This window comes from Methylobacterium sp. Leaf117 (genome assembly GCF_001422985.1).
GTDB lineage: Bacteria > Pseudomonadota > Alphaproteobacteria > Rhizobiales > Beijerinckiaceae > Methylobacterium.
Genome location: NZ_LMNL01000023.1, coordinates 1 through 57671, shown reverse-complemented (window position 1 = coordinate 57671; position 57671 = coordinate 1). Strand labels below are relative to the sequence as shown.

The following is a 57671-nucleotide window of genomic DNA, read 5'->3' as shown; positions in this document are numbered from 1 at the left end:
GCCTCGCTGATGCCCTGGCTCGCCGGCACCGCCCTGCTGCACTCCACCGTCGTCATGGAGAAGCGCGACGCCCTGAAGGTGTGGACGGTGCTGCTCGCCATCCTGACCTTCTCGCTCTCGCTGCTCGGCACCTTCATCGTGCGCTCGGGCGTGCTGACCTCGGTCCACACCTTCGCCACCGACCCGACCCGCGGCGTGTTCATCCTCGCCATCCTGATCCTGTTCATCGGCGGCTCGTTCACGCTCTTCGCCTGGCGGGCCCCGATGCTGCGCCAGGGCGGCATCTTCGCGCCGATCTCCCGCGAGGGCGCGCTGGTGATGAACAACCTGTTCCTGGCCGCCGCCTGCGCGACGGTGTTCGTCGGAACGCTCTACCCGCTGTTGCTGGAGATGCTGACCGGCGAGAAGATCTCGGTGGGACCACCCTTCTTCAACTACACCTTCATTCCCTTGGCGATCCCCCTGCTGCTCATCGTGCCCTTCGGCCAGACCCTGGCGTGGAAGCGTGGCGACGTGCACGCGGCGACACAGCGCTTGTTCGCGGCCCTGGCCGTCGCCCTGGTGATCGGACTCGCCGTCCTGGCCCTGACCTGGGGCGGACCGATGATGGCCCCGGTCGGCATCGGCCTCGGCGCCTACCTCGTGGTCGGCTCCGCCATGGAGATCGTCTCGCGGGCCCGCGGCTACGGCGCCAATCGCACCCGGGGCGCCGCCGCGATCTGGCGCCGCGCCGCCGGCCTGCCGCGCTCGGCCTGGGGCACGGCCCTGGCCCATGCGGGCGTCGGCGTGGTGGTCCTCGGCATCGCCGCCCAAGGCTGGGCGACGGAAGGCCTGAAGACCCTGAAGCCCGGCGAATCCCTGGCGTCCGGCCCCTACGTGGCCACCCTCGACCGGGTCGGCCCGCGCGCCGGCGAGAACTACGCCGAGACCGCCGCCTTCCTCACCATCCGCAATACCGGCGGCGACTTCATCGGGACGGTGGAGACCGGCAAACGGTTCTATCCGAGCCGCAAGATGACGGTGACCGAATCCGGCCTGCTGACCATCGGGGCGAGCCAGGTCTATGCCAGCCTTGGCGAGGTGCTGCCCGAGGGCGCCATCGGCCTGCGGCTGTACTACAAGCCCCTCGTGCTGCTGATCTGGCTCGGGGCGGTGGTGATGGCGCTCGGCGGCGCGGTGTCGCTGACCGACCGGCGCATGCGGGTCGGCGCCCCGGCGCGGGCGAAGGCCAAGGCGCTGCCCCCCGGCATGGCGCCCGCCGAATGAGCCGCGCGCCCGCCAGACGCGCGGCCGTCGCGCTCGCCCTCTCGCTCGCAGCCACGGGCGGCGCCCGCGCGGTTCAGCCGGACGAGGTTCTCAAGGACCCTGTGATGGAGGCGCGGGCACGGGACATCTCGTCGGGCCTGCGATGCCTCGTATGCCAGAATCAGTCCATCGACGATTCCGATGCGCCCCTGGCGCGGGATCTGCGCCTCATCGTGCGCGAGCGCCTGAAGGCGGGAGACGACGACGCGCAGGTGCAGTCCTACGTGGTCGGGCGCTACGGCGAATACGTGCTCCTGCGCCCGGTCTTTGCCCTGCACACCCTGCTGCTCTGGCTCACCCCGATCGCAGTGGTGATCCTCGGACTGTTCGGTCTCTGGCGCCTGTCGCGCCGCCGGGTGGAGTCGGCCCCCGAAGGCCTCAGCGCCGCCGAGCAGGCCGAGATCACCGCGCTGACCCGGCGGGACTGATCGGAGGCCGCCCCCACGGCCTCCCGGTCCGGCGCCTCGCTTTCGCCCCACTGACCCCGGAGACATCGGATCGCGCAGAGCCACGCGGTCAGCGCCTGTTAACGATGTCTTCACCTTAAGTCGCGAGCGTCCCGTGCCATGCCGATCGCGTCGCCGTTCCGCCTCCTGACCCTCTGCGGGCTGACGCTCGCGGCGTCCAGCCTCGCCACGCCGAGCCTTGCCCATCCGCACGTCTGGGTGACGACCAAGGCCGAAATTGCCTATGGCGAAGGCGGGCGGGTGACGGGCATCCGGCACGCCTGGAGCTTCGACGCCTCCTACTCGGCCTTCGTCACGCAGGGGCTCGACGCCAACAAGGACGGCAAGCTCACGCCTGACGAACTCGCCGGCCTCGCCGCCGAGAACACCGCCAATCTCGCCGAATTCGCCTACTTCACCAAGATGAAGGTCGGCGGCAAGGAACAGGCCTTCGCCGATCCAATCGAGCCCCGCATGGTCATGGAGGGCGACAAGCTCACGCTGAGCTTTCTGCTGCCCCTCAAGACGCCCGTGGCGCAGGGCCGCGGCGTCACCGCCCTGGAGGTCTACGATCCGACCTTCTTCGTCTCGTTCGCCCTGGCGGAGGGCAGCGATGCGGCCCGCCTCGCCGGAGCGCCAGCCGGGTGCGCTGCCACGGTGACGCGCCCGAAGACCGATCCGGGAGCGGACGGCAGATCTGTGGACGGCAAAACGGCGGATGCCAAGCCGGGGATGTCGGAAGCCTTCTTCGAGGCCCTGACCTCGGCCTCCAATTACGGGCTCCAATTCGCCAATCGGGTCATCGTCGCATGTCCGTAGGCGCCGCCCTCGAGACCGGATCGCCCCGGTCCGCCCGGCGTCTCGGCCGACAGGCGCTCCTCGCCCTCGGGGCGGTGGTGGCGGCGACACTCATCGTCGCCGGCCTCGTCTGGCTGGTGAGCCCCGAGATGCGGGCGCCGGCGCCGCGCTCCCCCTTCGGGATCGGCTTTCGCGAGGCCGCCCCTGCCGCCACCGGCCTCGGCAGCTGGATCCTCGCCCTGCAATCGAGCTTTTCGCGCAGCCTTCAGGCCTCGGTCCAGGCGCTGAAGCAGGACGGCCCCTGGGGGCCGATGATGCTGCTGGGCTTCAGCTACGGCGTCTTCCACGCCGCTGGCCCGGGTCACGGCAAGGCGGTGATCGCCGGCTACATCGTCGCCGGCGAGCGAGCCCTGACGCGCGGCTTCACCCTGAGCTTCGCCGCTGCCCTGCTGCAGGCGCTCGTGGCCATCGCCCTCGTGGGGATCGGCACGCTGGTGCTCGGCGCCACCGCCGCGGGCATGACCCGCGCCGGCACGGTGATCGAGACCGTCAGTTTCGCCCTGGTGGCCCTCCTCGGCCTCAGCGTCACCTGGCGCAAGGCCGGACGGCTCGCCGGCCTCGGAAACGCCGCCTGCGCGCCCGATTGCGGGCACGTCCACCTCACCGACGCGACCGCCCTCGCACGCCTCCACACTTGGCGCGAGCGGGCCGGGGTGGTGCTGGCAGCCGGCACGCGTCCGTGTGCCGGGGCCGTCCTGATCCTGGTCTTCTCCGCCTCGCAGGGCCTTCTTGCCGCCGGCATCGCCGCGACCTTCGCGATGGCGCTCGGCACCGCCCTGACCACGGGCGCGCTCGCCAGCCTCGCGGTCTTCGCCAAGGCCTTCGCCCTTCGGCTCGCGGGCGGACGCGGCCAGGCTGGCGCCCGCGCGGTCGGGACGCTCGAACTCCTGGCGGGCGCCTTCGTGCTGGTGCTCGGCCTCGCCATGCTGGCCGGGCTCGCGGCCAATCTCGGCGTCTGAAGGCGGGGGGCGCTCGTCAACCTCTCTCGTGAAGCTCTCTCGCCAAGCCCTGTGCGACGTGCCAGTCTCCCGGAGACCGGCGGGAGATCCTGAGGCATGGCGGCGGGCTTCGAACAGATTCTGAACTGGCGGCTCCTGGCCGGCTCCCATGATTTTCCCGGCCCGGACGGCGGCACCTGCATCAACGAAGCCGCCATCGTGGCGGCGGGCCTGCCCTACCGGGCGATCCGCGCCTCGACCGATTGCCCGCCCTGCTTCTCGCAACCCCTCGCGGCCTATGCCCTCGGGCTGAACGACGCCATGCCGGATGGTGAGCGCCCCCGGCTGATGGCCTTCGTGCTCCGCCTTGCCGGCTCCACCGCCGAACCTGAGACCGAGGCGCGGCGCGTCGCCTTCCTGGCCGAGGCCAGCGTTCGGCGGATCCTGCCTCCCCTCCTCGACACTGCTGGTCTCCCGGCCCTCGCCGCCCGCTGCGACGGCGCGTGTGGCCCCGAGGGTGCGCGCACGGCGGCCCGCGATGCGGCCTGGGAGGGTGGAGCGTTGGCCGATGCCGCGTCGCGACGGGGCGCCTGGACCCAGGGCGCCCGCGCGTCGGCAGTGGCCCGCGCAGCCTCGGCGGCCGTGAAGGCGTTCTGCGATGCACGCTGTGCCGCCGAGGTCGCGGAAGGGGTCGCTCCCTTCATCGACGGAACCTGGGCGGTGGCCGCCCAGATCCTCGATGAGGCCCTGGCGCTTGGGCGCGGCGCCCCGTCGATCGATGCGGGGCTGGCGCGGGACCGTTTCGATGCCGCGCGAGCACGGGCTGGCCTGCGCGGTCCGGGCTCGAGTCAGACGAGGACCGGCTCGGCGGTGGGGTCGAACGTGACGGTCTGACAATTGTCGAGCCAGACCCCGGTCAGGTGGTAGAAGAAGGTGCCGTGCCCGACCACCGCGATGCTGCGCTCCGGCCGGGCAGCCAACCAGTCGCGAAAACCGAGGACGCGGGCATCGAACAGGGTTCGGGGCTCGATGTGCACGCCGCTCGCATCCGGCTCGCCCTCGGCGTGCCACCAGATTTCCGGCAGGTGATCGACCGCCACGTCGGGGAACTCGGTGGCCAGGATCGAAGCGGCGCGGCCGACGTCGCAACTGCTCTCCTGGCATTCGCGGTGCAGCACCTCCACGAGGATACGCGGCCGGCTCGGATGGTCGCCGAAGATACCCTGGGTGGTCTGGATCGCCCGGGTCAGCGGCGACGTGACCACGAGGTCGAAGGGGATGTCGTGCAGGGCTGTCCGGGCCGCCTGGACCTGGCCCAGGCCGCGCTCGGTCAGCCGGGCGTCCACATGTCCCGGGTCGCGCCCGGTCAGCCGATGGGCGGCGTTGAAGGTCGATTCGCCGTGGCGGACGCAGACGATGCGGGAGGGAGCCATACCAGTCCGGTGTCAGAGGGGAGACGGGAGAGGCGGCCGGAGCCGCCGGAGCGATCATTCGCCCAGCGATAACCCGGGCCGGTCCCCATCGTTGCGGGACCGCCGCTCACGACGGGAGGAGGACGACACCGGGACGGCTCCCGCGAACGAAAAAGGCCCGGTTGCCCGGGCCTCGATCGTGGTCTTGCGGGATACACTGTCGTCTTGGTTCAGGCCTTGCGGGCCAAGGGGGTGCGGCGACGCAGGCGCACGATGACCTCGACGCCGGCGATTTCCATGCCCTCGGGCGCATCCGGCAGCGAATCGACCGTGATCCCGCAATCGGGCATGTCCAGCACCTGCCCCTCGTCCTCGAGGAAGAAGTGGTGGTGCTCGCTCGGATTGGTGTCGAAATAGGCCTTCGAGCCGTCGAGCGCGAGCTGACGCAGCAGGCCCGCCTCGGTGAACTGGTGCAGGGTGTTGTAGACGGTGGCCAGCGACACCGGCACCTTGGCGCGCATCGCCTCGTCGTAGAGCATTTCCGCCGTGAGGTGACGATCGCCCCGTCCGAACAGCAGCCAACCCAGGGACAGGCGCTGACGGGTCGGGCGCAGACCCGCCCGGCGCAGACGATCGCGCAGATCCGACAACGGACATCCGCGACGGCCGGCAGCCGCATCGCCGGCGGAAACGGAAGTCCGCGCGTTCAGCACGGCCTGCAGGGGCAGAAGGTTCGACATCGGGCTGACAAACATCCCACGCGGAAAACAGAACAGAATGAGGGAATATCTATACGGAACCCGCCGTCCTACCGCAACCCGAGCCACGCGCGGGGCTGCCAGACCGGCCCCTGGGTCCGGCCCATCGTCGGCCTCCCCGTTTCAAGTCCCCCGGCATTCCCGTGCAGTGTTCCTCGGCGGATCTTCCGATCCCAGGCATCGACTTCGGGAGAACTTCGGGAGCCGGGGCAGCTTTGAGGTGCACAGGCCCTGTGTTAACGAAGCGCCGATTTCGCGCCGCATCGCCGGCGGAACCGGCTCGCGCCGGGTCCGCATCGGGGTTCGCGACACGAGCCCCAGGGGCCCCGCGCCCCGGACCCATCCTCGAGGACCGAACCGCTCATCATGTCTTCCGCTTCCGATCCGAACGCTCCGTCGGGCACCGCCCCGGCGACCGCCGCGCCCCAGCGGGCCTCGCACTATTCCTACGAGGAACTGCTCGCCTGCGGCCGTGGCGAGCTGTTCGGCGCCGGGAACGCGCAGCTGCCGCTGCCGCCGATGCTGATGTTCGACCGCATCGTCTCGATCGCGTCGGAGGGCGGCGCCCACGGCAAGGGCCACGTGCTCGCCGAGTTCGACATCCGGCCGGACCTCTGGTTCTTCGGCTGCCACTTCAAGAACGATCCGGTGATGCCGGGCTGCCTCGGCCTCGACGCGCTCTGGCAGCTCGTCGGCTTCCACCTTGGCTGGCTCGGTGCTCCGGGGCGCGGTCGCGCGCTCGGCGTCGGCGAGGTCAAATTCTCGGATCAGGTCCTGCCCACGGTGACCAAGGTCGTCTACGGGATCGATATCAAGCGGGTCCGCCTCGGCAAGCTGGTGCTGGGCATCGCCGATGGCTGGCTCGAGGCCGACGGCACCCGCATCTACGAGGCGAAGGACCTGCGCGTCGCGCTGTTCCAGGCCCAGGCCTAGATTCCAAGCCTAGGCCCAGCTCTGGACCCAGTTCTAGACCCAAGCCGCGGGCGGATGAACCCGACGCGGTTGAGATCGGGACGCCCGAGTCCTACCTGAATCCACGCGAAGGTGCCGTCTCAAGAACAAGCACCGCGAAGAACAAGCCCCGGCGGCGGAGAGCATCGTGTCCATGCGGCGTGTCGTGATCACCGGGATGGGCATCGTCTCATCCATCGGCAACAACACCGAGGAAGTCCTCGCCTCCCTGCGCGAGGCGAAGTCCGGCATCGGGCGCTCGGCCTCCTACGCGGAGCACGGCTTCCGCAGTCAGGTCGAGGGTCGCCCGACCCTCGATCCCGAGGGCGTCGTCGATCGGCGTGCCATGCGCTTCCACGGCGGCGGCACCGCCTGGAACCACGTCGCCATGGACCAGGCGATCCGGAACGCCGGCCTCGAGGCGAGCGACGTTTCGAACGATCGCACCGGCATCATCATGGGCTCCGGCGGCCCCTCCACGAAGGTCATCGTCGAATCCGCCGCCATCGCGCTGGACAAGGGTCCGAAGCGCGTCGGCCCCTTCGCGGTGCCCAAGGCCATGTCCTCGACCGCCTCGGCGACACTGGCGACGTGGTTCAAGATCAAGGGTGTGAACTACTCGATCTCCTCGGCCTGCGCGACGTCGAACCACTGCATTGGCAATGCCGCAGAGGTCATCCAGGGCGGGCGCCAGGACATCATCTTCGCGGGCGGCTGCGAGGATCTCGACTGGACCCTCTCGGTGCTGTTCGACGCCATGGGCGCCATGTCGTCGAAGTACAACGACACCCCGGCCCGGGCCTCCCGCGCCTATGACGCCAATCGCGACGGCTTCGTCATCGCGGGCGGCGCCGGCGTGCTGGTGCTCGAGGAATACGAGCACGCCAAGGCGCGCGGCGCGACCATCTACGGCGAGATCGCCGGCTACGGCGCGACCTCGGACGGGTACGACATGGTCGCCCCTTCCGGCGAGGGCGCGGTGCGCTGCATGCGCCAGGCGATCGAGGGTCTGAAGGGCGCCAAGATCGACTACATCAACCCGCACGCCACCGCGACGCCGGTGGGCGATGCAAAGGAAATCGACGCCATCCGCGAGGTCTTCGGACGCGGCGACGCCTGTCCGCCGATCGCCGCCACCAAGTCGCTCACCGGCCACTCCCTCGGCGCGACCGGCGTGCAGGAGGCGATCTACGCGCTCTTGATGATGAACAACGACTTCATCTGCGAGAGTGCCCATATCGACGAGATCGACCCGGCCTTCGCCGACATGCCGATCCTGCGCCAGCGCCGGGACGGGGCCAAGCTCGGCCACGTCCTGTCGAACTCCTTCGGCTTCGGCGGCACCAACGCGACGCTGGTGCTCAAGCACGTCGACGCCTGACCCGCGTGATCCGGAGCGCAGGCGCAGTGGTGTGGCCGCAGCTTAACGGTTCGTTCACGGCTCCGGGGAACCCAAAACAGTCTTCCGCCGTTCCTTGTTTCTGAAGGAATTCTGGAAGGCTCCGCCATGTTGTGGTTCGCCCTCGGGACGGTCGGCGGCATCGCTCTTGCCGGGACCACCGCCGTCTACATCAAGCAGGTCATGATCGACCGCGCCAACTGCGACACCAACGGCCACTTCTGAAGGCCGCGCCCTCGCGACGCGGCAACCGATCGTTCTCGACAGACCCCGACGCGACCTCACCGCGACGGGGTCTGTGCGTTTTCGGGCCTATGCAGACCGGCCCGGGATTGGACAGGGCCACGAGCGCCGCGCTAAGCCTCCCCCAACGGTGATGGGTCCTCAGGCGGCCCGCGTTCTGCGTCCGGGGGAAGTGCATGACAGGTTTGATGGCGGGAAAGCGCGGCCTCATCATGGGGGTCGCCAACGATCACTCGATCGCCTGGGGCATCGCCAAGGTTCTGCACCGGCACGGCGCCGAACTGGCCTTCACCTATCAGGGCGACGCGCTGGGCCGCCGGGTGACGCCGCTGGCCGCCTCGGTCGGCTCGGACATCGTGCTGCCCTGCGACGTCGAGGACGTCGCCAGCGTCGATACGCTGTTCACGGCCCTCGATGCGCGCTTTCCGGACGGGCTCGACTTCGTGGTCCACGCGATCGGATTCTCCGACAAGGGCCAGCTCAAGGGCCGCTACGTCGACGTCACCACCCGCGAGAACTTTTCCCGCACGATGACGATCTCGTGCTTCTCCTTCACGGAGATCGCGCAGCGCGCGGCCAAGCGGATGCCGCGGGGCGGATCGCTGCTCACCCTGACCTATGGCGGCTCCACCCGGATCATGCCGAACTACAACGTGATGGGCGTGGCCAAGGCGGCCCTCGAAGCGTCGGTACGCTATCTCGCGGGCGATCTCGGCCCCGACGGCATCCGGGTCAACGCCCTCTCGGCCGGACCGATGCGGACCCTGGCCGGCGCGGGCATCGCCGACGCGCGCCTGATGTTCAACCACCAGAAGGCCCATGCGCCCCTCCGCCGGACCGTGACCCAGGAAGAGGTCGGCGGCTCGGCCATGTACCTGCTCTCGGAGCTGTCGGGGGGCGTCACCGGCGAGATCCATTTCGTCGATTCCGGCTACAACATCATCTCGATGCCGCGTCCCGACGTGCTCCAGGCCCAGGACGAGGCCGGCGTGATCGGCGACGCGGTCTGACCCCTTCGCCGACACCATCGCCCACCAGTTCGCCGATTACCCGGCGAACAGGTCCGGCCTGCGGACCCGCAGGGCCAGCACCAGGGTCAGGGTCTTGAGGTCTGTCAGCTCACAGCGCTCCGCCATGCGGGCGAGGTCGGCCAAAGGCATCTCGACGACGCGGATGTTCTCGTGCTCGCCCTCTGCGCCACCTCCGCCGGCCACGCGGTCGGCCTCGGCATAGGCCGCCAGGAACAGGTGGATGCGCTCCGTCGAGATGCCGCCGCAGGAATAGGTGGCGCCGACGAAGTCCAGGTCACCGAGGCGAAGGCCCGCTTCTTCCAGCACCTCGCGCCGGGCGTTCTCCTCGGGCGTGCCGTCGTCGATCAGCCCGGCCGGTGCTTCGAGCTGGCTCTGCTCCCCGTTGGCGTACAGGGCGGGAACGCGCAGCTCGCGCACCAGCGTCGCGACCCGGCGCTCGGGATTGTAGGGCAGCACGCCGACGGAATTGCCGTGGTCCTCGATTTCCCGCTCGGCCTCGCTGCCGTCGGCGAGGCGAACCCGGGCCAGCGTGTAGCGGCTCCAACCGTCATGGAGGGTGCGCAGGCTGAGGATCTCGGCTTTCAACGGCGATGTTTCCTTAGCCAAAGGGACGATGGCGAAAAGGGGTGATGAGGAACCGGGTGATAGCGAAGGAGGCCGACGCGGCGTCCCGGACGACGGTTCGGCCGGCACTCACGGCCCTCCGGCCAGCGCGCCCTCGATCACCATGATGAGGGCGTCGAGATCGATCCGCCCGTCGACCGTGAGATACCCCGGCTCGCTGGCATCAAGCGTCAGCCCGGGCTCGCCGATCTCGGCCTGACGCTGCAGCTCGGCGATGATCGCCTCCGCGATGGTGCCCTGGATGTCCATGTCGATCTCCCGCGTGCGCGTTCTGTCGGGGCCATCCTGGGCCAACGCCGGGGCGGGACCGAGGTTCGGGTATTCCAGGCCCAAGCTCATCGCCCGAGCAGCATCAGGACTGCGATCAGCAGGGCCAGCACGATCAGGCCCGCCACGAGCACCGCGCGCCCGACTCGGCCCTCTCTGACGGGCGGATCGGCCTCGGCCTGTCCCTCGCTGGAGGCTGACGGGGCCTCCTGCCGTGGCTTGGCGCCGGATACGCGCGGCGAGGAGGCGGGCACGGCCGGACTCGCGGGACCGAGGGCGGGCGCGAGCGGCACCGGCGCGATTCCACCCGGATGGGCGAGCCCTGGAACCAGATCCTCCAATTCCACCGCGATGCCGGCGGCATCGAGGTCCAGGACGACCTGCGCGATCGCCTCCGCGCTCATACTCTGGATCGGCAGGGCCGCCTGCAGGTCGGCCGGCGTGAGTTCGCCCCTCTGCCGTCCCAGGGCAATCAGGCGGTCGAGGTCGCGGCGCGGGAAAGCCGGGGCGCCGCTCGCCGGGGCGCCGCTCAATGTCGGCCGCCCGTCATGGCGTTCCCCCGGCGGCCCCGGCGGCTCCTCCCGGTGCGGGATGATCCGCATCTGCGGCCCGTATGCTGTCGCCGTCGGGCGTCTCGCCGGCCATCCGCCACTCCCTTCGCCAGACGCAGTCCGTGCGCCCCACGCGACGCTGTGGATCGAAAAACCCGGATGGCCGTGGCGCTGTTCCCCATATGTCGGAACCGGAGCCGGGTCCGCCCTCACGCCTGGCTCGGCCCCACGCTGTCGGCGGCATAGGCCTGCCGGACGCCCAGCGGCTTCGGGCGTCCCTCGGTGCTGTCGCACCCGGTCTGGCGCTCCATCTCCGAGTTGATCTCGGCCCCCACCAGCATGATCACGATCGACAGCCACATCCAGGTCATGAAGCCGATGCCGGCGCCGAGCGAGCCGTAGATGCGGTTGTAGCTGTCGAAGCTCGCCACGTACCAGGAGAAGAGCCCGGAGGCCGAGACCCAGAGCAGCGCCGCCAGGGTACCGCCCCAAGTCACCCAGCGCCACTTCGCCCGGTTCCGGCTCGGGCCGTAGCGGTAGATCAGCGACAGGCTGAGGCTCACGATGGCGAGGAGAACCGGCCAGCGCACGATTTGCAGGATCGTGTCGGTGGCGGTGACGACGCCGAGGCGATCGAGGATCGCGGGGAGCAGCACGACCGCGCTGGTGGAGACGAGGAAGAACACCACGCTGGTGATCGTGAACAGGAAGGTGGTGGCGTAGAAGCGGACCAGAGTGCGCTTCTCGCGCTCCTTGTAGATCACGTTCAAGGCATCGAAGAGCGCGCTGACCCCGGAATTGGCGCTCCACATGGCGATCAGCAGGCTGATGCCGGATGTGGTGCCGAGGGAGCCTGTGCCACGCTGGGCGATCCGTACGAGCTGATCCGACAGGAGCTGGAGGGCACCAGGGGGCAGGATATCCGCCAGGAGGCTGACATGCTGGCTGATGACGTTGGGGTCCGAGAACAGCCCGTAGATCGAGACCACGGCGACGAGGCCTGGGAAGACGGCGAGCAGGGCGAAGAACGCGACGCCCCCCGCCGTGGTCAGCACCCGGTCCTGCGGTATCGCCCAGACCACCCGCCACAGGATGTCCCGCCACCCGGCCCGGGGGATGTCGGCGGGATCGGTCGCGCGGCGCCCGCGGCCGGGCTCGTGCGCGCGCTGGCGCGCCTGCGTCAGTTCGTCCGGATTGAGCGCCCGGGTGCTCACCGAGCGCCAATCCTCACCCTCGTCCTCGTCTTGCACCATGCCGAGATCCCGCCGGACCGCTCGTCGCCGGAACGCTGCCGCGCGGCGTTCGCCCCGCGCCTTCACACTCTGCCTGAATGCGCATGATCCGTCGCCACCGAGGCGCGCACCCGCGTGGGACGATCATGCCCGGCCATGCCGCAGATCGCGGCCTGCCGGGCCATCTCCGCGCGGACATGCTCGCGGAACAGCCGCACCCGCGCGGGAAGCTCCCGCCCCGCGAGGGTGACGGCCCGCAGGGTTCCGCCCCGGCTGGCCCAGGCGGGCAGGACGCGCACGAGGTCGCCCCGGACCAGGGACTTGGCGGCGACGAGGCTGGGGATGTGGCCGATCCCGGCTCCCGCCAGGGTAAGGCGCAGCACCGTGGCGAAATCCGTCGCCCGTACGGCCGGGCGCAGGGTGACGCCCTGCTCCCGGCCATCGCCGTCGGAGACGAGGATCTGGGTGGCCCCGAGGCGCTCGCGGGCCAGTACCACATCGTGCGCCGACAACGCGGCGATCTCGACCGGGGCCGGGCGTTGCGCCAGATAGGCGGGTGCCGCGTAGAGACCGATGGTCAGATCGGCGAGGATCGGGGCGGTGTAGCCGCTGTCGGGATGGTCGCCACCGCCGAGACGGAGCGCCAGGTCGACCCGGTTGGCCGCAAGGTCGAGGCGGCTGTCGGTGATGAGAAGTTCGAGGGTGATCTGCGGGTGGAGCGCCCGAAAGCTCGCCACGAGGTCCGGCAGCACTTCGACCCCGAAATCGATCGAGGCCGTCACCCGCAGGTGACCGCTGGGCTGCGTGCGGGCGCCCCGGGCCGTCTGCAGGGCCTCGTCGAGGAGGGCGAGGCTCTCCAACGCCCGGGCATGGAAGGCGAGCCCTTCGGCGGTGGGCGAGACCGCCCGGGGCGTGCGGGCCAGCAGAGTCACCTTCAGCACCGATTCGAGGCGGGCCACGCGCCGGCTGACGCTGCCCTTGGTCTCGCGCAGGACCACGCCGGCCTGGGTCATGCTGCCGAGATCGACCACCGCGCAGAACGCACGCACGTCGTCGAGGTTTCCAGCGAAGGTTTCCAGATGCGCAACCATGTGTCCCCGATTAGCGCGCTATCGCACCGCGGGGAAGCGGCCTATCTGCGCTCCATCGAACGGCACCCCTCGGTGTCCCACGATCTCGGAGTCGCCACGTGATTCGTCTCTCCTCGTCGCTCATCGCCCTCACCCTCGCGCTCTCGGCACCCGCCCTGGCTCAGACCCCGCCGACCCGCGACCCGGCCCAGATCCAGGCCGGCACCTACGCGGTCGATCCCGGCCACACCCAGGTCGGCTGGACGGTCTCGCATATGGGCTTCTCGAACTACTCGGGCAGCTTCTCGGACGTGTCCGGCACCCTGGATCTGCAGCCGAAGAACCCCGGCGCCTCGAAGTTGTCGATCAAGATTCCGGTCGCCTCGGTGACGACGACCAGCGATAAGCTGACCGGCGAGCTGAAGGGCGACCAGTGGCTCGACGGGGCGAAGTTCCCCGAGATGACCTTCGTCTCCACGAAGGTGACGCCCGAGGGCAAGGACAAGGCCAAGGTCGCCGGCAACCTGACCCTGCACGGCGTGACGAAGCCCGTCACCCTCGACGTCAAGCTCATCGGCGCCGGCGTTAACCCGCTCAACAAGAAGGTCACGGTCGGCTTCGAGGCCACCGGCACGCTCAAGCGCTCGGAATTCGGCGTGAAAACCTACGTGCCACTGATCGGCGACGACCTGCACCTGACCATCGCGGGCGCCTTCGAACGCCAGGACTAAGCCTCGGCCGTCCACTAGACTCACGGAGAGCGTCATGATCGGGACCGCCCGCACTGCGCCCCGGCCGCGCTATACCCGCGTCGCCATCGCGCTGCACTGGCTCAGTGCGCTGGCGGTGCTCGGGCTGATCGCGATCGGTCTCGTCATGTCGCATGGGGACCTGGCGCCGATGCGCCGGTTCCAGCTCTATCAATGGCACAAGTCGGTCGGAATCACGGTGCTGGTCCTGTCGCTGCTGCGGCTCGGCTGGCGCCTGACCCATCGGCCGCCGCCGCTGCCCGCGACGCTGCCGGCCCGTGAGCGGGCCGGCGCCCACGCGGCGCACGCCCTGCTCTACGGCCTCCTCCTCGGCCTGCCGCTGATCGGCTGGGCCGTGGTCTCGGTCTCACCCTTCAACCTGCCGACCGTGCTCTACGGAATCCTGCCCTGGCCGCACCTCCCGGTGCTGCCCGAGCTGGCCGACAAGGCTGCCATGGAGGCGGTGCTCAAGCAGGTCCATGCCTGGGGGGCCTGGATCCTTATCGGTCTCCTGCTGCTGCATGTGGGCGCGGCCCTGCGCCACCACCTCGTCCTGCGCGACGACACCCTTCGGCGGATGCTGCCCCAAACCTCGCCTCCCTCTGGATCGTCGCCATGATCACCGTCCGTCTTGCCCTCGTCGCCGCCCTGGCTCTTGCGTCCCTGGCTATCGCTTCCCTGGCGCGACCCACCGGCGCCGAGGCCGCCGCCTGGACCGTGGATGCGGCCAAGAGCCGGATCGGGTTCTCGGGGGTCCAGGTCGGCGTACCGTTCCAGGGGCGGTTCAAGCGTTTCACCGCCCGGATCGACTTCGATCCCGCGGCCCCGGAGGCCGGGCACGCCGTGGTCGACATCGATCTGGCGAGCGCCGAGACCGGCGACGCCCAGCGCGACACCGCCCTGCCTCAGGCGGAGTGGTTCGACACCAAGGCGACGCCGCAGGCCCGTTTCGAGGCGACGTGGTTCGTCGCCAAGGGAGGTGATGCCTACGAGGCCGTCGGCACCCTGACGATCCGCGGCATCCGCCGCGACGCGATCCTGCCCTTCCGGCTGACCCGCGCGGGATCGACCGCCCGGGCGGTCGGGCACCTCGACCTCGTACGCACGCAGTTCGGCGTCGGACAGGGTCCCTGGGCCTCGGGCCAGTGGGTCGCCCTGGAGGTCGGCGTCGAGATCGACCTGACCGCGACGGAGACGGCGTCCAAGCCCTGAGACAGCGTCACGCCCTGAGACAGCGTGACCGGGCGTGCCAGTCATCGATCTCGTCAGGTCGCGCTCCGCTTGCGGCAGATCGCCAGCGCCTGCGTAACCGACAGGGCGTGGTGTCATTGCAGTCCGGTCGAGAAACGCGGACCCGGCAAGATGAGCCGGCCTTTTCCGCTGGATTCTATTCCGGGTACGTGGTCCTGGCACCTGGACATCTCGAGGCTTGCGACGAAATCTGTGGGTATGCTTCCGCTCCGGACGGCCCGTCCGGCCAGCGGCGATGATCTTCGCATCGACGTGGCCAGTTCCACCACGTATGGCGAAGGCCAGTCGAAACCGGGCTCGTCGGCCTTCGCAGGACGAGCGTCATCACACGAAAGACATCGGACCTGACGGCCGAGTTCTCGACCACGCGCTTGATCGTGATCCTGGCCTTCGCGGGCTTCGCCAGCACCTTCGCGGGCCGCTCCATCGAACCGCTCGTCGGCGTGCTGGCGCGCGACCTGCAAAGCGATCCCCATACGGTGGCGCTGCTCTCCACCGCCTTCGCCCTGCCCTACGCGCTGATCCAGCCCATCCTCGGCCCCGTCGGCGACGCTCTGGGCAAGGAGCGGATCATCGCGATCTGTCTCGCCATTCTTACCTTGGCGCTGGCCGGTTGCGCCGTCGCCACCAACCTCGACACCCTGTTCGTGCTGCGGATGATCGCGGGAGGCAGTGCCGGGGGTGTCGTCCCGCTCGCCCTGGCGCTGATGGGCGACCGCATCCCGATCGAGCGCCGCCAGGTCGCCATCGGCCGCTTTCTGGTGGCTGTCATCCTCGGGCAGCTCTCAGGCTCGACCTTCGCGGGGCTGATCGAGGGGGTGATCGGCTGGACCGGGGTCTTCGCCATCACCTCCGCGGTGGCGGCCCTGGGCTGCGGCGCGGCCTGGATCGGGTTCGACAGGAGGGACGCCGCGGCGGCCCGGCGTCCGGAATTCCGCACGGCGGTGGCGCGCTACCGCACCATCCTCGGCAATCCGCGGGCTCGCATCCTGTTCGGGGCCGTCTTCATCGAGGCGATCTCGGTGTTCGGGATCTTCCCCCACCTCGCGCCGCTGATCGAAGCGCGCGGCGAGGGCGGCGCCCGCGAGGCCGGACTGGCGCTCGCCGGCTTCGCCGCCGGGGGGCTACTCTATTCGGTCTCGGTCGGCCTGCTCCTGCGCTTCCTCGGAATGTCGCGAATGCTGATCGGCGGTGGGTTCATTTGCGCCGGGGCTCTCGTCACCCTCGGCCTCGCCGGCACCTGGCAGCTCGACTGCGCCGCTCTGGTGGCCATGGGTCTGGGCTTCTATATGCTCCACAACACCTTTCAGGTGCAGGTGACGGAGGTGGCGCCGACCGCCCGGGCCTCGGCGGTCGCGCTGCACGCCTTCTCGTTCTTCTGCGGGCAGGCGCTGGGCGTGGCGATCCTGGGAGGAGCCCTGCAGAGCCTGGGACAAGGGGCGTCCCTCGGTCTCTGCGCCCTGGTGATCGCCATCCTCGGGGTCGTCACGGCCCGGCGCCTGGCGACGACCCCCTCGCGCTAGAGTTTGTCGCGGATCGGTGGAAACCGGTTCTCCCGACCAGACATACGAAAACGAAAGCCTCGGGGGTCTGGCTGGTTCAGAAAGAACCTGACAGACTCTCGGACCCCCTCGCGCGAGCCGGCCCCTACTGGTTGCCGATCGAGGGACCGCCCGAAGTGCCGCCGGTGCCGGGCGGGCCGCTGGTCGGTGTCCCGCCGATGTTGACGCCCGGGGTGCTGCCGGGGACAGAGGTCGGGCTGGGGTTGCCGGGCACCGCCTGAGCCGGGCGGCCGGCCGGACCCGTTGCGTCGGGCACTTCGCCGGGCGCCATCGAGGGCGGCCTCACGCCCGTATTGCCGGCGCCACCGGTGGGCGCCAGCGTCTGGGCGAAAGCGGGTCCGCACAGGCACACGCCCCATGCCGCCGCGTGTACCAGGGTCCGGAAATGCATGGGTTCGTCCGTTTCGGTTGACGTCGGTGACGCAACCGCCGAAACACCCGGAAGTTCATGGGTCTGGACGTTGGTGGCCACGCGTTCCCGGATGGGCGCTCCTGTCTCCGGACCTCCGCGCCACCAGCCCCCTCACGTACCGACGCCTGTCCGGGCCGGAACGCGGTTCAATCCGGGCGAGGCGCCTGGGCTCCGGGTCCGGGTGGCCTGCACAACTGCTGGGCCAGGATTCCGATTTCGGCGGAGACGCCGTTCGCCCTCAGGTCGGCCTGGACCCGCTCCACGAGGGCCTGGCTGCGTGCCCCTTGGATAACCGAGGCCATCAGCTCGTCCGCGTAGGCGTCCGAGCTGAGCCGGTCGACGCCGAGCAGTTCGGCGGCATAGGCCGCCAGCGACTTCACGCCCTGACAATGCGCCAGGAACCACGCCTCCTCGGAGCGGACGAACCGCATCTCGGCCGCACGCTCGCGCTCCTCGAACAAGCGAGACATCCCCGCCACCCTCCCTGAATATTGGCCAAGTTTTACGCCAAATCCTCTTCGCCTCCATTTACGAGATCGAAGACCAGTTTACCTTCACAAAGATCAAGCAACGGCGCGATCTGGAGCACCCGCAGGGCTTTCCTGGCTTCGACCGGACGCAAGCCGGCGCGACCGGGCCGAGCGCTCTGGATGTTTCGTCATGCTCCCGCGCACTCGGACTTCCGCGCACTCGGACCTCCGCGCACCGGGAATTGGCGCAGCGGTCGACCTTGGCGTATCTCCCCGCTGGATCGAGGATCGGGAGCGGCGTTGGAACAGGCATTGCTCTCATGGATCGGCGCCCTGGCGTCGATTCCCGCCGAGGTCGTCTGGCTTGCGGGCGCCACCCTGTCGGGCCTGATCAGCATCCACATCCTCCTGCGCAAGCGCGAGGTCGGCGCGGCCATCGGCTGGATCGGACTGGTGTGGCTGGCGCCCCTGTTCGGCAGCGCGCTCTACGCCCTGTTCGGCGTCAACCGGGTCACGCGCCGGGCGCAGAAGCTGCGCATCAAGCCGTCGCGGCCCAACCCGGCTGACCGCGCGGAGGAGCCCGAAGGGCCGCCCCTCCCCGAGCGGTTCCGCCCCCTCGACCGGGCGGTCCAGCGCATCACCGCCCTCTCCCTCCAGGCCGGCAACCGCATCGAGACCCTGCGCAACGGCGATCAGGTCTATCCGGCAATGCTGGCGGCGATCGGCGAGGCGCAGCACTCGGTGGCGCTCTCGAGCTACATCTTCCGCAAGGATGAGATCGGGCGCGCCTTCCTGTCGGCGCTGGAGGACGCCCATCACCGGGGCGTCGCGGTGCGGGTCCTGGTGGATGGAATCGGCAGCGGCTACTTCTTCGCCGCCATCTATGGCGGGTTGCGACGGCGCGGCGTGCCGGTTGGCCGCTTCATGCATTCCGTGCTGCCCTGGCGGATGCCGTTTCTCAACCTGCGCACCCACAAGAAGCTGCTGATCGTCGACGGAGCGCTCGCCTTCACGGGCGGGATCAATATCGCCGACGAGAATCGCGTGACAACGAACCCGCCCGAGCCAGTGCGCGACGTCCATTTCCGCATCGAGGGACCAGTCGTGGCGCAGCTCACGGCGGCTTTCGCCAGCGACTGGGCCTTCGTGATGGACGAGGACTTGGAGGGGCCGCTCTGGTTTCCGCCCCTCGGCCCCTGCGGCGAGACCCAGGCCCGGGTCGTCACCTCGGGGCCGGACGCGGACCTGCGCAAGATCGAACTGGTGGTGCTCGAGGCGATCACCTGCGCCCGAACCAGCATCCGCCTCATGACGCCCTATTTCCTGCCGAGCGAGGTGCTGGTCAGTGCGCTCTCCCTCGCGGCCCTGCGCGGCCTCGCCGTGGACGTGATCATCCCGATGGACAGCGACCACGCCGTCGTCGACTGGGCGACGCTGGCCCATGTCGATCCGCTCCTGCGCAGCGACGTCCGGATCTGGCTCGACGATCCGCCGTTCGACCACGCCAAGCTCCTGGTGATCGACGACGTCTGGTGCTTCATCGGCAGCGCCAACTGGGACACCCGCAGCTTCCGCCTGAACTTCGAGCTGAACGTCGAGGCCTACGATCCGGGATTGGCCCGGCACCTCGATGCCTTCATGCGAGAAAAGATGAGCGTTCGGCTGACGCTCGAGGACCTGTCCCGCCGCGACCTCCCCGTCCGGCTGCGCGACGCAGGTGTCCGATTATTGCTGCCATACCTGTAGGCTTGTCGGCCTCCGCCGGGTCCCGCAGGGTGGCCCCCTGGGTCGGCGCCAGGTGGACGATGATCGGCCGGTGATCCGATTCCCCGCGCGGCAGCACGCTGCGGCCGTGGCAGGTCAGCCCGCGCACGAGGCAGCGGTCGAGCCGCAGGGGCACGACCCGCGCCATGGCGTGCGTCGGCAGGCGTGGACCGACGTCGCGGAAGCCCGGCAGCAGGGTCGGCCCGACGAGGTTGTAGTCGCCGATGACGGCGGCCCGTTCCGGCAGGCTCTGCTCGATGCAGCGCAACTGGCGGCGGTTGAGCACCTGCCCGTGCGAGAGATGGACGTTGGCGACGCCGAAGGCGCCGAGATCGATGACCTGACTGACCCGGTCGAACATCGCCCCGGCGGGCAGCGCGATGGCCTTCGGGGCCGTGACGAACGGCGTCGGGCTCCAGACCGCGAGGCCATGGATGCGCCCGGGCATCTGGGCCCAGGCATAATAGCCGCCGACTTTGGCCCGCAGACCCTCGATCTCCTTCGTGGCCTCCTGCATCAGCACGAGGTCGGGCTGCTCGCGCTCGATCAGCGCGGCGATGCCGGCGACGTTGGCGCCGACCCGCCGCAACAGGTTCCAGCTGACGATCTTGCGCAGGCCCGGCCTGTCCTGGCCCGGGCGCCCATGGGAGGTCTGGAGGGCACGGGCCGTCAGGCGGGCCAAGCGACGATCATTCAGCATTGTCACATAGGTGGGTCAGGCGCCCGTCTCGGAAAGCCCGAGCCGGCGCGTCGTCGGAACCAGCCCCGTCACGACTCCATGAGGACCGCCACGTGCGCGGCGGTGGATTCGGCGAGGCCGCGCAGGTCATAGCCGCCCTCCAGCAGGGAGACGATGCGCCCATTGCAGGCCTGCTCCGCAATCGTCATCACCGCACGGGTCGCCCAGGCAAAATCTTCCGCTTCCAGCATCAGGTTGGCGAGAGGGTCGCGCCAATGGGCATCGAAACCGGCCGAGATGACGATGAGGTCGGGCCGGAAATCCGTCAGGCGGGGCAGGATGCGCGCCGTGAACGCCTCGCGGAACCGCTCGCCGTCCGCTCCCGGCTTGAGGGGGGCGTTGACGATGGTGTCGTGGTCGCCGGATTCCGAGACCGCGCCGGTGCCGGGATAGAGCGGCATCTGGTGGGTGGAGCAGAACAGCACGGCGGGATCGGCCCAGAAGATGTCCTGGGTCCCGTTGCCGTGGTGCACATCCCAGTCGACGATGGCCACCCGCTCCACCCCGTAGGTGACCTTGGCATGACGGGCCGCGATCGCCGCGTTGTTGAACAGGCAGAACCCCATGGCGCGGGTGCGCTCGGCATGGTGGCCCGGCGGGCGCATGGCCGAGAAGGCGTTGCGGGCCTGGCCCGTCATCACCGCGTCGACGCCCTGGACCGCGGCACCGACCCCGCGCAGCACGCAGTCGATGGTGCCGGGCGACAGCACGGTATCGGAATCGACATGGACCAGTCCCTCGGCGGGGGCGGCCGCCACCATGGCCCGGACCCATTCCTCGGGATGGGCCAGCGCAACGGTCTCCAGGCTCGCGGGCTCCGGCGCCCGGCGGTCGAGGGCCGCGAAAGCCTCCGTCTCGAGCGCGTCCTGGACCGCCTGCATGCGCTCCGGCCGCTCGGGATGCCCATGCGGGGTCCGGTGCCCGAGGGCGGCCTCGTGGCTGAAGAGAAGGGTCATGCGGCGCTCCGAAGCCTGCGTCTACTCGTGGTATACCAGATCGTTCGGTGACGGCCAGAGGCGCATTCCACCTCAGAACGTCGGTGGCGTGCATGCGCTCACGACCTCGCAGGCGACGGGACCGACGCAGCGGAAGCGATGGGGACGGCGGCTGTCGAACGAATAGGCGTCGCCCGGTCCGAGGATGCGACGCTCCGAATCGACCGTCACCTCCAGGCGGCCGGACAGGATGATGCCGCCCTCCTCGCCGTCATGGACCAGGGGCACGCGGCCGGTATCGGCGCCCGGTTCGTAGCGCTCCCTCAGCAATTGCAGGCTGCGGCCGAACAGGTTGTCGCCGACCTGCCGGTAGGAGATCGGCGCCCGGCCGATCTCGGTGAGTTCGTCGGCGCGGTAGAACGCCTTGCGCGAGCGCTCCGGCTCCACCGCGAAGAACTCCGACAGGCCGATGGGAATGCCGTCGAGAATGCGCTTGAGGGCCCCCACGGAGGGGTTCACACCGTTCGATTCGATCAATGAGATTGTGGAATTCGGGACACCGGTGCGCTTGGCGAGCGCACGCTGCGACAGGCCGTGGGCGGTGCGGACGAAGCGCAGGCGCGCGCCGAGATCGATGCTCATCGGAACCCGTGAGTCGGCCCCAGGGCAGAACGCCCGTTAGGGATGTTCAGGATTCGCCGACATTGCCCGCAGAGCCCCCGTCTTATCAAGCACTTCGTCTCGCGCAGAAAAGGACTTGTCCGGCCGCGACAATCGGCGCTTCTTCGGACGCAGCGACATCTCTGGGTTGAAGATCTTCATGGACCACCACCCGACAGCCAATGCTCCTGGGCTCGATGCCTACTGGATGCCCTTCACGGCGAACCGGCAGTTCAAGGCCGCGCCCCGCATGCTCGCCTCGGCCAAGGGCATGCACTACACCGCCACCGATGGACGCAGCGTCCTCGACGGCACCGCAGGCCTCTGGTGCGTCAATGCCGGGCATGGGCGGCAGGGCATCGCCTCGGCGGTGGAGCGCCAGCTCACCACCCTCGATTTCGCGCCTTCCTTCCAGATGGGGCATCCGGCGGCCTTCGACTTCGCCGAACGGCTCGCCGCCATCGCGCCGGGCGGCCCGGAAGCCGGGCTCGACCGCGTGTTCTTCACGGGCTCCGGCTCCGAATCGGTCGACACCGCCCTGAAGATCGCGCTGGCCTATCAGCGCGCCATCGGCCAGGGCACGCGCACCAAGCTGATCGGGCGCGAGCGCGGCTATCATGGCGTCGGCTTCGGCGGCATCTCGGTGGGCGGCCTCGTCAACAACCGCCGCGTGTTTCCGCTGCTGCCGGGCGTCGACCACCTGCGACACACCCACGACCCCGAGCGCAACGCCTTCTCGAAGGGCCTGCCCGCACACGGCGCGGACCTCGCCGACGATCTCGAACGCCTCGTGGCGCTCCACGGCGCCGAGACCATCGCGGCCTGCATCGTCGAGCCGGTGGCCGGCTCCACCGGCGTCCTCCTGCCGCCGACGGGCTATCTGGAGCGCCTGCGCGCGATCTGCGACCGGCACGGCATCCTGCTGATCTTCGACGAGGTCATCACCGGTTTCGGCCGCCTCGGCACGCCCTTCGCGACGGATTACTTCGGCGTGATCCCCGACCTCGTCACCACCGCGAAGGGGCTGACCAACGGCACCCTGCCGATGGGAGCGGTCTTCTGCGCGCGGCGGGTCCACGATGCGCTGATGCACGGCCCGGAGGCGGTGATCGAGCTGTTCCACGGCTACACCTATTCCGGTCACCCGGTCGCCTGCGCCGCCGGTCTCGCGACCCTCGACATCTACGCGCAGGAGGGCCTGCTCACCCGCGGCGCCGATCTCGCCGACGATTGGTCCAGCGCCATGCACGACTTGCGGGGCGCCGGCCACGTCGTCGACATCCGCACGATCGGCCTCGTCGCCGGCATCGAGCTGTCGCCCCGGCCCGGAGCCCCCGGGGCGCGAGCCTACGACGTCTTCGTCGACTGCTTCGAGCGCGGCCTCCTCGTCCGGGTCACCGGCGACATCGTCGCCCTGTCGCCGCCGCTGATCGTGGAGCGCGACCAGATCGACACCATGGCGTCGATTCTCGGCGACGCCATCGCCCGCGCGGCCTGAACTTTTCCGAAGCGCCTTCTGTCAGGACTGACAATGACCACCACGATCTCCCACTTCATCGGCGGCCGCACTGTCGCCGGCACCGGCACGCGCTCCGCCCCGGTCTTCAACCCCGCCACCGGCGAGGAGACCGGCCGTGTCGCGCTGGCCAGCACCGCGGACGTGAACACGGCCGTGGCCGCCGCCAAGGCGGTCGCCCGCACCTGGGCGTCGACCACGCCCCTGCGCCGCGCGCGCATCCTCAATGCTTTCCTGCGCATCGCCGAGGACCGGATCGACGAACTCGCCGCCCTAATCACCGCCGAGCACGGCAAGGTGCTGTCGGACGCCAAGGGCGAGATCCAGCGCGGCCTCGAGGTGGTGGAGTTCGCCACCGGCATCCCCCAACTCCTCAAGGGTGAGGTCACCGAGAACGTCGGCACCCGCGTCGACAGCCATTCGCTGCGTCAGCCGCTCGGCGTGGTCGCCGGCATCACGCCGTTCAACTTCCCCGTCATGGTGCCGATGTGGATGTTCCCGGTGGCGCTGGCCTGCGGCAACTGCTTCATCCTGAAGCCCTCCGAGCGCGACCCCTCGCCCGCGCTGCTGGTGGCGGCCTGGCTCAAGGAGGCGGGCCTGCCCGACGGCGTCTTCAGCGTGGTGCACGGTGACAAGGAAGCGGTGGACGCCCTCCTGCACCACCCCGACATCGCAGCCGTCAGCTTCGTCGGCTCGACCCCGATCGCCCGGTACATCTACGCGACGGCGACGGCCAACGGAAAGCGCGCCCAGTGCCTGGGCGGGGCCAAGAACCACATGATCGTCATGCCCGACGCCGACCTCGACCAGGCGGTGGACGCACTTATGGGCGCCGCCTACGGCTCGGCCGGCGAGCGCTGCATGGCGATCTCGGTGGCGGTGCCCGTCGGCGAGAAGACCGCCGACGCGCTGGTGGCGAAGCTGATCCCCAAGGTGAGGGTGCTGAAGGTCGGGCCGGGCACCGATCCGGATTCGGAAATGGGTCCTCTGGTGACACGGGTCCACCGCGACAAGGTCAGCGGCTACATCGATGCGGGTGTGGCGGAGGGCGCCGAACTCCTCGTCGACGGGCGCGGCCTGAGCCTGCAGGGCTACGAGGGCGGCTATTTTCTCGGCGGAACGCTGTTCGACCGAGTCACCCCGGACATGTCGATCTACAAGGAGGAGATCTTCGGCCCCGTCCTGGCGATCACCCGGGCGCCGGACTACGCCACGGCGGCGAAGCTCATCAACGAGCACGAGTTCGGCAACGGGACGGCAATCTTCACCCGCGACGGCGACGCGGCCCGCGAGTTCGCCCACGGGATCGAGGTCGGCATGGTCGGCATCAACGTGCCGATCCCGGTACCGATGGCGTTCCACTCCTTCGGCGGCTGGAAGGCGTCGCTGTTCGGCGACCACCACATGCACGGGCCGGAGGGGGTGCGCTTCTACACCCGCCTGAAGACCATCACGACCCGCTGGCCCACCGGCATCCGCGCCGGTGCCGACTTCGTCATGCCGACGATGTCCTGAGCGGACCATCAAGCGCCCGGACTCTGTTTGACGACTCCGGCGCGCCGGGGTCGTCGCGGAACGCGGGTGCGATCTCGTCGCCGAGACACAGCGCTGGCGAAGTCACGCAAAGAGTGATGATGGACCGGATTCGGCGCCCGTCCGTAAGTGTGCAGTAAAGATTCACATAGCGGACGTGGCAATCCAAGGTTCAACCCGATGTATCGGCTGCTTCAACAGCGGCGGCACGCTTCGAATCTTAGGGATATTAATCTTAACGTTGATTTTCATACCGGCAGGCACAACCTGACATACGTTGGACCACCGTCTCTGAACTAAGAAATCAGTCAACAAAGGTCGACCCGTGCGACTGAAAGCACGAAGTTTTTAAATTCAGGCTGACGGACACCCAGTCATCGCCCCCGGATCTAACCATCCAGCACCAATGATCGATAGTCTTACAAGATAACAAAAACTCAGACTTATTTTATTGATGCATGCGCGCCTGCTCGGTCTTCCGAAATTTTGATCAGTCTTTACTGTTCTGGCGCCTCGCAGATCGGCTCCGGTCGCCCGGACTCACGCGAGTTCGCGTGCAGTGCGGCATGTTGCTCGCGACCGGAAATCCGTTTATTGAACGCTACGATCCGTCTTATATTCATCCAGATCCGAACGGATTGCGACAGGCCAGCATAATGCTTCATGTGAAGGGTAGTTCTGCATCCTACCTTGATGCCGATCAGGATGCTGGGAACGAAGCCTTCTCGTGGCTTCCGTCGGCGTTCGCCTTCCTCAGACGATCGCGGGTCATCGTTGCCGTTTCAGCATCCTTTCTGCTGGCCCTGGCCATCCTGTATCTTTTCATCGCAACGCCGAAATACGATGCGACCGCGGATATCCTGATCGATCTGCGCCAGGCCGAGCTGTTCCGGCAGCAGAACACCGCCACCGATGCGCAGGTGCTCAATGCCATCGTCGAGAGTCAGACCGAGATTTTAAGGTCGAACACCGCTGCCCTCGGCGCGATTCGACAGCTCGGCCCGTCGGTCGACAAGGAGCTGAACGAGAAAGGCCTGCTTCAATCGCTGTTGGGCCCGGTGATGGGGCTGATGGGCAGCGGCCCTCCCCTCACCCAGGAGCAGCTTGAGCTTGCCGCGGCCGAGAAGCTCATGACGCTGTACTCGGTGCGGCGCGTCGGCATCACCAACATCATCGAGGTCTCGGTCCGTACGCCGAACGCAGCGCGCTCCGCTCGCTACGCCAACGCCATCGCCGATGCGTTCATCGCCGACCAGCTCGAAGCGAAGTACGAGACGACCCGTCGTGGACGCGGATGGCTCGAGGGCCGTCTGGCGGAGCTGCGCGACCAGGCGACGGCCGCCGACCGGGCCGTCCAAGACTACAAAGCCAAGATGAACATCGTCGACACCGACAAGGGGCTGATGAGCGAACGGCAGGTCGGCGACCTGAACGGAAGCTTGATCGTGGCCCAGGCCAAGACTGCGGAAGCCAAGGCTCGCCTCGACCGCATCACGGACATCGTCGACAAGAACATCACCGATGGATCGATGACCGATCTCACGCAGAATCAGGTCATTGTTCGTCTGCGTCAGCAATATTTCGATACCGCGAGGCGCGAAGCCGACATCTCGGCCAAGTACGGCACCAACCACGTCGCAGCCGTGAACGCCCGCGCCGAGATGGCGGAACTCCAGCGCTCCCTCCGCAGCGAATTCAACCGCCTCGCGGAAGCCTACAGGAGCGACTACGAGGTTGCGCTCTCGGGTGAGGCGGCCATCAAGAAGCGGCTCGACGGCTTGGTGGCCGATGCGGGAACCAGCAATCGCTCCCGGGTCGAGTTGCGGTCGCTGGAAAGCTCCTCGCAGACCTACCGGTCCCTCTACGAGAACTTCCTGCAGAAATACACGCAGGCGGTTCAGGATCAGTCCTTCCCGATTTCCGAAGCCCGCGTGGTCTCCCCGGCCAGGCCTCCCCTGCGGAAGTCATGGCCGAAGGGTCTCGTCATCATCGGTCTGGCCCTCGTCGGTGGCGTCGGCCTCGGGTTGATGATCGCCCTGTTCCGAGAGCTCGTTCGAAGCAGCCTGCGGACGCCGTCGGCCGTGGAACAGGTGACGGGCCTGGCTTGCGTGGCGATGATCCCGCGCGTCGAGACCTTCAAGACCCTCAAGGATATCGTGCCGAGAGCCTTGGCCGCGCTGGGCTTGCGGCCTCCCCTGGTCTCGAGATCCATGCTGGTCGACGCCGTGATCAATCCGAGATCCGGAACGGCGGCGGCCATGCAGGAGGTCAAGATGCTGCTTGATCGCCCGTCGAGCCGCGCCGGGAATGGCGGTCGGGTAATCGGGATGATCTCGGCGATTTCCGGAGAGGGCAAGACGATGGTCGCATCGAACCTCGCCCATTATCTCGCCCATTCCGGGAAGCGCGTTCTCCTTCTCGACTACGACCTTCGCTCGCCGTCGATGTCACAGGCCCTCGCCCCGGAGGCGGAGACCGGACTTCTCGAGTCGATCAACACCGGACGGCTGCAGGGCCTGGTGACGCTGCAGGCCCGCGGCACCAAGCTGCACATGCTGCCGACGGTCGCCGACCCTCAGCTCGATCATGCGTCGGAGATCCTGCGGTCTCCCAACAATGTCGCCCTGCTGAACGCCTTGAGATCATCCTACGATTTCATCATCGTCGACTATCCTCCGGCCCTCGACTTCCCGGATGTCCGTGCGACCGACGAGCTCATCGACGAATACCTGATGGTGGTCGGATACGATCGCCCGAGCCGACGTGACCTCGCGGAATGCATTTTGCGCGACCGGTTCGACACGACGCGGGTGCTGGGGATCGTCTTCAACCGGACCGATCCGAATCGGCATACCAAGCAGCGCTCACGGATTGGACGGTACATGCCGTGGAACTCCGAGGGTGGCTCGCGCTACGTCGGCAATACGACGGCATCGTCCTGATCGCCGTTCCCGTCCCGGGCATCGTCCGTCTTCGACGCCCGGGCACGGCCCATGAGCCAGCCACAGACCGCGGCAGCGTTGGCCAGGGTTCGATGACCAAGAATCGATCTTCGCAGCGCGGAACGGTTCGGTCTCACATACATCCGATGACCTCGCGGGCTCCCGCCACGGCGACGTCGCCGCTGGCCGGTGCGCCGCGGCATGACCCGACAGGCTGATCGATGGACGCTCCCTCGAAAGCGGCGCGAACGAGCCGGACGATTGCGGCGTCCGATCCAGGCGGGACCGGCGAGGCCACAGGCGCCCCCCGCATCTCCGTGATCATGGCCAATTATTGCGGTCGGGATCATCTGGCGGACGCGATCGAGAGCGTTCTCGCGCAGACTCTGACCGATTTCGAGCTGATCGTGGTGGACGACCGGTCTCCCGACGACAGCGTCAGCGTCATTCAGCGTTACGCCGAACGTGACTCACGCGTTCGCCTGATCGCACTCCAGGAAAACCTCGGCCCTGCAGGCGCGCGGAATCGCGGGTTCGACGTCGCCACGGGGGACTGGATCGCCATCGTGGACAACGATGACCTGATCCACCCGTCTAGGCTGGCATTCCTGATCGATGCAGCGCTCGCCGACCAGGCCGATATCGTCGCCGATGATCTGCTGATCTTCAACGACCAAAGCCCCGGCATCACCACGATGCTGCCGGAGGCAGCCGATGCGCCGTTCTGGGTCGATGCGGCGGGCTTCATCCGATCCAACGTGATCTATGCTCCGCGACCCTCGCTCGGCTTTTGCAAGCCGATGATCCGGCGGCAGGCCCTCGGCGCCCTGCGCTATGACGAGACGCTCCGGATCGGTGAGGATGCAGACCTCCTGCTGCGCCTCGTCGTCGCCGGACGCACCTTCCGGATCTACCCCGAACTCCTGTATTTCTATCGCAAGCACAGCGCCTCGATCTCCCACAGGTTCAGCGAGGATGATTCCCGCCGCCTGATCGACGTCGAGCAACGCTTGATGCGCGAGCATGCCAGGCTTGGTGCCGATGTCGTTGCGGCGCACCGGGAGCGGCTCGCATCCCTGGAGCGTGCCGCGGCATTCGCGATGCTGGTCGCCGGGCTGAAGGCGCGATCGCCGGCGGCCGTCCTCGGGGCCGTGCGCGCCGCGCCGGCGGCCTTGTGGCTGCTTCGACTGCCGCTGAAGGCCGCCCTGAAGCGGCGCCTGGGAGCCTGGAAGCGCCCCCCTGCCCTCCAGACCGAGCAGCCCGGAATCCTGGTGCTGAGCCGCCAGCGCATTGCGGGTGCCACCAACGGAAGTTCGGCCTACCTCATCAGCATCGCGCGTTTTCTGCGCCAGCGCGGCTATCGGGTCAGCTACCTCTCGCCCTCTCCGACCACGTTCGGCCGGTGGCCGTTTCTTCGGGTGGTCGACGAAACACGATCGGCGTTCGACGCCTTTGTGGTCCGCGGGAGCGTTCGCGTCGGAAGCTATCTTCTGGTCCGGGATCCCAAGGTCTGGCTGCGGGCCTGCCTGTCGGTGGCCGAGGATCTTCTACTGCGGGTGCGAATCTTGGCGCGCCGGCGGATGGCGAGCGCGCCGTACGCGGTGAGCCAGCCCCTGACCCGGCAGGATTGCCTGTTCCTGGCGCGACAGGGACGCCAGGGCAACGATGCCATGTTGCTCGACTATGCCTTCCTGGCATCGGCGCGGCCCTATGTGCTGCGGCCGGACGCCCGCTCGCTCATCGTCATGCACGACCTGTTCTCCAGCCGTGTCGCACGCTTCGACAAGGCCAGCGCCCAGGATTCCGTGGCTCTTCTCGATGCCGACCAGGAATACGCCCTGCTCGCCCAGTCCAACGGCGTCGTGGCGATCCAGAGCGCCGAAGCGGAGGCCGTTCGGGCGCGGTTGCCCGACCAACCCGTCATTCTCGCGCCCATGGCGGTGTCCGTCGTGGCCGAACCGGCACCGGGGCAGGACGGAACCCTCCTGTTCGTCGGCAGCAACACAGCACCCAACGTCATCGGGATGCAGTGGTTTCTGGCGTCGGTCTGGCCCATGATCCGCGCGCGGCATCCAACCGCCACCCTGCAGATCGCGGGCTCGGTCGCCCGGAGCCTGTCCAACCTACCGGAGGGAGCGACGTGCCTCGGCGTCGTCCAGGACCTCGCCCCTCTGTATCGTGAGGCCGGCGTCGTCATCTCGCCGCTGACGGTCGGGTCCGGACTGAAGATCAAGTTGATCGAGGCCATGGGCTTCGGCAAGGCGATCGTCGCGACATCGACGACGGTGGAAGGTGTCGAAACCCTCGTCGAGGGCGCCGTGGTGGTGGCCGACGAGGCCGCGACCTTCGCGGTGGCGGTGTGCGATCTCCTCACGGCGACGGCGCGTCGGACCCATCTCGCCCGGGAAGCCCTTGCCGTGGCCCGATCCTCTTTCGCAGCGGAGGCGTGTTACGGCCCCCTGCTTCCTGCCTTGTTCCCGAATCGGGAGACGACGCGACCGGGGCTCAGCGCAGAGACCACAGGTGGCTTGACGAGATGACAGACGCCGGACAGGGATTGATCAGCGCTTGCATCGAGGCTGACTGAACCGTTTGACGCCCTCGACGGAACGGCAAGATCCATCCGTTGCCACCTAAGTAATAATCTTCTCTTTCCGAATCCAATCCGACGAACCGACACGACTTGGACAGTGGATTTGGATGAACAGACAATGCAAGGCGTTCACGGACGCGCTTATCCGCAAATTTAGGAACCTACCTTGAAACTACGATACTATCATACCAAGGTTCCCAACTTCGGAGATGATCTGAATGCCAAGCTGTGGCCGCATTTTGCCCCCGATCTATTCGACGACAGCACGAAAGAAGCGTTTGTCGGCATCGGTACGATCATCGGCTTCCCCTGCGCGCCGCAAACCAAGCTGAACGTCTTCTCCAGCGGAGCCGGGAACGATCCGCTGAGCCGCTGGTCCGGCCTCGACGTCACCTACTGGTGCGTGCGCGGGCCCTTGTCCGCCCGGCATCTCGGTCTCGCCCCGGATATCGCCATTTCGGATGGGGCGGTCATCACTCCCCTGGCCGAAGGTTTTCCGCGCAAGCGCGTGAGCGAGCGCGGCGTGCTGATAATCCCGCATTGGGAAAGCCTGAATGATCCGAGCTGGAACGAGATCGCGCGCCTGACCGGATTCGAACTCCTAGACCCGCGCGGCTCACCCGAATCCGTCATCGGTCGCATCACCGAAGCGCGCTGCGTTCTCACGGAGTCCCTGCACGGTGCCATCCTGGCTGATACCTACGGTGTCGAATGGGCCGCGTTTGCGACAACGGGCAACTTCCAGATTTCCAAATGGCTCGACTGGGCCATGTCCTGTGGCCACAAACTCTCGGTCACGATCGTCCCGCCTCCCACCGCTCAGGGGATCCTCAAGTACGGCCGACCGGGAGCGCCGTTCGGCGACACGATCGGCATCACCGAGGGTGCCGCGATGGAGGAGATGCGGCGGCGAACTTCGGAACCCAAACCGCCGCGTCTTCAGGATCGCGCGAAGGGATGGATCAAGCAGACCGGTGTCATGAGCCGTTTTCTGAACATGTCGCCGGAGCGGACGGCGCAAGCTCTGATTGACCTCTCGTCGCGCCTGACAGCGCCCAGTCGTGAATCGACCGTGAAGACGCTTCAGGAACGAATGCTCGATCGCCTCGAGCAGTTGCGGCGCTCCGCGCGCTAACGTTTTCAGGGCTCTTAGACACGTGAACTCGATGCTGCGGACCGTCTCCATCCCTTACCCGGCGGGTGGTCCGTGCGTGACATAGGCTCGACCGGCAACCGGCTCAATCTCGCGATGCCGATGTAGTCGAGGTTGCGTTCATCCGCCCGCTCCAATGCACAGCGTCGGCCGTCAAGGTTAATTTGATACATCGCCGCAGAATTACATAAAACATTGACGCACCAATTAATATTTCGTAAAAATTACACGTTCGAAGGCTGGAGCAGTGAAATGTCATCACCGGATGATGGAGTTATTGTCGTCGTTCCAGTGTTGAACGAGGAAAAGCACCTCAAGACCTGTATTGACGCGCTCCTGCGCCAGGATTGCAAGGCCATCACCGCCATCGTGATCGCGGATGGCGGCAGCACGGACGCGACGCGCCAGATCGCACGCGATCTCTGCAGCGCTCATGCGGTTGTTAGATTGGTGGAGAATCCCAAGCGCATCCAATCCGCCGCGGTCAATTTGGTCGCTGCCTCATCGATGCCGGGTGCAATCCTGGTGCGGGCGGATGCGCATGCCGATTACCCGAACGACTTCGTCTCGCTCTGCGTCGAGGCCCTGCGCGACCATGAGGCCGAAACCGTGGTCGTTCCCATGCGTACGGTGGGCCTTCAGCCTTTCCAGCGGGCTGTGGCGGCGGCCCAGAACAGCCTGCTGGGGAATGGCGGTTCGGCCCATCGGCGCAACACCGAATCCCGATTTGTCGATCACGGGCACCATGCGGCCTTCCGCAGGTCCTTCTTCTTGCGCATCGGCGGCTACGACGAAACCTTCACCCACAACGAAGATGCGGAATTCGATGTGCGGGCGGTCGCGGCGGGCGGCCGGATCTGGCTCTGCGCCGAGGCGATGATCACCTACTATCCGCGCGGACGACTCGACAGCCTCTCGAAGCAATACTTCAATTACGGGCGGGGCAGAGCGCGAAACATGATTGCACACCGCAGCCGGCCCAAGCTCAGGCAATTGGCGCCGCTGCTGATCAGCGGCTCCGCACTTGCCAGCCTGATCGCGATCCCGGTCATTCCAGAAGCCGCCCTGGTGCCGATCGCCTATGCCTGCCTCTACTCCGGATGGTCGGTCTTCGCGTCGGTTCGCACGCGCGATCCAGCCGTTCTCGGCATGGGGGTCGCCGCAGCCGCCATGCATGTGAGCTGGTCGGTGGGATTCGTCAAAATGGCAATCGAAGCCGGGCTTCGGCGCAGCGCCTCGGCGTAACGACGCTGAGGCGCCAGCCCCGATTCGATTGATCGCCCAATCGATAGACGGCAGAGGCAACCAACTTCTTCGGAGCGGGCAAGACCAGCGAAGGTCGCCGCGCGCCCGTCGAGGGCTTCGCGCACCCGCTCCATCGGTGTTTTTCCGAGACATGTCCGTGCCGATGCCGGGCGACGGGTTTACCGTCTCAAGAACAAACTCCGATCGACTTTGGCTGTCAGTTGAGCCGAAACGCAACATCAGTTATCGATCCCACTTTGCCGTTTTCAGGATTCAGAAGCGACATCGTTTTTCAGACACGTTCCTATGCCCTTGAAGAAATCGGGTCCTTGATCGGACCCGCAGATAGGGAACACCAACTCTTGAGTGACCCGCGGAGGGTGCGCTTAATCTTTTCGTGAGCCACATTTCCAGGTTCGCAGCTCGACTCCGTTCGTCGGTACAAGTTCCAAGTGAGGTCAGGGTTGTGCATAAGACGTCGGATACCCCCGAGATAACGGCAGCCATCAGCAAATGCCGCTTGGCATTTCTATTCGTGGCGATCACCAGCGGCCTCATCAATATTCTATACTTGACCGCATCGTTCTTCATGCTCGAAGTTTACGATCGCGTCATTCCCAGCCGATCGATTCCGACGCTGGTCGGTCTCGGTCTCCTGGCCCTCGTCCTGTATGCCTTCCAGGGTTTGTTCGAGATGCTCCGGACTCGAATCCTCGGTCGAATCTCCGGGGCGGTCGATGAAGCGATCGCCCACCGGGTTTTCGACGTGGTTGCGCGTGCGCCTCTGCGGGGCCCGTCCGACCATGACGGGTCGCTGCCCATGCGCGACTTCGATCAGGTCCGATCCTTCCTGGCGGGACCGGGTCCGAGCGCGTTCTTCGATCTGCCCTGGATGCCGGTCTATATCGTCATCTGCTCCCTGTTCCATCCGCTGATCGGCGTCGCTGCCATCGTCGGTCTGGTGATCCTCTTCCTGCTGACACTCCTGAGCGACTGGACCACGAGCCGGAAGATCAAGTCGAGCGTGCACTACGGATCGCGACGCTACCTCCTGGCGGAAGCCGGACGGCGGAACGCGGAGGTCCTGGCCGCCATGGGCATGCGGCGCCGGTTCGGCGCACGTTGGGCTCACGTCAATCGCGAATACATGGATATTCAGCAAAACGTTTCGGACCTTGGCGGAGGCGTCGCCTCTCTCACCAAGGTGTTCCGCATGAGTCTCCAATCCGGCGTCCTCGCCCTGGGCGCGTTCCTGGTGATCAACAACCAGGCGACCGGCGGCGTCATCATCGCGAGTTCGATCCTGGTCGCACGGGCCCTCGCGCCGGCCGAGATGGTCATCGGAAACTGGAAAAGCTTCATCCAGGCGCGCCAATCCTGGAAGCGCCTCTCGGATGCGCTGGCCCTCAATGCCCCCGAGAAGGAGCTGCAGGTTCTGCCGGCCCCCACCCAGACCATCGCCTTCGAGAACGTGAGCATCTCGCCGCCCGGCTCGCGCCGCGTCGTCGTCAAGGGCGCGACGTTCTCCCTTGAGGCCGGACAGGGCTTGGGGATCATCGGACCGTCGGCCTCCGGAAAGTCGTCGCTGGTGCGCGCACTGGTCGGGATCTGGCCCTGCGCGAGCGGGTCGGTCCGCATCGATGGCGCATCGCTCGATCAATGGACGTCGAACGAGCTCGGACCGCATGTGGGCTTCCTGCCGCAGGAGGTCGAACTGTTCGCCGGCACCATCGCGGAGAACATCGCGCGGTTCGAACCGGACGCGACGTCCGAGAGCATCATCGCCGCCGCACAGGCGGCCGGAGTCCACGCCCTGATCCTGCGCCTGTCCGAAGGCTACGAGACGGCGATCGGAGATGGCGGCATCGGCCTCTCGGCCGGGCAGCGCCAGCGCGTCGGACTGGCCCGCGCGCTCTATCGCGATCCCTTCATGGTCGTTCTCGACGAACCGAACGCGAACCTCGACCATGAGGGCGAAAACGCCCTGACGTCGGCGATCATGAGTGTTCGCGAACGGGGCGGCATCTGCGTCGTCGTCGCGCATCGGCCCAGCGCCCTGGCGGCGCTCGATACGGTGATGCTGATCTCCGAAGGTCAGATCCAGGCGTTCGGTCCCAAGGATGATGTCCTGAAGCGGATTCTGAAGCCCACGTCGCAGTCCGATGCATCCGAGGCGGAATCCGATCGGAATCGACCACGGCCCACGGGGCAGTTGCGGGCCGATGGCGTGCCCGGCGCCCTGACCCTGCAGGAGAGTGCGTGATGTCCTCGACGAGCGTTCCCTCCCTGAGACCGGGCACCGGTATCGCCCGCTTCGCGCCTCCGCGCTCGCCGGTTCAGCTTCCGCCGGCCCGAGCCCACGGATCGCTGAACCGCCACATGATCCTCCTGGCGCTGAGCTGGGCGGTCCTGGTCTTCGGCGTCGCCGGCTGGGCGGTCTTCACGAACATCTCCGCCGCTGTCATCGCGCCCGGCCAGCTCGTGGTCGAATCCGATGTGAAGAAGGTCCAGCATCCGACCGGGGGCGTGATCGGCCAGCTGCTCGTGCGCGAGGGCTCGAAGGTCAAGGCCGGCGACATCCTCATCCGTCTGGACGAGACGCAGACCCGCTCCAATCTGGAGATCATCCTGAAGGCGTTGGATGAACTGGATGCCCGCCGTGCACGGGACGAAGCCGAACGCGACGGCGTCCGGGCCGTCGTCTTTCCACCGGACCTAATGGAGCGTGCGGCGACCGATCCATCGGTGGCGCGCCTGATCGACGGTGAGGAACGCCTGTTCAGCACGCGGCTCTCCGGGCGTGAGGGGCAAAAAGCCCAGTTCCGCGAGCGCATCGATCAGCTTCGCCAGGAAGTGAAGGGCCTCACCAAGCAGACCTTTGCCAAGGACCGTGAGATCAGCCTGATCACCCAGGAACTCAAAGGTGTGAATGAGCTCTTCGCGAAGAACCTCGTGCCGTATGCCCGCGTGACCTCGCTCGAGCGCGATGCCGCCCGTCTCGAGGGCGAGCGCGGCCAGCTCTCCGCCTCCATCGCCTCGGCGCAGGGCAAGATGACCGAGATCGAGCTCCAGATCTTTCAGGTCGATCAGGATCTACGCACGGAGGTCAGCAAGGACCTGTCCGAGATCCGCGGCAAATGGTCGGAACTGAGCGAGAAGAAGGTGGCCGCGCTGGATATGCTGAAGCGGATCGATATGCGCGCGCCCCAGGACGGAACGGTCCATGAGCTGACGGTGCACACCATCGGCGGCCTCGTGGTTGCGACCGAACCCGCGATGCTGATCGTTCCGGAAGCGGACCAATTGGTTGTCGACGTGAAGATCCAACCCCAGGACATCGACAATGTGCGCCTGGAGCAGAAGGCCCTTCTCCGATTTCCGGCTTTCAACACGCGCACGACGCCCGAAATCAACGGCGAGGTCTCACGCGTCGCTGCGGATGTGACGCACGACACCAAGACCGGTGTGAGCTACTACTCGGCGCGTATCCGAATCCCGGAGGATCAGAAGGCGCGTCTGAACAATCTGCGCCTCGTTCCGGGCATGCCCGTCGAAACGTTCATGCAGATCGGCGAGCGCACAGTCCTCTCCTACTTGACCAAACCGCTGACCGACCAGATCGCCAAAACCTGGCGGGAACGCTAGACCTGACGGGAACGCTAGACATGGCGAAAGCGATAGATAAGGCATGAGGGTCAGGCGCCTCAGCCGTGCCGCACATGCGACACGGCACCTTGAGATCGCGAGACGACGACGGTGCGTAGGTTTTTCTTGAGGCACGCCGCACCGCCAGCCAGGCTCCGGTGCGGCAGGGATGCAGATGGTATGACGGTCTTCGAGCGGTGGACAGTAAGGTTGAACGGACAGCTGACATACGCCACGGCAGCGTCGAAGCGTCCCGCTCATCCGGTGCGGTCCCTTGCGCTGGCGGTCCTTGCTGCGGTCACCGGCTTCACATCACCCGTGAGCGCAGCCGAATACAGGCTCCAGCCGGGTGACACCCTGGAACTGTCGGTGGCCGGCATTCCCGAACTCCGCCAGCGCCTCCCCGTCACGATCGACGGTGATATCTCGGTTCCCCTGGCCGGCGACATCAAGGCCCAAGGCAAGACGGTCGCGGAGGTCAGGGATCTGGTGCGGGAGGCCCTGCCACGCCAATCGCTGAACATGCGAACCTCGGGGAACGGTGAACAGCAGACGGTTGTGGCACCGGGCGAGATTTCGCTGGTCATCGCGGATTATCGACCGATCTACGTAACGGGCGATGTCAGCAAGCCCGGTGAGCAGCGCTACACGCCTGGCTTGAGCGTGCGTCAGGCCGTGTCGCTCGCGGGCGGCTACGACCTGCAGCGCTTCCGGATGGACAGCCCGATCCTGGCGACGGCTGACCTTCGCGGCGAGTACGAGAACCTGTGGATCGACCTCGCCCAGGGGCAAGCGACGATCGCCCGGCTGCGGACGGAACTCGACGGAAAGCAGCAATTGGACGAGACCGGCCTGGAGAAGCTGCCCATTCCGGCCTCGACCCAGGAAAAAATCCTCCAGAACGAGCAGGGCCTGCTGAAGTCGCGGCTCGATGATTATTCCAAGGAAACCGCACACCTCAAGAATGCGCAACGCATCACCGAAGAGCGTTTGACGGCTATTCAGGATCAGTATCGCAAGGATACCGAGGCGGCGAAACTCGACGTCGATGAGATCGAGCGCATCGCCGATCTCAACAAACGCGGCGTGGTTCCGTTGACCCGCGCGGTCGAAACGCGGCGCCTGAGTCTCACGACAGCCACGCGGGCGCTTCAGACGGGCGTCGAAACTGAGCGTGCGAAGCGGGATCTGCTGGAAGCCCAACGCAGTGTCGCGCGGCTCTCCGACCAGCGCCGGGCCGACCTGATGCGCGACATTCAGGATGCAACCGTCAAGCTCGCCCAGACCCGCAGCAAGCTCTCCGCGGTCGGCGAAAAACTCCTCTACACCGGCGTCGTCCGATCACAGATGGTGCGTGGGACCGGCGGAAAGCCTCAGGTAATCATTCACCGTCGGGGCGGTTCTGGTGTCGAGATCCTTCAGGCGGACGAAGATGCGTCGCTTCAGCCCGGGGATACGGTCGAGATTGCGCTGAAACTCGAGTACGAGTTCAAGCCATCCGCCAAATAACGCTGCCCCCCTCTCGACCGTCTCGCCGTTTCCACAACTGACGTGGCTCGGTGCGCAGTGCTCGACGATCGGCTCATCGATGAGACGGTGTGACCAGCTTTTCCACGAGTTCCGATAGGGCTTTGCGCATGATGACAGCGCGGGCCTTGCTCGATCAGGAGTACAGGGACGGGCGCGTTATTCCGGTTTGGATCGGCCTGTGAGCGCGCCTGCTGGGCCGATACGGCTCGGCGCTAATGGGTATTTGCCAGCTGAAGATGCCGGCCCGACCCGGCCTGGCTCAGCAGCCGCGCGAAGTTCTTGCGAATCTCCTCGGCGAGGGAACTGGTCGGGCCCTTCTCACGGTCCTTCGTGCGCTCGGAAACCTCAGTCGAGATTCGCTCCAGATCGATCTCGTTTGCGGCCGCGAGCACGCGCTCTTCGTAGCCCACGAGATCCGAGAAACTCGAGACGGCTTCGCAGAGGGCCTTGATCAGGCGAGCCGACAGCATGCCGGGCTTATTGTTGTTCGTCTGCGTCACGCACCGGAGGGCAATGACCAGATCGTTGCGCTGATGCCGACGCAAGCAGGCGCGCAACGCACCCACGGCCATCGTCTGCCCGGGAACCTGACGGTCGGTTGCAATTGGATAGCGCAACAGGTTCACGTCGGCCTCGGAGCAGACATCGGTGATTTCGATCGCCCAGGTTTCGCGGGCCGTCAACGCGGCCGCATACAGAGCCATCGGCGTGATCGGCGTGATCACGCCATTGATCGCCTTGAAGGCGGCCGCTTGCTCTTCGTGAGCCGCGATCACGACCTGACAGGGAACTCTGTCGAATCCGCAGAGTGCTGCCGCCGTCGTGCGGTGCTGCCCGTCGATAATGGCAAACTGGCCGCCCTCTACGGGCGACACCACGACCGGCGCAAAAAAGGTCCAGCGGAAATCCCGAGCAATCCGGGCAACGTTGATTCGCCCACGGCCGACGATGGGGCGCTGATAGGACATATCAACGACGAGATCTTCGATCTTGAGCCATTGCAGCATCGGCGCTGGACCCGGCGCCGGAGCTTGTGGCGGCTCGAACCCATCGACCGAAATTTGGCGCACAACGTCACCCACTGTTCCCTAACCAATCCACGGGATATACATAAAATTTAGAACCATCAAGAATACGAACCTGTTACCCACTGAGCGGCCTGGTAAACTACTTAGTACCGCCTTGCCCTGCATTGAATCGCCATGCAGGCAGTTTTGGTTGTCCGGCAATCAGACGACAGGTGTCCGGGTCTTTTTCTAATGAGTCTGAGCAAATATCAATCCGTCCGCCTCATCATAATGATATCTACAAATTATCGGCTACAGAGTCAGCAATAAATCCAGCTTTACTATTTGTAAGTATCTGATTACATACTTGTAAATACAATAATCAATACATAACAGAAAATTTTGTACGTCTAGGACCTGCCCCTGCTTCGCCGTTGGTCAAACGCGATTGTTTCGAGGAAATCCACACATCGATTGGAAGCTGACGTTCGAAACTGGCGTGTCGCCGCCAAAATCCCAGACCGTGAAGCACCATGCGGAAACGGCTGAGCAGTCAGCTTGGCGGGAGATATAATTGACGGTCCCCCTCAAAGGCCCAGAAAGCTGGATGAACCAGCAGACCCCGGCCCGCGCATGTGGGAATCCAAAAAATCTCTGCAGCGAGCCGGTCGGCCTCACCCACGAGAGAGTGTCGGCGAAGGGGACGGGCCTCTGCTGGCCTCCCGATCCCGCTCGTCAATTGGTCGAAAGGCGCGCCATCGCAGTACAGGCGACCCTTCAGATACGATCTACGTCCGGTGCTGGATGGATGCTTCGCAGTGCCAATCCGAAAGGACATCGATCCGCGGCGATTGGCGGAGGCCTCATCCATCTTCCGCGTATGATCTTTTCTCGACGAGAACGAAACAGCAACAGAGTGAAATTCCGCGGCGGTCCGCATTTAGAAATCTGCAATGCTCTCCGCCGCTCGGCCTCAAGTCCGACAGAACGTCGGCACCGGCGGCAGCGACACCACCATGGGTGGAGAGATAGCAGCCTGATGGCTTGGCGATGCTCTTCTTGGTCAGGCACCCGGGCGACCAGCCGAGTCTGCGGAACCCTCGCAACCGCGCAGCGGAGCCTTCATCTAAAGATTCGGTTGCCACTGACAAAGCTTCCTCGGTGAGCCATCGCGGGACACGTTCACCATTCTGCCAGCAAGAATGGTGGGCTCCGAGCAGGTGGAGTTCCAGCGCTCGCACAGGCTGAATGGGGTGAGGGGATTCTACACCTTTCCTAGCTTACTCAGGGTTGCGGAGCGGTCTGCGTGGAGCAAAGCGGCGAGTAGGTTCCCCTTACGTCGTGAGACATCCCTGTCGACAGCTCAGACGAATGCGAGGAAAACACCCGTCCGAACCTGGCACCGTGGCGGATCTCGTCACCAGGTCTCCTGCGGCGCATCGATTGCGGAAGGCGCGACATTGAAGATCGCATATTTCGTCCACGATCTAACGGATCCGGCCGTTAAACGGCGCGTCAGCATGTTTAAGGCTGGCGGAGCGGAGGTTCTGCTCACCGGCTTTCGTCGCGGGGCAGTCCCGACATCCGTGGACGGCATCGTGCCTTACGATCTGGGCCAGACCGCCGATGCCCGTTTCGTCGCACGCCTGAGCGCAACGATGCGTCACGCGCTCCTGGGACGCCGGCTCCGGCACCGTATTGCCGGCGCGGACGTCATCGTTGCGCGAAATCTGGAGATGCTGGCCATCGCTCAAAGTGTCCGAGGCCGGCGAACCGCGGTGCCCCTGGTCTATGAATGCCTGGACATCCACCGCCTCATGCTTTCCCCGGGTCCGGCAGGCGTTGCATTGCGCACAATCGAAGGGGCGCTTTCCCGGAACGCCAGTCTGCTGATGACCAGCTCACCGGCCTTCGTCACAAACTACTTCGAGCCGCGCTCAAGCGTGAACCTGCCGGTTGTTCTCGTGGAGAACAAAGTGTTCTTGGCTCAGGCAGACGTGCCTGATCCGCCGCCCGGGACCAGAGCCGATACCGGCTCATGGAAAATCGGCTGGTTTGGCGCGATCCGATGCGCGAAAAGCTTCGCGATCCTCTCGGCGGTCACCCGGCGACTTGAGGGCCGCCTGAGCGTGATCATACGGGGCCGGCCGGCCTACTCCGAGTTCTCTAACTTCGATGCCATGGTCGCTGCGGAGCCCTTCATCTCGTTCGAGGGCCCGTATCGCAATCCAGACGACCTGATGGCGATCTACGGAGAGGTCGACTTTGCGTGGGTGATCGACTTCTTCGAGGAAGGCCTGAACTCGGAATGGCTCCTGCCGAACCGCCTCTACGAGAGTGGCTGGGCCGGAACGATTCCGATCGTACGGGACGCGACCGCCACCGGACAATGGCTTGCGCGGCAAGGCGCAGGCGTTCGCCTTCCGAATGACCTCGTCGAGAGCCTCGTTGAATTTTTTCGGGAACTCGCGCCGGCTCAGATCGATCGGCTCACGACCGAACTCGCTCAGATCGATCCGAGCAACTGGATCTGCACCCAGGCGGAGTGTCGTGATTTGGTCGGACGCCTGACCACGCGAGATCTGCACGGCTTGCGCCCCACGACTTAAGTCGAACGTCGCGGGAGGAAGGCCGTGGGCCGGCTCCTCCCTGAGCGGTGAGAGGACGAGCAACGCGGGCGTTTTCAGCCGCGTCCGGCATTCAGGGGCGCGGAACGTGCTCTGCCAGCACTTCCGACGCAGTGCCCTCGTGAAGGCTCAACCCAAAATACGAAGCTTTCATGGAAAGCTCTCGTGTGTCGGTTTTTGCGCCGCTTGTCGGCCTGCCAGTTGGTCCACTACGTGAGCCAAGTCTCGACTCTATCTTCGTTCTATAAACAGTCATCTTGCCAGCATCTACCGGGATGCAATGCATCTCGCTGCATGCGCCAGCAATGATTAAGCGGAAGGATGTCCACTCTTATCCTCATGCAAGCTGGTCGGCCGCAGTGCGGCGCCGCTTGCTTGGTTAAGATTCACAGACACAGCCCTAGCATTGCTGAAAATCTGGGAATTTCAGAACTGATGCAATTCAGTAACTACGCCATTTGGCTGCGCCAAAACTACCTAGATGCCCATTTGGATGATTGACTCGGTGTCGCCCCCTAGTTAACACGCCGTTAGGGACGTTTCAGTAAATGAACGCCTCTTTCATAGTGCACAAATTTCCTGATTATTGATCATCGTTGCCACGGATGCCGTGCGCACAAGCTCTCGAGGATACGACAATGGCAATGGTTGATGGTGTTACCACCGCTCCCGACGCGAATGGTAAAATTCAGGGTAATGGCGGCGACGTAGACAAGATGGCCGGTGGAAGCGGTAACGATCAGCTTCAGGGGCATGCCGACTTCAACCAGTATTATGGCGGCACCGGCAACGACACCTTCGTTCTGGCTGCGAAGTTCGGTCAGGAAACGGAGGTCGCATCCAAGGATTTCGGGACCCTGGCGACCTACATCACCGACTTCCGCGGCGCGGGTGGCCCCGGCGCCGGCGAGCAGGACTTTATCAATCTGAGCGGCTTCGGTTCCGATGCCAAACTCGACCTCCTCGGCGCCGGCGCTGAGACTGCTTCGGGTGCGAAGGTGTATTACTACAGCATCTTCAACACCAACACGGGCGACTACTACAACTTCGCTGTGAACTCGCTGAACGGCAAGGCGCTCGACACCGGCGACTTCAATTTTTACGCTCCGCACGACGGCGCGTTGGTCTAACACTCGCCTAGCCTTTCAAAGCTAGGGACAGCCTGTGAAAAAAAGGCGGCGCACGCGCCGCCTTTTTTCGTTTGTGTTTTCATGTCTTCTTCTGTCGATGGGAACATCCGATCCGACCGATCGCTCGAACGGGGCTGGGCGGCAACCTGGATATGGCCGGCGTCGTCGGTCACTGGGACGCCAGATCCGGGATGGTGACGGCTGCACAGGCGGCCCGTAGCCCTGTGCCGGGTTCCGGTTGGATTCAATATCCATATTTTTCTAAAGCTCGATCAAGGGTCGCGTTTCTTCGAAGGAGGATCGGTAGCCTCCGCCGCGCGCATGCGTCCCGAAGCTCGCGCATGCGTCCCGAAGCTTTCGTCGAAGGGACGGACAGTCACCGTTGTCTCATGCCGATCCGACCGTAAGGCCCGGGATCAGGCGACTCCTCTTGGAGACGCATTCGCGGAGCGCTTGAAAGAGTGTCTCGCCGCGAGGACCTTCGGTTCGAGGCAGTGTGCAGCGGATGGGCCCGGAGATGCCCGCGCAGACGCATCGCGTCAGCCCGCGCCAATCACGCCCAGCCTCCTCGCTGGTCGGCAGGTTCGGTAAAGGGCGCTGCATGCCGTGGTGCTTATCAGCGGCCTGTTCGGCGTGGCGCTCGCAAGACGCCGGAGCTCTCCCGGGTTCGATTGCTGGCATGCCGGCGTCGCCCGGAGGCGGCTGGCCTTTCCGCCACGACGTCCGGCACTCCCCGTTTCGACAAAGACCGATCGGCGACGTCCTGCTCGAGGCCGTCGCGTCTTCAATCCCTTATCATTTCGGTGCAGCTCGGGATCAAGCCGCGGCCCAACTACAAGGCACCCGCCGGATTCTTTGGGCGAGAGAGATGGAGCAGGCGTCGTGCTACCCGTGTCATCGGTATCTCGAGGGTCCGATACACCAAGAGAGCCAGCGTAATTGATATCGCGTATATGACTAAGATAACTAACAAGCTCAAAGGGAGCGACAGGGGCTGAAGTTTATTCGACAGCTTGATGACGACTTGGGCAACGAACGGATGCGTAAGATAGAGGGAGTAACTTGCGTCACCGATCGCCACGAGAGGACGCCAGCTCAGGGAAAGCCCTCCCCGATCCATGATGAGCGCTGCAACGACCAGAACGGCCGCAGGGATCCCGGCAATCGGCAGCATACTCGATGACAGGACGGCGGCGAGCAGCATCGCCGGAAGAGCGATGATTGCGAGGCACAGTGCGATGACGGCCGCCCGCTTGCTGTGCGGGAGGATCGCATAGATTCGGGCAACGATCATGCCCAGGGCAAACTCAAGGATGACGGGCCGCGTAAAGAAGAGAGCTGGGACATTCTCAAAGGTGATGGCCTGACCCAGTACTGTCATTGAGACCAGCACCCCGATCGCAACCAGGACCCTCAAATTCAGATCTTTGATGAAGAGACAAAGGGCAAACACTGCATAAAACATCATTTCATAATTTAACGTCCATCCCAGGAACAGCAGAGGCGCAACTTTTCCGTCGTCTCTCAAGTAAGGCCAAAAAGCCAGGGAGTTCACGAGATTCGAAAGGCTTGCTTTGGTTGCTCCGAGCAGTTGGGGTTGCAAAACCGCAATGGCGAAGATCGCGATGGTTAACAGCCAGTATAAAGGAGCAACCCTGGCCACGCGATTTGCGAAGAAGCCGAGGGGGGTCGGGCCATTTCGGTCCGACGTATAAACCATGATGAAGCCGCTGATGACGAAGAATAGATCAACCCCCGTGCTCGCGGCGATCCCGATATAATGAAAATTTCCGAACGACTTTATGATCGCTTCGCAGTGGACAATAACGACAAGGAGGGCCGCCAATCCTCGAAGAACCTGAATATTCTGAATCATTGGGCCACCCTCATTTCACTCGTATCAAGCGACAGCGCTTCCACCTCTACCAACATCAGGTCGGCTTCGCCGGGGATCGCTTTTCTGCGATCTTGACGCGCACCAGGTTCGAAATCTTCGAGAGATCACGCCGATAGATCACGAGGACGGACGCCATCGCTAAAACAGAACTGAGGGCGATCATCAGAACTGACGCAGGGATGCCGTGGAGTCCTGTGGGCGCCGATAGGGCGACGGCGCGCGTCGCGCCTGCAGCAATGAGAGAGAACAGCAGCAAGGGAGAGAGCACGTTCCAAAAGCAGGTGGCGATCACCGGCCCGGTTTCCCGGCGGGTCAGATAGGCGGACACGAGATAGAAGACCCAACTCTTCAGCGCGATGGCCAAGGCAACCCACACGAGGCCGTATCGCGAGAGCAATACGACAGAGCCAAGTCCGACAATCATCGAACACAGCGCGTAGATGAGGAGAACGTGATTCCGCCCGCTGACCGAAAGCAGTGACCCGTAGATGCCGCCATAGATCCGCGCCAATCCGGACAGTGCGAGAAGCGCACAGACGGGCGCAGCACTGAGCCAGCGATCCCCAAAGACCCATCCGACCCATTCCTCGGGAAAGGAGACGAAGATGATGATTGGCAGTCCGAACAGCACGGTGGTCAGTCGCATCGCGGTCGTAACGATTTCAGAACGCGGCGCCGCACCCCGGCTCGCGAAGAGCGGTTGATACATGATGACCGAGAAGGACGATGAGGTGCTCATCAAGACCGTCTCGATGCGCTTCGCGAGATTGTATGTTCCGACGAGCGCGGCGGACACAAAGCCTGAAACGACCAGCGTATCCGCATAATTGTTGGCGGCGGCGACGATGCGAACGGCCGACGAGTAGCCGGCCTCGCGAAACAAGGCTTTCAGGGGCGCCGTCCCCAGCGTGGGTCTGACGCGGTCCATCTGGCCCCGAGCCACCAGGAAGAAGTTCAGCATCGACTGGAGGAGATAGTAGAGGATCAAGCCCTCGAGAGCGTGGCCCGCAAAGGCCAGGACCGATCCCACGCCCGCCGCGACGAAATTGGCGATGACCGTCCGCATCGCCAGGCGCCGGAAGGTGAGTTGGCGCGCGAGGGCGGCCTGCGGCTGGACCGACGTGACGTCGAACAGCAATTTCGGCGCGAGGAGAAGTAGGATCGGGCCGATCGCCTGAAGATCCGGCATGTATCGCCCGACCAGAACGATCACGCCCATATAAACCGCGGTTGCGATCAGGCCACTGAGAAGGAGCAGTCCCAGGGAGGCGCATTCCTCTTCGCGCGTCGTCTCCGGACGTAGCAGGACCTCATACAGCCCCTGGGGACAGAAGGTCTTGAGAATTTCGAGGATCGAGACGGCGATACCGACCGCGCCCACCTGGTACGCCTCGCCGGTGCGAGCAAAAATAATGAACAACAGGAAGGGGATGACCACCGTCGCGGCGGTATTCAAAAGCGACCAGATCACTGGGCCGAGCATGTCTCACCAACTTTCGCGCCACCATCGGGATCGCCACGGTCCTGTTAGCCCATGTTTCCAGGGAAGGCGATGAAGCGGTGCGCACGGGTTCGCAGCGGATTCCAAGCCTGCGCGGCGCAGCCGTAGGCACCGGAACCAGTGCCGATGCTGGATCGGCAGCGGCTGGGATGACGCCGCTCCAGAACGCCTCCGCAGGCGCGAACCGCAGCCGCGGGAGACCCTTCAACCGAGCGGATTTGGTAGGGTTTTCGATTTGGTAGGCATTTGCATCATCCCACGAGAGCAACGCTCGCAAATGCTCCGATGCAAGCAATTTGATCGATCGATCGAACGTTTATTTCGAGCGGATACAACCAGATGTCCTCATCGCATTGAGGACGACCCCGGTGGCCACATATCTCAACTCCGCTGGAAGCACGCTGTCGACGAGTGGGGCAACCAGAAAAGGGTTCATCGCACCTGCCAAAGAGACTCTTGCCGGAACAACCGGAAACGATGCTCTGCGGACAGGCGGTGCCAGCACCCTCGTTGGCGGCCTCGGCGATGACACCTATTTTGTGTATGGCAAGAACGACATCGTTTCTGAGAAAAGCGACGAAGGAACCGATACGATCAACTCGACGGCGAATTATTATGTTCTGCCAGCGTTCGTCGAGAACTTGATCTTAGCAGGGCTCCATTCGAGCGGCAAAGGCAATGCGCAAGACAACATCATCGTCGGCACAGGTTCCGGCAACCAAACCCTGAATGGCAGCGCCGGAAACGACGTGCTGATCGGTAGCGCCGGGAAAAACAGCTTCATCATCGCCAAAAGCGAAGGCTCGGATGTCATCGTTGGATTCGATCATACGAAGGACGTGATCGAACTTGATAACTATCAAAGCTTGAATAGCTTTGAAAAACTCAAATCTGCGATGTCCCAGGTCGGGGCGGATACGGTCATCAAGCTTGAGACTGGCGAAACGCTGACCCTGCGCGATCACAAGGTCGAAGATCTGTCCGCCGCGAATTTCCGCCTGCCCGTCGATCTGTCGAAGTATCAGCTTACCTTCTCGGACGAGTTCAACACCTTTTCGGGATCCGCGACCGGAGTCGCGACGACGTGGCAGACGAAATATCCGCAGGCCGGCCTCCGCACCCTGCCCAGCAACAAGGAAGATGAATACTATTCCGACAGCTCGGTCGGGGTGAACCCCTTCAGCGTCAAGGACGGCGTCCTCGATATCACYGCCGCGCGCGCGACCCAGGGCGTCGAAACCCCGCTCGGCTCGGGCCTGGATTGGACCTCCGGCGTCATCACCACCTACAAGTCCTTCTCCCAGCTGTATGGCTACTTCGAAATTCGCGCCCAGCTTCCCGCCGGCAAGGGCTTCTGGCCGGCCTTCNTCCGGCGTCATCACCACCTACAAGTCCTTCTCCCAGCTGTATGGCTACTTCGAAATTCGCGCCCAGCTTCCCGCCGGCAAGGGCTTCTGGCCGGCCTTCTGGCTCCTGCCGGCCGATCTGTCCTGGCCGCCCGAACTCGACGTGTTCGAGGTGCTCGGCGACGAGCCGGGCACGATCTACGCCAGCACCCATTCCAAGGTCGGCGGTCCCAATGTGACCGAGACCCAGACCGTCTTCGGAATCGACACTTCGAAGGGGTTCCATACCTACGGCGTCGACTGGCAGGCGGATACCATCACCTAYTACGTCGACAACAACGCCGTCGCCCGGCTTGCGACGCCGAGCGACATGAACAAGCCGATGTACATGCTGCTGAATCTCGCTGTCGGCGATGCAGGCTCGTGGCCCGGGGCCACGGACGCCACCACGCCTGCCGAAGGCCACATGCTCATCGATTCTTAACGGGTTCTCCAACGTCGATGTCGCGCAGCGTAACCGCATGCCCGACTTCNAAGCCGATGTACATGCTGCTGAATCTCGCTGTCGGCGATGCAGGCTCGTGGCCCGGGGCCACGGACGCCACCACGCCTGCCGAAGGCCACATGCTCATCGATTATGTGCGAGCCTACACAACCAAGCGTGATGCCCCCCCTGTATCGCCTTCGCTCACGCCCCCGGACACCGGAGTGCCGGTTACCATCAGCGCGTTCAAGCTTGCCGGGCTCACCCCGGCCGCCGGTGGGGCGGCCGATGCTGAGCTGGCGGGAACGGCCAGTGGCGGCGCGCTGGTGACCGTCTACGATAGCAACAGCATCGTCGCGACCACGAAGGCCGACGACAAGACCGGTGCCTTCGCGGTGACCTTGAAAGACCTCGGGGCCGGCAGCCACATGCTGACGGCGAAGGTCGGACCAACAGCGGTCAGCAACGAAGTTCTGATCGTGGTCGGCACAGCATCGTCGGTGGTCGCCCAGTTACCGGCTCTCCAGGCGTCCGGAAAACTGGCGGCGATTTACCTGTCCGATAGCCACGTCCTCCCGGTCGCGTCCATCGCAGCCATGACCAGCCTCCTGACCGACAGCAAGGAGGCTTTGGCCGCCATCAAGGACGGCTACAGCTTTGCAGTCACGACCACGGCCGGCAACAACATCAGCGTGGTGAGCTACGATGCCCTCGGTCGGATGACATCGACGGCGACAACGAGCATTGTCGACGGCCAAGTCACGCGCTCGGTCGAGACGAAAGCGGATGGCTCCAGCACGACGCTGGTCTACGCCAAGGGCATCGTCGTCAGCGAAACGCATGTCCATGCCGATCGGACGAAGGACGTCCTGCTCACCAACATCGTCGGCAAGACGTATGTCGCCGAAACCAACAGCTACGATGCGGCCGGAACCCTGATGTCCACCAGTCGGACGCATAGCGACGGCTCGAAGGACTGGGAGTTTTCCTTCGATAAGCAGACCGGCATCAAGACAAGCACATTCTTCGATAACGCTGGTGCTGTCGCTATGCAAACCATTAATTCGGCCGACAAGATGGTCGAGACCAAATACGTCGATAATCTCAAAACTTCGGAATATACATATTATACGCCAGGATCCGCCGATATCGCCAAGCTGAAGATCTTCACGGCCGGCGTCCTGACCTATGAGACCGTTCGGCACAGCGACCAAACCAAAGACAACTACACCTTTTCGCCCGACGGAAAGAGCTTCGCCGTCAAGCACGAACAGATCGACGCGACCGGTAAGACGGTCATGATTGATCTGACCTTCCAAGATGGATCGCACGCCATCACCGGCCTGAAGGGGAATCTGACGATCGAATCCACGGCGAAGACCTCCGATACGTTGAAGGGCGCAGGAGGCGATACCTTCCTGTTCGAAAGAGATTCCGGCGCTGATACCATCGTCGGCTTCCATCCCGGCAGCGGAATCGGACACGACGTCATCGCGATCGACCATTCCGTGGCCACAAACATGTCTCAACTAGCCCTCAAGACGGTTGGCCAGGATACGGTCATTCAAATCAGTGCGACCGACAGCATCACGCTTCAGGGCGTCAGTCACACTGCGCTGACTCAGGACAACTTCTGGTTCACCTGACCGGCATTACTCGGAAGCCAACTCCGGTTGTCGAGATCGACCAAGACTCCGGTGTTGCATTCTGATGGTCTGGAGCTTGTGTTGAAGTTCGCACCTGATGCCATCCTCGGATCAGACCCTGAAGGCGCGTTCGGCTGTCGCGCCCCAAAGGCTCAGGCTCCGGAGCATTCGGAGGCTTCCGACGTCCGACGGGAGGGTTCCTCATCGACCCGTTTGAGCTTGGGCGATCAAGCGCAAATGCCGTCGAAATCGGCGCAGGTCTGTGTTGTATCAACACCACTTCACACTTCCGTGGAGCGAAAAACTCGAATCCGGAAGACATCCAGGCGGCATAGCTTTAGTTGTGGCGCGACGACCCTACTCGGCCCGGCTTCGGGCGTATCTCCGGGAGGCGGTGTTTGCGCCGTAGCTTTCATTCACGTTCGATCGGTGCTGCGGTAATGGCATTCCTCGCCAAGGATCACGACGCCGCCCCGCGTCAGGGTGGACGCCTGCGTTTCGTTTTTGCGGCCCTCGCCCTTTCCGTTTCGGCCGCTTTGTCCGCTTGCACCTTCGTTTCCAGCGATGGCCCGAACCGGGGCGAAGTGCGAGCGAACGCGGCGTTGGAGACGGCGCCAACGCCTCCAGTCGGGTACGTCGTTCTCGATCTGAACGCATCCGTTCTGAGGGCGGCCAACGCCAACACGGAGGCGATGGGTCCACGCTTTGCCCGTGTCCCGGCAGGATCCACTGCCCGGCAGGGGGTGATCGGCATCGGCGACATCATCAACATTACGATCTTCGAGGCATCGGCCGGCGGCTTGTTCATCGCTCCCGAGGGTGGAACCTCGCGCGGAGGAAACTTCGTCGCGATCCCGCCGCAACAGGTGGAAACCAGCGGAACGATCACGGTCCCCTATGCAGGCCGCATCCAGGCGGCCGGGCGTACACCACAGCAGGTGTCCAAGGAGATCGCCACACGCCTCAACCAGCGCGCCGTGGAGCCGCAGGTTGTCGTATCGATCGGCGAGCGTCGTTCCGGCAACGTCAGCGTTCTCGGTGACGTCACGCTGCCGAACCGGGTCAACATCGATCCCGGCGGCCTTCGTCTGCTCGATGCGATCGCCCGGAGCGGCGGTCCGCGCAGCCCCCCCTATGAAACCATCGTCACGCTCAAGCGGGATAACCGGACGACCCAGGCCCTGCTAAGCGCCGTGATCAAGGTTCCGGGGCAGAACCCCTACCTCGAGCCCGGCGACACGGTCTTCCTGACCAAGGAGCCACGCTTCTACCTGACGCTCGGAGCGACCCCGGCCCCGGGATCCATCGGCGGAACGAACAATCGTCGCTTCAGTTTCGAGAACGACACCATGAGCCTGGCCGAGGCCGCAGCCAAGTCCGGCGGCCTCGATCCATCGCGGGCGGACCCGCGCGCCGTATTCCTTTATCGGGTCGAGTCGCGCAAGGTTCTGGAGGACCTGAACGTCGACCTCGCGGGCTATACCGGCGAGTGGATCCCGACGATCTACAACACGGATATGAGCCGTCCGGATGCCCTGTTCCTGGCAAACGACTTCGCGATCCGCAATCGGGATATCATCTTCGTTTCGGAAGCGCCGTCCGCCGGACTTCAGCGCTTCACGACCGCCCTGTCAGGGTTGACCGGCAATGCGAGTGCGGCCGCGGCCGTCCGGTAGGATCGACGGCTTTCTCGTGAGAGCCGCGTCAGAGTCACACCGATACTGAGACGAGGGACACGGGCATGCCTTGGTTTCTGAGCCTACTCCTTCTCAGCGGCGTGCTTATCGGCAGCGTTCAGGCCAAGGAGGTCCGCCGGACGGTGGACGGCAAGGCCGGACAGGATGCGCGGATCGGCTTGTTTGGGAGCATCACCCCGGACTGCAAACCCGAACGGACGCCGCCGGTTCGAATCGTCCAGCCTCCGACCCATGGCACGATCATCGTCGGAGCGGGCCAGACTCAGGTTCCGGCCTCTGGCGGAAGTTGCGCCGGCAGCGCCTTCCCGGTCCTGGCGATTTTCTACCGTCCGGCGGCGGATTTTGCAGGTGAGGATACGACGATCCTCGAGTTCGATAGCGGCCTGCCGGAGAAGCAGGTTCAGATCGTGGACGTCATCATCCGGCGCTGACCGTCTAAGGACGCCGAGCGAGACCGGGCCAACAAAGTCTCATTCTTGAGATTCTGCGCTCGATGCTCGGCGTGCCGTAGCGCGAGGGTGGCCGTGCCTATACCGGGACGAACGGATCACCGCTGACGGGTCAGCACATGGTAGCCGGGACGTCCGATCTGGCTGAGCGTCATCCGTTCTCCTTCGAGCAGACCGACGAACCGATCGCCGCCAAGCTCGAAGACGATCATATTCTCAGTCGTATTGAGAATATGCAGCGCGTCCCATTCGAAAGGCCGGGTCGGATTGCGATTGGCCTGCACGGCATCCTCATCGATCGTCAGCGTATAGTCGTCACCGATCCAGCGCCCCTCCAGCGCGTGGCGGCGCCGATGATCGCTGAGAGCGCTGTGTGAGATACCGGGAAGGATCAGACAGGCCGCGAAAACGAGCGGCCGGAACCCGGTCCTGCGCTGCCCTCTGGCGAACACGCATCTCGCCGCCATGGCTGGCCTCTCCCTCTCTGTCGGCTCTGGACTCATAAGCTTTAGCAGACCGTTGCCGCCCCGCAGACAGGGCAGCGAGGGCAGGATGCAAGGGGTCCGGTTGCGATGGAGCGGGGACGAGTTGTCAGGCGTGAGTCCCGCGGTCCAAGCCTGCCGGCGAAGCAGATCGGTGTCGAACCCCGTGTCATCCGGAAGATTGAGTGGCGGGCAAACGCTTCGGAAACTGGCCTCGCAATGGCGATCTGCACACGCTCTGCCAGCCCGACAACCCTGCCGCAAGCGCCGGAACGAATGGGGGAGCCGCGCCACAGAGGCTGCGCGCGAAGGCTTCGGACCCCGCATGATGCGGACGAGCCAGGGAGTTGCGTGATCGCCGCCAGAAATCGCCGAATCGGCCCTCCGGGTTGTTGCGCATGAATAAACACACTTAAAATTGCAATGTCGTCGCTGAATAGACTCCTTAACACAAAGACGTGAAGACTAAATTCACAGCCCTGCAATCAAGAATTGGAGAGAACCAGTCAGATATTCTCATTTATCTGGCTTGTAGCCTATCGTTAACCATCTTTGGGTATTACCCCCCGCAAAGCATAAGGGGGAATTGGCAAAAATGGCGGATACAGTCTTTTCGACGGCTCAGTACACCTCCGGTACAGCCGGTGCGGACCGGATCGATCTGTCATCGCGCGGGACGCGCGCGCAGCTGATCGCCGGACGGGATGGGACCGACACCATCATCGGGGCGTTGGGCAACGACACCATCAACGGCGGCGCTGGCAACGATGTCATCACCGGCGGGCTCGGCGTGGACAGTCTGACGGGTGGAGCCGGAGCCGACCGCTTCGTGTTCAGCAAGGCGGATCTGTCCGGCTCGGCCGGCCTGACGGGCACGGCCCTCGACCGGATCACCGACTTCCAGGGGGCCGGCATCTCCGGCGGCGACACGCTGGTGTTCCGCGGCTTTGCCGCCGATGCCGATGTGGTCGAGATCAGCACGCAGGGCACGCTGCACACCTACGAGATCCGCGAGAACGGCACGGCCGTCGGCCGCTTCACCGCCATCCATGCCGGAGAGGCGCTCACGTCGGGCGACGTCGTCTTCGAAAACTCCACGACGACGCCTGTCTCACAGCCGCCCGTCGTCGTTGCGCCATCATCGGGGACGGGCGAGGCAGCCCGGGCGAGTGCCACGCCGACCCACACGATCAAGGCTAACAATGCGGTCCAGACCCTCAGCGGCACGGCCGGGCACGACGACATCTGGGGCTGGGACAAGGGCAATGCTGTCCTGAAGGGCGGCGCCGGCGACGACACCTACCACATCTGGCAGTCGAGCGATCAGGTCGTCGAGGCGCCCGGCGGCGGCGTCGACACGGTCATCATTGCCTGGCGCGACTACACCCTGCCGGACAACGTCGAGAACCTGAGCTTCAGCAACGCCAAGAGNGAGGCGCCCGGCGGCGGCGTCGACACGGTCATCATTGCCTGGCGCGACTACACCCTGCCGGACAACGTCGAGAACCTGAGCTTCAGCAACGCCAAGAGCGGCACCGGCAACAGCCTCAACAACGTCCTCGTTGGCGATGGGGGGGCCCAGACCCTCAACGGGAAGGCCGGGAACGACATCCTGACCGGCCGCGGCGGGGCGGATATCTTTGTCATCGCCAAGGGCGAGGGCAGCGACGTCATCACCGACTTCACCTCTGGCGTGGACAAGGTCCGCATGGAGGGGGTCAACCTGCACAGCTTCGCCGAGCTGAAGATGGCAGCCAGTCAGGTCGGGTCGGACACCGTCATCTCGCTCGGCGGCGGCGAGACGCTGACCTTGCAGAACGTGGCGCTCACGAACCTCAAGGCCGGCGACTTCGCCCTGCCGGCGGACCCGTCGCATCCGGGCATGAAGCTGAGTTTCGCCGAGGAGTTCAACACCCTCAGCGCTTCGGCCGATGGCCAAGGCACGGTGTGGAAGAGCGCGCTCGGCATCGGCAGTGAGTACCGCACTCTGGGGTCCAACAACGAGGCGCAGTACTACTCCGACAAATCCGTCGGCACGAACCCGTTCTCGGTCTCGAACGGCGTCCTGAGCATCACGGCGGCTCCGGATCACGACGGCAACCCGCTCGGTCTGGCCTACACGTCGGGCGTGCTCACCACGGCCAAGTCGTTCGCCCAGACCTACGGCTACTTCGAAATCCGTGCCGAGCTGCCGGCGGGCCAAGGCATGTGGCCGGCCTTCTGGATGCTGAACGCCGACGGCACCGGTACGACCGAACTCGACGTCATGGAGTTCCTGGGCCACGACAAGGACACCGCCTACGCGTCGGTGCATTCCACCGTCGCCGGCCAGAGGCTGACCAGTACGCCGGTGCAGACGGCAGATCTGACGGAAGGCTTCCACACCTTCGGGGTCGATTGGCAGAAGGACACGCTGGAATGGTACATCGACGGTGCGAAGGTGGCCGAGATGGCAACACCGGCCGACATGCACAAGCCGATGTACATGGTCGTCAATCTGGCGGTGGGTGACACCGGCAGCTGGCCGGGCAAGTACGACGCCTCCATGCCGACCACCGGCCGACATGCACAAGCCGATGTACATGGTCGTCAATCTGGCGGTGGGTGACACCGGCAGCTGGCCGGGCAAGTACGACGCCTCCATGCCGACCACGCACCTCGACGTCGATTACGTCCGGGTCTGGGCCAACGACGCCATCCACTGAGACCAACTAGCTATCGAGTGCGTGTCCCCGCGATGAAACGCGGAGACACGCACTGTTCGTCAGTGGAAATCGTAGTCCAGGTGCAGCATCGCCCGGGCCGTCGCGCCGGTATCCAGCATCGCACTGTTCGTAACGGCCAACGCACGTCCGCCGGCGTCAACCACAGCGTCGAGGTAGAGGTTGTGATCGCCCGTGCTGCCCCAGCTGTCGCTCAGGTAGCGAACCACGAGGTTATGGTTCCCGGCACTCAGATCGGCATGCAAGTTCACGACGTCCGAGCCCTGACCATGAAGCGCTGACCCGGTCAGCGTCGAGCCAACCTGTTTTCCGTCGAGATAGACGGCGTAGAGTGCGTTGCCGACCACGGCATCCTGGCTGACGTAGAGCTTGAGAGCGGTGTTACCGGTTCCGATATCGTAGGTCTTGCTGACCCCTTCGGTGGCGGGTGGCGGCGGGGGTGGTGGCGGCGGCGGGGGTGGCGATACGGTACCGGTGCTCGAGCCCGTGGTCAGTGTCGCACGCGCGACGTTCCCAACATCGAGAAGAGCGGAGCCGGTGACGGTCAGCGCATTGCCAAATGCGTCCACGGCGCTCTCGACATAGAGGTTGTGGTCTCCCGCACTGCCCCAGCTGTCGCTCAAGTAGCGAACGGCGATCGCGTGCTTGCCGGCGCTGAGGTCCGCATGAACGTTCACCGTGTCGAAGGCTTGCCCATGCAGGGCCGAACCGGTGAGCGTGGTGCCGACCTGCTTGCCGTCGACATAGACCGCGTAAAGCGCGTTGCCCTGGATCGAGTCCTGACTGATGTGCAGAGTCAGGGCCGTCGAGCCGGTACCGACATCGAAAACCTTCCCGGCGGTGCCGCTCGGCGCCGTCGGCTGTGGCGGCGTCACGCTCCCATCTGAGTCGATGATTCCCGAGGCTGTGGTGCGAACCGACTCCGCCGTCCCCATGCCATCGGTGTAGCTCACCATGGCTTGCACAGCGTGACCGACATCGGCCGCACCTAGGGTATAGGTCGACTTCGTCGCACTCGTGATGGTCTGCCAGCCGCCCTTCCCATCGTCGCGCAGCCACTGGTAGTTCAACACGCCGAGCCCATCCGCATCCGCCAGGGTCCCGGGCGCTGCTGTCAGTACCTGACCTTGCCGCGCGGTGCCGGAGAGTGCGAGTGAGCCGGTGGGCAGGTCGTTGATGTTGGCGACCGGAGTGGTCTGGAAGCTGAACACCTCCTCGGAGGCCCCGAAGCCGTCAAAGTAGCTTGCCACGGCCTGGAGGCTATGGCCGACATCTGCTTGGCCGAGCACGTAGCGGTCCGCGGTTGCTCCAGCGATGCTGGTCCAGCCGCCGGCGCCATCGTCGCGCTGCCATTGGAACGCCAGAGTTCCCAACCCATCCAGATCGGCCAGAGTGCCGAGCGAAGCCGTCAAGGTTTCACCCTGTGTCGGCATGCCGGCGAGGGCCAACTGCCCGGTGGGCAGGTCATTGACGTTCGCAACCCCCGCGATGGTGTTGCTGCTGACGACATGCTCGACGATGCCGTGCCCGTCGGCGTAACGGATCATGACCTTGAGATCATGTCCGACATCGGCCTGGGTCAGGACGTACTCACGGCCCTGAGCCTGGTCGATGGTCACCCAGTTGCCGTTTCCGTCGTCGCGCTGCCACTGATAGCGCAGCGTAGTCGGAACCCCGTCTGCATCGGTGAGCGTACCCCGGAGGGCCTGGACCGTCTGACCCTGTGCCGCCGTGCCGGACACGATCGGCGCTCCTATCGGGTCAGCGTTCTCCGTGACCGTGTACTGGTTCTCGTAGACGTGGATGTAATCGATCGCATACGTTGACGGAAAGGTCGTCGCGGCGTTGGTGTTTCCACCCCATCCGCCGACGGCCAAGTTGGCGAGCATGTACNGTACGAGGGCCGCATCGTTCGGGGCGAGGTCGTATGACGGTGTACTGGTTCTCGTAGACGTGGATGTAATCGATCGCATACGTTGACGGAAAGGTCGTCGCGGCGTTGGTGTTTCCACCCCATCCGCCGACGGCCAAGTTGGCGAGCATGTACATCGCCACATGCATGTCGGCCGGAGTCGGCGCGCTCGCYACCTTGTTGCCGTCGAGGTACCAACTGATCTCGCTCGGCCCCCAATCGACGCCGTAGCTGTGAAAGCCCTTCGACAGATCCATGGTCGTGTAGACCGCTTGGGTGTTGCCGATCGACTTGCCGCTCGCGTCGGTATGGAAGGTGGCGTAGTAGGTCGCCGGGTCCGACCCAAGCGCTTCCAGCACATCGAGCTCGGTGCCCGAGGAGCCATCGGCGGGCAGGAGCCAGAATGCGGGCCAGAAGCCGGCSCCKGACGGGATCTGCGCCCGAATCTCGAAGTARCCGTAGAGCTGAGAGAATGACGCCTCGGAGGTGATCAGCCCGGAATTGTAGGGCAAGCCACGATCGTTGGTGGCRCCGTTCGAGACGGTGATCTTSAGCGCGCCGTCCTCGACCGAGAACGGGTTCTGTCCGGCCGTCGCATCGCCATAGTACTGACGCTCGCCATTCCAATAAATGGTTCGGCTGCCGTCGGAGAAGGTCGTGCGCCATCCATCGGTCCCATAGACCGCATTGGGGCTGCTGGTGAAGCTGTCGAACTCGTCGGCGAAGGTCAGGTTGGTCGAGCCGACCGGTAGCCAGAAATCGGCGCTTTTGAGGCCGCTGACCGTCATGTTGCGCAGGGTCAGGCTGTCGCCCTCTCCGAGGTTGAGCACGACGTCCGCGCCGACCTGGGTCATGGCGGCCTGAAGAGACGCGAAGCTGGCGAACTGCGGATAGTTGTTGAGCTGGATGTGGTCGATCCCGGACACGAAATCGGTGACCACGTCATGCCCGGTGCCCTTGGTCAGCACGAAGCCGTCGGCGCCGCC

General features: G+C 65.2%; 45 protein-coding genes and 1 pseudogene (1 of these 46 running past the window's edge). 30 read left to right on the top strand and 16 right to left on the bottom strand.

The window, feature by feature from the left end; translation table 11 throughout:
• From ASF57_RS11695 to ASF57_RS11675, 5 genes are all read left to right on the top strand, one after another.
• Positions 1 to 1266: the 3' portion of a heme lyase CcmF/NrfE family subunit gene (locus ASF57_RS11695; RefSeq protein ID WP_056178517.1), read on the top strand. The gene continues 738 nt to the left of window position 1, outside the view; only the last 1266 of its 2004 coding nucleotides appear in the window; its start codon lies beyond the left edge, outside the window; the stop codon is at positions 1264 to 1266.
• Complete coding sequence (locus tag ASF57_RS11690) at positions 1263 to 1733, top strand: cytochrome c-type biogenesis protein (protein WP_056483469.1); 471 nt, start codon at positions 1263 to 1265, stop codon at positions 1731 to 1733. The genes ASF57_RS11695 and ASF57_RS11690 overlap by 4 nt, the downstream gene beginning before the upstream one ends.
• A gap of 138 nt (positions 1734 to 1871) precedes the next feature.
• A complete protein-coding gene (locus ASF57_RS11685; protein ID WP_056483467.1) occupies positions 1872 to 2570 on the top strand; it encodes a DUF1007 family protein in 699 nt (232 codons plus the stop codon).
• The gene (locus ASF57_RS11680; protein ID WP_056483464.1) at positions 2561 to 3568 is read left to right on the top strand and encodes a nickel transporter; all 1008 of its coding nucleotides are present in this window, start codon (positions 2561 to 2563) and stop codon (positions 3566 to 3568) included. Before ASF57_RS11685 ends, ASF57_RS11680 begins: the two co-directional genes overlap by 10 nt.
• Positions 3569 to 3664: 96 nt before the next feature.
• Positions 3665 to 4441, top strand: a complete 777-nt coding sequence (locus ASF57_RS11675; RefSeq protein WP_244476915.1) for a hypothetical protein — start codon at positions 3665 to 3667, stop codon at positions 4439 to 4441.
• Here ASF57_RS11675 and ASF57_RS11670 read toward each other — a convergent pair.
• The gene (locus tag ASF57_RS11670; protein WP_056178504.1) at positions 4396 to 4980 is read right to left on the bottom strand and encodes a histidine phosphatase family protein; all 585 of its coding nucleotides are present in this window, start codon (positions 4978 to 4980) and stop codon (positions 4396 to 4398) included. The genes ASF57_RS11675 and ASF57_RS11670 overlap by 46 nt on opposite strands.
• A 209-nt stretch (positions 4981 to 5189) precedes the next feature.
• Positions 5190 to 5699: a Fur family transcriptional regulator Irr gene (irr, locus tag ASF57_RS11665; RefSeq protein WP_056178502.1), complete on the bottom strand. Its 510-nt coding sequence runs from the start codon at positions 5697 to 5699 to the stop codon at positions 5190 to 5192.
• A gap of 384 nt (positions 5700 to 6083) precedes the next feature.
• Here irr and fabA point away from each other — a divergent pair, with 384 nt between their 5' ends.
• From fabA to fabI, 3 genes are all read left to right on the top strand, one after another.
• Positions 6084 to 6650: a 3-hydroxyacyl-[acyl-carrier-protein] dehydratase FabA gene (fabA, locus tag ASF57_RS11660; RefSeq protein WP_056483461.1), complete on the top strand. Its 567-nt coding sequence runs from the start codon at positions 6084 to 6086 to the stop codon at positions 6648 to 6650.
• 172 nt (positions 6651 to 6822) lie between these two features.
• Positions 6823 to 8049, top strand: coding sequence for a beta-ketoacyl-ACP synthase I (gene fabB, locus ASF57_RS11655; protein ID WP_056483458.1), 1227 nt, complete (start codon positions 6823 to 6825; stop codon positions 8047 to 8049).
• 437 nt (positions 8050 to 8486) lie between these two features.
• Positions 8487 to 9320, top strand: coding sequence for an enoyl-ACP reductase FabI (gene fabI, locus ASF57_RS11650; RefSeq protein WP_056178491.1), 834 nt, complete (start codon positions 8487 to 8489; stop codon positions 9318 to 9320).
• A gap of 36 nt (positions 9321 to 9356) precedes the next feature.
• On the opposite strand, the gene ASF57_RS11645 is transcribed toward fabI, so the two are convergent.
• The 5 genes from ASF57_RS11645 to ASF57_RS11625 form a co-directional block, all read right to left on the bottom strand.
• The gene (locus tag ASF57_RS11645; RefSeq protein WP_056178488.1) at positions 9357 to 9926 is read right to left on the bottom strand and encodes an NUDIX hydrolase; all 570 of its coding nucleotides are present in this window, start codon (positions 9924 to 9926) and stop codon (positions 9357 to 9359) included.
• 108 nt (positions 9927 to 10034) lie between these two features.
• Complete coding sequence (locus ASF57_RS11640; RefSeq protein ID WP_244476914.1) at positions 10035 to 10304, bottom strand: hypothetical protein; 270 nt, start codon at positions 10302 to 10304, stop codon at positions 10035 to 10037.
• Positions 10301 to 10834, bottom strand: a complete 534-nt coding sequence (locus ASF57_RS11635) for an RNA polymerase sigma factor region1.1 domain-containing protein (protein ID WP_082503892.1) — start codon at positions 10832 to 10834, stop codon at positions 10301 to 10303. Before ASF57_RS11635 ends, ASF57_RS11640 begins: the two co-directional genes overlap by 4 nt.
• A 158-nt stretch (positions 10835 to 10992) precedes the next feature.
• Positions 10993 to 12036, bottom strand: coding sequence for a YihY/virulence factor BrkB family protein (locus ASF57_RS11630; protein ID WP_056483452.1), 1044 nt, complete (start codon positions 12034 to 12036; stop codon positions 10993 to 10995).
• A 62-nt stretch (positions 12037 to 12098) separates the two neighbouring features.
• Complete coding sequence (locus ASF57_RS11625) at positions 12099 to 13106, bottom strand: LysR family transcriptional regulator (protein ID WP_082503891.1); 1008 nt, start codon at positions 13104 to 13106, stop codon at positions 12099 to 12101.
• A 98-nt stretch (positions 13107 to 13204) separates the two neighbouring features.
• On the opposite strand from ASF57_RS11625, the gene ASF57_RS11620 reads away from it, so the two are divergent.
• From ASF57_RS11620 to ASF57_RS11605, 4 genes are all read left to right on the top strand, one after another.
• Entirely contained in the window at positions 13205 to 13816 is a 612-nt protein-coding gene (locus tag ASF57_RS11620) for a YceI family protein (protein WP_200935855.1), read from the top strand.
• 34 nt (positions 13817 to 13850) lie between these two features.
• On the top strand, positions 13851 to 14453 hold the full coding sequence (locus ASF57_RS11615) for a cytochrome b (RefSeq protein ID WP_056483449.1): 603 nt from the start codon (positions 13851 to 13853) through the stop codon (positions 14451 to 14453).
• Positions 14450 to 15046: a YceI family protein gene (locus tag ASF57_RS11610; RefSeq protein WP_056483446.1), complete on the top strand. Its 597-nt coding sequence runs from the start codon at positions 14450 to 14452 to the stop codon at positions 15044 to 15046. Before ASF57_RS11615 ends, ASF57_RS11610 begins: the two co-directional genes overlap by 4 nt.
• A gap of 383 nt (positions 15047 to 15429) precedes the next feature.
• Positions 15430 to 16608 (top strand): MFS transporter, encoded by a 1179-nt coding sequence (locus ASF57_RS11605; protein ID WP_056483443.1) that lies wholly within the window; start codon positions 15430 to 15432, stop codon positions 16606 to 16608.
• Between the two features lie 124 nt (positions 16609 to 16732).
• On the opposite strand, the gene ASF57_RS11600 is transcribed toward ASF57_RS11605, so the two are convergent.
• Both ASF57_RS11600 and ASF57_RS11595 read right to left on the bottom strand, forming a co-directional pair.
• Complete coding sequence (locus ASF57_RS11600) at positions 16733 to 17038, bottom strand: hypothetical protein (RefSeq protein ID WP_056178469.1); 306 nt, start codon at positions 17036 to 17038, stop codon at positions 16733 to 16735.
• 167 nt (positions 17039 to 17205) lie between these two features.
• On the bottom strand, positions 17206 to 17529 hold the full coding sequence (locus tag ASF57_RS11595) for an ATPase inhibitor subunit zeta (RefSeq protein ID WP_082503952.1): 324 nt from the start codon (positions 17527 to 17529) through the stop codon (positions 17206 to 17208).
• 300 nt (positions 17530 to 17829) lie between these two features.
• Between ASF57_RS11595 and ASF57_RS11590 the strand changes: the two genes are divergently transcribed.
• Positions 17830 to 19275: a phospholipase D-like domain-containing protein gene (locus ASF57_RS11590; protein WP_056483436.1), complete on the top strand. Its 1446-nt coding sequence runs from the start codon at positions 17830 to 17832 to the stop codon at positions 19273 to 19275.
• Here the strand turns inward: ASF57_RS11590 and ASF57_RS11585 are convergent.
• The 3 genes from ASF57_RS11585 to ASF57_RS11575 form a co-directional block, all read right to left on the bottom strand.
• On the bottom strand, positions 19166 to 19966 hold the full coding sequence (locus ASF57_RS11585; RefSeq protein WP_244476938.1) for an endonuclease/exonuclease/phosphatase family protein: 801 nt from the start codon (positions 19964 to 19966) through the stop codon (positions 19166 to 19168). The genes ASF57_RS11590 and ASF57_RS11585 overlap by 110 nt on opposite strands.
• Positions 19967 to 20061: 95 nt before the next feature.
• Positions 20062 to 20988, bottom strand: a complete 927-nt coding sequence (locus tag ASF57_RS11580) for a histone deacetylase family protein (RefSeq protein WP_056483429.1) — start codon at positions 20986 to 20988, stop codon at positions 20062 to 20064.
• Between the two features lie 72 nt (positions 20989 to 21060).
• On the bottom strand, positions 21061 to 21609 hold the full coding sequence (locus ASF57_RS11575; protein ID WP_056178454.1) for a cupin domain-containing protein: 549 nt from the start codon (positions 21607 to 21609) through the stop codon (positions 21061 to 21063).
• A gap of 178 nt (positions 21610 to 21787) precedes the next feature.
• Here ASF57_RS11575 and ASF57_RS11570 point away from each other — a divergent pair, with 178 nt between their 5' ends.
• The 9 genes from ASF57_RS11570 to ASF57_RS11530 all read left to right on the top strand — a co-directional run bounded on the left by ASF57_RS11570 (position 21788) and on the right by ASF57_RS11530 (position 37763).
• Entirely contained in the window at positions 21788 to 23125 is a 1338-nt protein-coding gene (locus ASF57_RS11570; protein ID WP_056179877.1) for an aspartate aminotransferase family protein, read from the top strand.
• Between the two features lie 33 nt (positions 23126 to 23158).
• A complete protein-coding gene (locus tag ASF57_RS11565; protein WP_056483426.1) occupies positions 23159 to 24658 on the top strand; it encodes a CoA-acylating methylmalonate-semialdehyde dehydrogenase in 1500 nt (499 codons plus the stop codon).
• Positions 24659 to 25332: 674 nt separating this feature from the next.
• A complete protein-coding gene (locus ASF57_RS11560; RefSeq protein WP_056483423.1) occupies positions 25333 to 27618 on the top strand; it encodes an AAA family ATPase in 2286 nt (761 codons plus the stop codon).
• A gap of 221 nt (positions 27619 to 27839) precedes the next feature.
• Positions 27840 to 30158 carry a glycosyltransferase gene (locus ASF57_RS11555; RefSeq protein ID WP_056483420.1) on the top strand — a complete coding sequence of 773 codons (2319 nt, stop codon included), beginning with the start codon at positions 27840 to 27842 and terminating at the stop codon, positions 30156 to 30158.
• A gap of 219 nt (positions 30159 to 30377) precedes the next feature.
• Positions 30378 to 31346 (top strand): polysaccharide pyruvyl transferase family protein, encoded by a 969-nt coding sequence (locus ASF57_RS11550; RefSeq protein ID WP_056483417.1) that lies wholly within the window; start codon positions 30378 to 30380, stop codon positions 31344 to 31346.
• 213 nt (positions 31347 to 31559) lie between these two features.
• Entirely contained in the window at positions 31560 to 32609 is a 1050-nt protein-coding gene (locus ASF57_RS11545; RefSeq protein ID WP_244476913.1) for a glycosyltransferase family 2 protein, read from the top strand.
• A 466-nt stretch (positions 32610 to 33075) separates the two neighbouring features.
• Positions 33076 to 34872 (top strand): type I secretion system permease/ATPase, encoded by a 1797-nt coding sequence (locus ASF57_RS11540; RefSeq protein WP_082503884.1) that lies wholly within the window; start codon positions 33076 to 33078, stop codon positions 34870 to 34872.
• Positions 34873 to 34988: 116 nt separating this feature from the next.
• The gene (locus ASF57_RS11535; protein ID WP_244476912.1) at positions 34989 to 36254 is read left to right on the top strand and encodes an HlyD family type I secretion periplasmic adaptor subunit; all 1266 of its coding nucleotides are present in this window, start codon (positions 34989 to 34991) and stop codon (positions 36252 to 36254) included.
• 180 nt (positions 36255 to 36434) lie between these two features.
• Positions 36435 to 37763: a polysaccharide biosynthesis/export family protein gene (locus ASF57_RS11530; RefSeq protein ID WP_082503882.1), complete on the top strand. Its 1329-nt coding sequence runs from the start codon at positions 36435 to 36437 to the stop codon at positions 37761 to 37763.
• Positions 37764 to 37996: 233 nt separating this feature from the next.
• On the opposite strand, the gene ASF57_RS11525 is transcribed toward ASF57_RS11530, so the two are convergent.
• Positions 37997 to 38791 carry a ParB N-terminal domain-containing protein gene (locus ASF57_RS11525; RefSeq protein ID WP_056483414.1) on the bottom strand — a complete coding sequence of 265 codons (795 nt, stop codon included), beginning with the start codon at positions 38789 to 38791 and terminating at the stop codon, positions 37997 to 37999.
• Between the two features lie 1460 nt (positions 38792 to 40251).
• Here ASF57_RS11525 and ASF57_RS11520 point away from each other — a divergent pair.
• Positions 40252 to 41400 carry a hypothetical protein gene (locus ASF57_RS11520; RefSeq protein WP_056483411.1) on the top strand — a complete coding sequence of 383 codons (1149 nt, stop codon included), beginning with the start codon at positions 40252 to 40254 and terminating at the stop codon, positions 41398 to 41400.
• A 656-nt stretch (positions 41401 to 42056) separates the two neighbouring features.
• Positions 42057 to 42548, top strand: a complete 492-nt coding sequence (locus ASF57_RS11515) for a hypothetical protein (RefSeq protein ID WP_156376106.1) — start codon at positions 42057 to 42059, stop codon at positions 42546 to 42548.
• Between the two features lie 832 nt (positions 42549 to 43380).
• Here the strand turns inward: ASF57_RS11515 and ASF57_RS11510 are convergent.
• Positions 43381 to 44424 (bottom strand): acyltransferase, encoded by a 1044-nt coding sequence (locus ASF57_RS11510; RefSeq protein ID WP_082503881.1) that lies wholly within the window; start codon positions 44422 to 44424, stop codon positions 43381 to 43383.
• 55 nt (positions 44425 to 44479) lie between these two features.
• The gene (locus tag ASF57_RS11505; protein ID WP_056483405.1) at positions 44480 to 45928 is read right to left on the bottom strand and encodes an oligosaccharide flippase family protein; all 1449 of its coding nucleotides are present in this window, start codon (positions 45926 to 45928) and stop codon (positions 44480 to 44482) included.
• Positions 45929 to 47314: 1386 nt separating this feature from the next.
• On the opposite strand from ASF57_RS11505, the gene ASF57_RS11495 reads away from it, so the two are divergent.
• From ASF57_RS11495 to ASF57_RS11480, 4 genes and pseudogenes are all read left to right on the top strand, one after another.
• Positions 47315 to 47776, top strand: a 462-nt coding sequence (locus ASF57_RS11495) for a glycoside hydrolase family 16 protein (RefSeq protein WP_244476911.1), incomplete at its 5' end; no start/stop codon positions are given.
• Positions 47777 to 47826: 50 nt separating this feature from the next.
• Positions 47827 to 49422, top strand: a pseudogene (locus ASF57_RS26580) (hypothetical protein); the annotation flags it as partial.
• A gap of 440 nt (positions 49423 to 49862) precedes the next feature.
• Positions 49863 to 51098 carry a polysaccharide biosynthesis/export family protein gene (locus ASF57_RS11485; protein ID WP_056483390.1) on the top strand — a complete coding sequence of 412 codons (1236 nt, stop codon included), beginning with the start codon at positions 49863 to 49865 and terminating at the stop codon, positions 51096 to 51098.
• A gap of 65 nt (positions 51099 to 51163) precedes the next feature.
• Positions 51164 to 51550, top strand: a complete 387-nt coding sequence (locus ASF57_RS11480; protein WP_056483387.1) for a hypothetical protein — start codon at positions 51164 to 51166, stop codon at positions 51548 to 51550.
• 116 nt (positions 51551 to 51666) lie between these two features.
• Here the strand turns inward: ASF57_RS11480 and ASF57_RS11475 are convergent, their stop codons facing one another.
• Positions 51667 to 52035 carry a hypothetical protein gene (locus ASF57_RS11475; protein ID WP_056185619.1) on the bottom strand — a complete coding sequence of 123 codons (369 nt, stop codon included), beginning with the start codon at positions 52033 to 52035 and terminating at the stop codon, positions 51667 to 51669.
• Between the two features lie 1447 nt (positions 52036 to 53482).
• Between ASF57_RS11475 and ASF57_RS26570 the strand changes: the two genes are divergently transcribed.
• Together ASF57_RS26570 and ASF57_RS27245 are read left to right on the top strand one after the other, a co-directional pair.
• On the top strand, positions 53483 to 54658 hold a 1176-nt coding region (locus tag ASF57_RS26570), incomplete at its 5' end, for a family 16 glycosylhydrolase (RefSeq protein ID WP_210166825.1).
• Complete coding sequence (locus tag ASF57_RS27245) at positions 54633 to 54755, top strand: hypothetical protein (RefSeq protein WP_280138758.1); 123 nt, start codon at positions 54633 to 54635, stop codon at positions 54753 to 54755. The genes ASF57_RS26570 and ASF57_RS27245, both read left to right, overlap by 26 nt.
• Positions 54756 to 57671 lie beyond the last annotated feature (2916 nt).

What these genes read in the sequence shown, in the direction of transcription:
- ASF57_RS11690 (WP_056483469.1), top strand. Translation starts at nt 1,263, where the DNA reads ATGAGCCGCGCGCCCGCCAGACGCGCGGCCGTCGCGCTCGCCCTCTCG.
- ASF57_RS11685 (WP_056483467.1), top strand. Translation starts at nt 1,872, where the DNA reads ATGCCGATCGCGTCGCCGTTCCGCCTCCTGACCCTCTGCGGGCTGACG.
- ASF57_RS11680 (WP_056483464.1), top strand. Translation starts at nt 2,561, where the DNA reads ATGTCCGTAGGCGCCGCCCTCGAGACCGGATCGCCCCGGTCCGCCCGG.
- ASF57_RS11675 (WP_244476915.1), top strand. Translation starts at nt 3,665, where the DNA reads ATGGCGGCGGGCTTCGAACAGATTCTGAACTGGCGGCTCCTGGCCGGC.
- ASF57_RS11670 (WP_056178504.1), bottom strand. Translation starts at nt 4,980, where the DNA reads ATGGCTCCCTCCCGCATCGTCTGCGTCCGCCACGGCGAATCGACCTTC.
- irr (WP_056178502.1), bottom strand. Translation starts at nt 5,699, where the DNA reads ATGTCGAACCTTCTGCCCCTGCAGGCCGTGCTGAACGCGCGGACTTCC.
- fabA (WP_056483461.1), top strand. Translation starts at nt 6,084, where the DNA reads ATGTCTTCCGCTTCCGATCCGAACGCTCCGTCGGGCACCGCCCCGGCG.
- fabB (WP_056483458.1), top strand. Translation starts at nt 6,823, where the DNA reads ATGCGGCGTGTCGTGATCACCGGGATGGGCATCGTCTCATCCATCGGC.
- fabI (WP_056178491.1), top strand. Translation starts at nt 8,487, where the DNA reads ATGACAGGTTTGATGGCGGGAAAGCGCGGCCTCATCATGGGGGTCGCC.
- ASF57_RS11640 (WP_244476914.1), bottom strand. Translation starts at nt 10,304, where the DNA reads ATGAGCTTGGGCCTGGAATACCCGAACCTCGGTCCCGCCCCGGCGTTG.
- ASF57_RS11635 (WP_082503892.1), bottom strand. Translation starts at nt 10,834, where the DNA reads ATGCGGATCATCCCGCACCGGGAGGAGCCGCCGGGGCCGCCGGGGGAA.
- ASF57_RS11630 (WP_056483452.1), bottom strand. Translation starts at nt 12,036, where the DNA reads ATGGTGCAAGACGAGGACGAGGGTGAGGATTGGCGCTCGGTGAGCACC.
- ASF57_RS11625 (WP_082503891.1), bottom strand. Translation starts at nt 13,106, where the DNA reads ATGGTTGCGCATCTGGAAACCTTCGCTGGAAACCTCGACGACGTGCGT.
- ASF57_RS11615 (WP_056483449.1), top strand. Translation starts at nt 13,851, where the DNA reads ATGATCGGGACCGCCCGCACTGCGCCCCGGCCGCGCTATACCCGCGTC.
- ASF57_RS11610 (WP_056483446.1), top strand. Translation starts at nt 14,450, where the DNA reads ATGATCACCGTCCGTCTTGCCCTCGTCGCCGCCCTGGCTCTTGCGTCC.
- ASF57_RS11600 (WP_056178469.1), bottom strand. Translation starts at nt 17,038, where the DNA reads ATGCATTTCCGGACCCTGGTACACGCGGCGGCATGGGGCGTGTGCCTG.
- ASF57_RS11595 (WP_082503952.1), bottom strand. Translation starts at nt 17,529, where the DNA reads ATGTCTCGCTTGTTCGAGGAGCGCGAGCGTGCGGCCGAGATGCGGTTC.
- ASF57_RS11580 (WP_056483429.1), bottom strand. Translation starts at nt 20,988, where the DNA reads ATGACCCTTCTCTTCAGCCACGAGGCCGCCCTCGGGCACCGGACCCCG.
- ASF57_RS11575 (WP_056178454.1), bottom strand. Translation starts at nt 21,609, where the DNA reads ATGAGCATCGATCTCGGCGCGCGCCTGCGCTTCGTCCGCACCGCCCAC.
- ASF57_RS11570 (WP_056179877.1), top strand. Translation starts at nt 21,788, where the DNA reads ATGGACCACCACCCGACAGCCAATGCTCCTGGGCTCGATGCCTACTGG.
- ASF57_RS11565 (WP_056483426.1), top strand. Translation starts at nt 23,159, where the DNA reads ATGACCACCACGATCTCCCACTTCATCGGCGGCCGCACTGTCGCCGGC.
- ASF57_RS11560 (WP_056483423.1), top strand. Translation starts at nt 25,333, where the DNA reads ATGCTTCATGTGAAGGGTAGTTCTGCATCCTACCTTGATGCCGATCAG.
- ASF57_RS11555 (WP_056483420.1), top strand. Translation starts at nt 27,840, where the DNA reads ATGGACGCTCCCTCGAAAGCGGCGCGAACGAGCCGGACGATTGCGGCG.
- ASF57_RS11535 (WP_244476912.1), top strand. Translation starts at nt 34,989, where the DNA reads ATGATCCTCCTGGCGCTGAGCTGGGCGGTCCTGGTCTTCGGCGTCGCC.
- ASF57_RS11530 (WP_082503882.1), top strand. Translation starts at nt 36,435, where the DNA reads ATGACGGTCTTCGAGCGGTGGACAGTAAGGTTGAACGGACAGCTGACA.
- ASF57_RS11525 (WP_056483414.1), bottom strand. Translation starts at nt 38,791, where the DNA reads ATGCTGCAATGGCTCAAGATCGAAGATCTCGTCGTTGATATGTCCTAT.
- ASF57_RS11515 (WP_156376106.1), top strand. Translation starts at nt 42,057, where the DNA reads ATGGCAATGGTTGATGGTGTTACCACCGCTCCCGACGCGAATGGTAAA.
- ASF57_RS11510 (WP_082503881.1), bottom strand. Translation starts at nt 44,424, where the DNA reads ATGATTCAGAATATTCAGGTTCTTCGAGGATTGGCGGCCCTCCTTGTC.
- ASF57_RS11505 (WP_056483405.1), bottom strand. Translation starts at nt 45,928, where the DNA reads ATGCTCGGCCCAGTGATCTGGTCGCTTTTGAATACCGCCGCGACGGTG.
- ASF57_RS11485 (WP_056483390.1), top strand. Translation starts at nt 49,863, where the DNA reads ATGGCATTCCTCGCCAAGGATCACGACGCCGCCCCGCGTCAGGGTGGA.
- ASF57_RS11480 (WP_056483387.1), top strand. Translation starts at nt 51,164, where the DNA reads ATGCCTTGGTTTCTGAGCCTACTCCTTCTCAGCGGCGTGCTTATCGGC.
- ASF57_RS11475 (WP_056185619.1), bottom strand. Translation starts at nt 52,035, where the DNA reads ATGGCGGCGAGATGCGTGTTCGCCAGAGGGCAGCGCAGGACCGGGTTC.
- ASF57_RS27245 (WP_280138758.1), top strand. Translation starts at nt 54,633, where the DNA reads ATGGTCGTCAATCTGGCGGTGGGTGACACCGGCAGCTGGCCGGGCAAG.